This window comes from Geodermatophilus sp. SYSU D00779, from assembly GCF_054050595.1.
This window is the reverse complement of the sequence record NZ_JBJGZQ010000019.1, coordinates 1-57,671: the sequence shown is the minus strand read 5'-3', so window position 1 is coordinate 57,671 and position 57,671 is coordinate 1. Positions and strand designations below refer to the sequence as shown.

42 protein-coding genes and 2 pseudogenes (1 of these 44 running past the window's edge) are annotated in these 57,671 nt (G+C 71.7%); 19 read left to right on the top strand and 25 right to left on the bottom strand.

Annotated elements, in window-relative coordinates; translation table 11 throughout:
* Nucleotides 1–50, top strand: a protein-coding gene (locus ACI79G_RS16010; RefSeq protein ID WP_456882105.1) for an IS5 family transposase; it begins 780 nt to the left of the window's first position. Within the gene, nucleotides 1–50 belong to an annotated coding region that runs on past the window's edge; the region does not span the whole gene.
* A gap of 326 nt (nucleotides 51–376) precedes the next feature.
* On the opposite strand, the gene ACI79G_RS16005 is transcribed toward ACI79G_RS16010, so the two are convergent.
* Nucleotides 377–592 carry a hypothetical protein gene (locus ACI79G_RS16005; RefSeq protein WP_456882104.1) on the bottom strand — a complete coding sequence of 72 codons (216 nt, stop codon included), beginning with the start codon at nucleotides 590–592 and terminating at the stop codon, nucleotides 377–379.
* A gap of 202 nt (nucleotides 593–794) precedes the next feature.
* Here ACI79G_RS16005 and ACI79G_RS16000 point away from each other — a divergent pair, with 202 nt between their 5' ends.
* Both ACI79G_RS16000 and ACI79G_RS15995 read left to right on the top strand, forming a co-directional pair.
* Entirely contained in the window at nucleotides 795–3,365 is a 2,571-nt protein-coding gene (locus ACI79G_RS16000) for a CHAT domain-containing protein (protein WP_456882103.1), read from the top strand.
* Nucleotides 3,366–3,391: 26 nt separating this feature from the next.
* Nucleotides 3,392–4,804: a lipase/acyltransferase domain-containing protein gene (locus ACI79G_RS15995; protein WP_456882102.1), complete on the top strand. Its 1,413-nt coding sequence runs from the start codon at nucleotides 3,392–3,394 to the stop codon at nucleotides 4,802–4,804.
* Between the two features lie 747 nt (nucleotides 4,805–5,551).
* On the opposite strand, the gene ACI79G_RS15990 is transcribed toward ACI79G_RS15995, so the two are convergent.
* The 5 genes from ACI79G_RS15990 to ACI79G_RS15970 all read right to left on the bottom strand — a co-directional run bounded on the left by ACI79G_RS15990 (nucleotide 5,552) and on the right by ACI79G_RS15970 (nucleotide 10,603).
* Nucleotides 5,552–6,637 (bottom strand): hypothetical protein, encoded by a 1,086-nt coding sequence (locus ACI79G_RS15990; RefSeq protein ID WP_456882101.1) that lies wholly within the window; start codon nucleotides 6,635–6,637, stop codon nucleotides 5,552–5,554.
* 237 nt (nucleotides 6,638–6,874) lie between these two features.
* A complete protein-coding gene (locus ACI79G_RS15985) occupies nucleotides 6,875–8,182 on the bottom strand; it encodes a tetratricopeptide repeat protein (RefSeq protein ID WP_456882100.1) in 1,308 nt (435 codons plus the stop codon).
* 87 nt (nucleotides 8,183–8,269) lie between these two features.
* Nucleotides 8,270–8,548, bottom strand: a complete 279-nt coding sequence (locus ACI79G_RS15980) for a hypothetical protein (RefSeq protein WP_456882099.1) — start codon at nucleotides 8,546–8,548, stop codon at nucleotides 8,270–8,272.
* A 13-nt stretch (nucleotides 8,549–8,561) separates the two neighbouring features.
* A complete protein-coding gene (locus ACI79G_RS15975; protein WP_456882098.1) occupies nucleotides 8,562–9,590 on the bottom strand; it encodes a hypothetical protein in 1,029 nt (342 codons plus the stop codon).
* Nucleotides 9,591–9,601: 11 nt separating this feature from the next.
* Nucleotides 9,602–10,603 (bottom strand): hypothetical protein, encoded by a 1,002-nt coding sequence (locus ACI79G_RS15970; RefSeq protein WP_456882097.1) that lies wholly within the window; start codon nucleotides 10,601–10,603, stop codon nucleotides 9,602–9,604.
* A 401-nt stretch (nucleotides 10,604–11,004) separates the two neighbouring features.
* Here ACI79G_RS15970 and ACI79G_RS15965 point away from each other — a divergent pair, with 401 nt between their 5' ends.
* The 10 genes and pseudogenes from ACI79G_RS15965 to ACI79G_RS15920 all read left to right on the top strand — a co-directional run bounded on the left by ACI79G_RS15965 (nucleotide 11,005) and on the right by ACI79G_RS15920 (nucleotide 30,349).
* Nucleotides 11,005–13,905: a BREX system ATP-binding domain-containing protein gene (locus ACI79G_RS15965; protein WP_456882096.1), complete on the top strand. Its 2,901-nt coding sequence runs from the start codon at nucleotides 11,005–11,007 to the stop codon at nucleotides 13,903–13,905.
* A gap of 1,562 nt (nucleotides 13,906–15,467) precedes the next feature.
* Nucleotides 15,468–16,459, top strand: a pseudogene (locus ACI79G_RS15960) (IS481 family transposase).
* Between the two features lie 354 nt (nucleotides 16,460–16,813).
* Nucleotides 16,814–19,702, top strand: coding sequence for a BREX system ATP-binding domain-containing protein (locus ACI79G_RS15955; RefSeq protein ID WP_456882095.1), 2,889 nt, complete (start codon nucleotides 16,814–16,816; stop codon nucleotides 19,700–19,702).
* Between the two features lie 634 nt (nucleotides 19,703–20,336).
* Nucleotides 20,337–21,062 carry a site-specific integrase gene (locus tag ACI79G_RS15950; protein ID WP_456882094.1) on the top strand — a complete coding sequence of 242 codons (726 nt, stop codon included), beginning with the start codon at nucleotides 20,337–20,339 and terminating at the stop codon, nucleotides 21,060–21,062.
* Nucleotides 21,063–21,126: 64 nt separating this feature from the next.
* Entirely contained in the window at nucleotides 21,127–21,765 is a 639-nt protein-coding gene (locus ACI79G_RS15945) for a hypothetical protein (protein WP_456882093.1), read from the top strand.
* The gene (locus ACI79G_RS15940) at nucleotides 21,762–22,307 is read left to right on the top strand and encodes an RES domain-containing protein (protein ID WP_456882092.1); all 546 of its coding nucleotides are present in this window, start codon (nucleotides 21,762–21,764) and stop codon (nucleotides 22,305–22,307) included. The genes ACI79G_RS15945 and ACI79G_RS15940 overlap by 4 nt, the downstream gene beginning before the upstream one ends.
* A 567-nt stretch (nucleotides 22,308–22,874) precedes the next feature.
* Complete coding sequence (locus tag ACI79G_RS15935) at nucleotides 22,875–23,555, top strand: response regulator (protein ID WP_456882091.1); 681 nt, start codon at nucleotides 22,875–22,877, stop codon at nucleotides 23,553–23,555.
* Between the two features lie 155 nt (nucleotides 23,556–23,710).
* Nucleotides 23,711–24,718, top strand: coding sequence for a sensor histidine kinase (locus ACI79G_RS15930; protein WP_456882090.1), 1,008 nt, complete (start codon nucleotides 23,711–23,713; stop codon nucleotides 24,716–24,718).
* Between the two features lie 119 nt (nucleotides 24,719–24,837).
* Nucleotides 24,838–26,079 carry a heparan-alpha-glucosaminide N-acetyltransferase domain-containing protein gene (locus tag ACI79G_RS15925; RefSeq protein WP_456882089.1) on the top strand — a complete coding sequence of 414 codons (1,242 nt, stop codon included), beginning with the start codon at nucleotides 24,838–24,840 and terminating at the stop codon, nucleotides 26,077–26,079.
* 1,390 nt (nucleotides 26,080–27,469) lie between these two features.
* Nucleotides 27,470–30,349 (top strand): glycoside hydrolase family 31 protein, encoded by a 2,880-nt coding sequence (locus ACI79G_RS15920; RefSeq protein ID WP_456882088.1) that lies wholly within the window; start codon nucleotides 27,470–27,472, stop codon nucleotides 30,347–30,349.
* Between the two features lie 397 nt (nucleotides 30,350–30,746).
* Here ACI79G_RS15920 and ACI79G_RS15915 read toward each other — a convergent pair.
* The 10 genes and pseudogenes from ACI79G_RS15915 to ACI79G_RS15870 all read right to left on the bottom strand — a co-directional run bounded on the left by ACI79G_RS15915 (nucleotide 30,747) and on the right by ACI79G_RS15870 (nucleotide 41,808).
* A pseudogene (locus tag ACI79G_RS15915) lies at nucleotides 30,747–31,574 on the bottom strand (IS5 family transposase).
* Between the two features lie 427 nt (nucleotides 31,575–32,001).
* Nucleotides 32,002–32,448 carry a thioredoxin gene (gene trxA, locus ACI79G_RS15910; RefSeq protein WP_456882087.1) on the bottom strand — a complete coding sequence of 149 codons (447 nt, stop codon included), beginning with the start codon at nucleotides 32,446–32,448 and terminating at the stop codon, nucleotides 32,002–32,004.
* Between the two features lie 11 nt (nucleotides 32,449–32,459).
* On the bottom strand, nucleotides 32,460–35,096 hold the full coding sequence (gene clpB / locus ACI79G_RS15905) for an ATP-dependent chaperone ClpB (protein WP_456882086.1): 2,637 nt from the start codon (nucleotides 35,094–35,096) through the stop codon (nucleotides 32,460–32,462).
* A gap of 1 nt (nucleotide 35,097) precedes the next feature.
* Nucleotides 35,098–35,445: a chaperone modulator CbpM gene (locus ACI79G_RS15900; RefSeq protein WP_456882085.1), complete on the bottom strand. Its 348-nt coding sequence runs from the start codon at nucleotides 35,443–35,445 to the stop codon at nucleotides 35,098–35,100.
* Nucleotides 35,442–36,467, bottom strand: a complete 1,026-nt coding sequence (locus ACI79G_RS15895) for a DnaJ C-terminal domain-containing protein (protein WP_456882084.1) — start codon at nucleotides 36,465–36,467, stop codon at nucleotides 35,442–35,444. The genes ACI79G_RS15900 and ACI79G_RS15895 overlap by 4 nt, the downstream gene beginning before the upstream one ends.
* Nucleotides 36,467–37,093 carry a nucleotide exchange factor GrpE gene (locus ACI79G_RS15890; RefSeq protein WP_456882083.1) on the bottom strand — a complete coding sequence of 209 codons (627 nt, stop codon included), beginning with the start codon at nucleotides 37,091–37,093 and terminating at the stop codon, nucleotides 36,467–36,469. The genes ACI79G_RS15895 and ACI79G_RS15890 overlap by 1 nt, the downstream gene beginning before the upstream one ends.
* A 14-nt stretch (nucleotides 37,094–37,107) precedes the next feature.
* Nucleotides 37,108–38,994, bottom strand: coding sequence for a molecular chaperone DnaK (gene dnaK / locus ACI79G_RS15885; RefSeq protein WP_456882082.1), 1,887 nt, complete (start codon nucleotides 38,992–38,994; stop codon nucleotides 37,108–37,110).
* Between the two features lie 73 nt (nucleotides 38,995–39,067).
* Complete coding sequence (locus ACI79G_RS15880) at nucleotides 39,068–39,460, bottom strand: hypothetical protein (RefSeq protein WP_456882081.1); 393 nt, start codon at nucleotides 39,458–39,460, stop codon at nucleotides 39,068–39,070.
* A 179-nt stretch (nucleotides 39,461–39,639) separates the two neighbouring features.
* Nucleotides 39,640–40,125 (bottom strand): Hsp20/alpha crystallin family protein, encoded by a 486-nt coding sequence (locus ACI79G_RS15875; RefSeq protein ID WP_456882154.1) that lies wholly within the window; start codon nucleotides 40,123–40,125, stop codon nucleotides 39,640–39,642.
* A 522-nt stretch (nucleotides 40,126–40,647) separates the two neighbouring features.
* On the bottom strand, nucleotides 40,648–41,808 hold the full coding sequence (locus ACI79G_RS15870; protein ID WP_456882080.1) for a threonine synthase: 1,161 nt from the start codon (nucleotides 41,806–41,808) through the stop codon (nucleotides 40,648–40,650).
* 175 nt (nucleotides 41,809–41,983) lie between these two features.
* On the opposite strand from ACI79G_RS15870, the gene ACI79G_RS15865 reads away from it, so the two are divergent.
* Entirely contained in the window at nucleotides 41,984–43,153 is a 1,170-nt protein-coding gene (locus tag ACI79G_RS15865) for a glycosyltransferase (protein ID WP_456882079.1), read from the top strand.
* A 65-nt stretch (nucleotides 43,154–43,218) separates the two neighbouring features.
* Here ACI79G_RS15865 and ACI79G_RS15860 read toward each other — a convergent pair whose 3' ends face one another.
* On the bottom strand, nucleotides 43,219–44,196 hold the full coding sequence (locus ACI79G_RS15860) for a sigma-70 family RNA polymerase sigma factor (protein WP_456882078.1): 978 nt from the start codon (nucleotides 44,194–44,196) through the stop codon (nucleotides 43,219–43,221).
* Nucleotides 44,197–44,263: 67 nt separating this feature from the next.
* Nucleotides 44,264–45,910 (bottom strand): hypothetical protein, encoded by a 1,647-nt coding sequence (locus ACI79G_RS15855; RefSeq protein WP_456882077.1) that lies wholly within the window; start codon nucleotides 45,908–45,910, stop codon nucleotides 44,264–44,266.
* A gap of 240 nt (nucleotides 45,911–46,150) precedes the next feature.
* Between ACI79G_RS15855 and ACI79G_RS15850 the strand changes: the two genes are divergently transcribed.
* Both ACI79G_RS15850 and ACI79G_RS15845 read left to right on the top strand, forming a co-directional pair.
* Nucleotides 46,151–46,396: a hypothetical protein gene (locus ACI79G_RS15850; protein ID WP_091216222.1), complete on the top strand. Its 246-nt coding sequence runs from the start codon at nucleotides 46,151–46,153 to the stop codon at nucleotides 46,394–46,396.
* Between the two features lie 119 nt (nucleotides 46,397–46,515).
* On the top strand, nucleotides 46,516–47,757 hold the full coding sequence (locus ACI79G_RS15845; protein ID WP_456882076.1) for a GNAT family N-acetyltransferase: 1,242 nt from the start codon (nucleotides 46,516–46,518) through the stop codon (nucleotides 47,755–47,757).
* Here ACI79G_RS15845 and ACI79G_RS15840 read toward each other — a convergent pair.
* Nucleotides 47,754–48,245: a ribose-5-phosphate isomerase gene (locus ACI79G_RS15840; protein WP_456882075.1), complete on the bottom strand. Its 492-nt coding sequence runs from the start codon at nucleotides 48,243–48,245 to the stop codon at nucleotides 47,754–47,756. The two genes, ACI79G_RS15845 and ACI79G_RS15840, sit on opposite strands and share 4 nt — an antisense overlap.
* A 26-nt stretch (nucleotides 48,246–48,271) precedes the next feature.
* Between ACI79G_RS15840 and ACI79G_RS15835 the strand changes: the two genes are divergently transcribed.
* Nucleotides 48,272–48,949: a DUF429 domain-containing protein gene (locus ACI79G_RS15835; protein ID WP_456882074.1), complete on the top strand. Its 678-nt coding sequence runs from the start codon at nucleotides 48,272–48,274 to the stop codon at nucleotides 48,947–48,949.
* A 14-nt stretch (nucleotides 48,950–48,963) separates the two neighbouring features.
* Here ACI79G_RS15835 and ACI79G_RS15830 read toward each other — a convergent pair whose 3' ends face one another.
* Together ACI79G_RS15830 and ACI79G_RS15825 are read right to left on the bottom strand one after the other, a co-directional pair.
* The gene (locus ACI79G_RS15830) at nucleotides 48,964–49,719 is read right to left on the bottom strand and encodes an SDR family oxidoreductase (RefSeq protein WP_456882073.1); all 756 of its coding nucleotides are present in this window, start codon (nucleotides 49,717–49,719) and stop codon (nucleotides 48,964–48,966) included.
* Nucleotides 49,720–49,753: 34 nt separating this feature from the next.
* Nucleotides 49,754–50,419 (bottom strand): mycothiol-dependent nitroreductase Rv2466c family protein, encoded by a 666-nt coding sequence (locus ACI79G_RS15825; protein ID WP_456882072.1) that lies wholly within the window; start codon nucleotides 50,417–50,419, stop codon nucleotides 49,754–49,756.
* Nucleotides 50,420–50,585: 166 nt separating this feature from the next.
* On the opposite strand from ACI79G_RS15825, the gene pepN reads away from it, so the two are divergent.
* Nucleotides 50,586–53,138, top strand: a complete 2,553-nt coding sequence (gene pepN, locus ACI79G_RS15820; RefSeq protein ID WP_456882071.1) for an aminopeptidase N — start codon at nucleotides 50,586–50,588, stop codon at nucleotides 53,136–53,138.
* Nucleotides 53,139–53,356: 218 nt separating this feature from the next.
* On the opposite strand, the gene ACI79G_RS15815 is transcribed toward pepN, so the two are convergent.
* Genes ACI79G_RS15815 through ACI79G_RS15805 form a run of 3 tightly spaced genes read right to left on the bottom strand, consistent with a single transcriptional unit; the run spans nucleotide 53,357 to nucleotide 55,735 of the window.
* Entirely contained in the window at nucleotides 53,357–53,821 is a 465-nt protein-coding gene (locus ACI79G_RS15815) for a DUF5130 family protein (protein WP_456882070.1), read from the bottom strand.
* Between the two features lie 52 nt (nucleotides 53,822–53,873).
* The gene (gene ctaJ / locus ACI79G_RS15810) at nucleotides 53,874–54,272 is read right to left on the bottom strand and encodes an aa3-type cytochrome oxidase subunit CtaJ (protein ID WP_091216199.1); all 399 of its coding nucleotides are present in this window, start codon (nucleotides 54,270–54,272) and stop codon (nucleotides 53,874–53,876) included.
* A gap of 38 nt (nucleotides 54,273–54,310) precedes the next feature.
* Complete coding sequence (locus ACI79G_RS15805) at nucleotides 54,311–55,735, bottom strand: amidase (protein WP_456882069.1); 1,425 nt, start codon at nucleotides 55,733–55,735, stop codon at nucleotides 54,311–54,313.
* A gap of 38 nt (nucleotides 55,736–55,773) precedes the next feature.
* Here ACI79G_RS15805 and kynU point away from each other — a divergent pair, with 38 nt between their 5' ends.
* A complete protein-coding gene (kynU, locus tag ACI79G_RS15800; RefSeq protein WP_456882068.1) occupies nucleotides 55,774–57,030 on the top strand; it encodes a kynureninase in 1,257 nt (418 codons plus the stop codon).
* Between the two features lie 82 nt (nucleotides 57,031–57,112).
* Here the strand turns inward: kynU and ACI79G_RS15795 are convergent.
* Nucleotides 57,113–57,671 (bottom strand): class F sortase (locus ACI79G_RS15795; protein ID WP_456882067.1); only part of this gene is annotated, 559 nt, incomplete at its 5' end.

Genomic DNA, 57,671 nt, shown 5'->3' with positions numbered 1-57,671 from the left:
CCCGACTGGCCGCCATCCTGATCTGTGCCCGCCGGCTACCAACCAACTAATGCAACGTCCTCTAAGGCACGCGCAAGGCACGACCTCCAGCCGACTTGGCGCTGACCAGCCAAGATGGCGCTTGGAGTCTCAAGCCTTCCAAGCTGGCCATGCGGGTTCGATTCCCGTCACCCGCTCCACGAATAACCGCAGGTTAACCCGCCTGTTAGGTCCTCTGGAGGAGTACTGGAGGACCGTCCGGCAGGCCCGTTTCAGGCCCCTGGAAACCCCTGTTTTCCGCTCCATTGGTCATAGATTGGTCACGTCGGGCGCCCCGTACGGCCAGGTCGCAGCGCTCCTTCGCCCTTCTCGGGGCCTGCCCCGTGACCACAACTGGTCACGCGGTGAGCTCGTCGAGGCTGTGCCGAGTGGCGATCCGCCGGGCGTTCTCCCCCACCGTGATCGTGCGGCGCTCGGCTGCGGAACGGCTGTAGATGACGACGGCGAAGACGGCGTACTGCCACAGCGGGGTCTGCCACCAACTAGCGTCGCCGAGCAGGTCGGGCTGCAGGCCACCTTCATGCGCATGACCCTCCTCGGCGGTTCGGGCCACCGCTGCAGCGACCCTGGCCCAGGCCTGGCCCGCGGCAACGCGGCGTTCGATGCACCTACGCCAGGCAGCCGTGATGCCTCGGTGACGCACCGGTGACGAGTCCTCCTGACACTCGGCACGACGCACTCCTCGGCCGGTGATGAGCCAGGTGCACCGGCGCGGCTCCCGGCCGGGCGCGGGGAGCGGGGGCGGGGGCATGGGCATGGACGTACGCGACGAGGGGCAGGAGCTGCTCGCCCTGGCCGACCTGCAGACCCAGGCCATGTCGGCGTTCATGGCGGCGCTGTCGGCCGCCCACGCCGACCAGGACGCTGCGTACGAGCACTACTTCGACCTGGCGCGGCGCTGGCTGGCCGGCACCGAGGAGTTCACCGCCCGGTGGGGTGGCCCGCTTGATCCCGGCACCGTCGCCCAGACCCTGGTCCAGCAGCTCAACATCCGCGCCGACTATGCGGAGGCGGACGGGGACGCCGCCCGCGCGCGGGCCCGCCGGGAGGAGGCCGACGCGCTCACCGCCCGCTACCTCGGTCCCGTCGCGACCGCGTACGTCCGCCGTGGGCAGGTCGGCCGACTGGCCGCCCAGGGCCGGTTCAACGAGGCCCTGACCGTCCTTTACGAAGTTCGTGCCACGCTCACCAATGCGGGCGAGGCCCTCGGGGCGATGCAGTGCGTCCTGGAGCTGGCCAACCTCTACGAGTGGCTGTGCGACTTTGAGCGCGCGTTGGCCGCATTGGCCTCGGTGCGTGAGGAGTCCCGGCCGTTGCTCGCCGAGGGGCCGCCGACGGCGCTGGACGTCCTGCTCGCCGTCGGCCGGCAGCTGGAAAGTATCGCCGCCGGGATGCCCGACCGGCGGGGAGAGGACCTGCTCGCCCTCCGGCGCATTGCGTACGAACTCGTCCAGACCGAGGGCCGGATCCGGCGCCGCCTCGGCGAACACGACCGCGCCCGGCAGCTCCTCCTGCACGTCCGGGACTTTGCCGCCGAGATGGGCATCACCGCGGCGATAGACTTCCACCTCGCCGTCATCGACATCGCACAGGGACGGCTGGCCGACGCCGAGGGAACCCTGCAGCGGATCGAGCCGGAGTTGCGCGGCCTCCTGGCGCCGCGCCGTCCCGCGCTGCAACTCGCCCGGGCTGATCTCGAGCTCGCCCGTCGGGAAGCCCGCGCTGGGCTAGGCGCCACGGAGGAGGGCCTCCGCGGCCTGCTGACCAACCCGGACGACGACCTGGCCTGGAAGCTGCAGCAACGGCGCGGGCGGGCGCTCGCCGCGCTCGACCAGCCGGACGACGCTCTGCGCGCGTACCTCGACGGCGCCGGAGCGGCGGACCGACTGCGCAGGGCCCCGCTCGGCTACCGACTCGACTCCACCTTCGTGCGGGACAAGCGGGAGATGTTCGACGAGGCCATCGACCTGGCCGCACGGCGTGGCGACGCGGGAGCCGCCGCCCGGCTCATCGAGCTGGTCAAGGCCCGCGCCCTCTCGGCTGTCCTCAGCATCCCGGTCGACCGGCGCCGCCCGCGGTCGCCGGACGAGCGGCGCTTCCACACCGTGACCGCCCGCCTCGACGCCTTGGAGTACGCCCAGTACTCCGGCCAGGGCTCGGCCGCCGCGACGGCTGAGCGCAAGGCGCTGCTCGCGGAGCGGGAGCAGCTCCTCGAGCGGATCCGCATCGCCGATCCGCGGTGGAGGGCGATGTCCGAGCCGGCACAGGTGAACCTCGCGGACACGCTGCGGCTGCTCGCCGAGGGTGACCGCGCGGCTCTGACTCTGTTCTTCCGTCCGGGCGGCGTCGTCTCGGTGCTGCTCGCCGGGGGATCCGCGCGGGTCGGGTGCCGCGAGGTTGACGCGGGAACCCAGGCGGCCCTGGCGGCATACGTCGAGAACCTGCGCCGCTGGAAGCCCGAGCCTGAGGCGTTCGACGCGTCGGCGGAGTTCGGCCTGACCCTGGAATCGCTGGTACCCGCCGACCTGGCGGAGGCCGCATTGGCCGCGCGCACGCTACTCGTGGTCCCCCACGGCCCGCTGCACGTGCTGCCATGGAGCGGACTGACCGCCGCCGGTCGCCGTCTGGTCGAACACACGACCGTTGGCGTGTTGCCCAACCTCTCCTGCTTGGCCCTGCTCGACGGCCCCTTCCCCACCACGCCGCGGGCCGCCCTGCTCGGCGCTCCCGATTACCGGGACATTGAGGGGCGTTACCCGCAGCTGCCCGGTGGGGAGGCCCACGTGGAGGAACTCGCAGCCGTCTACGGTATGAACCTGCTGGCTCCGCCGGTCATCGGCCCAGCACTCACCGAGGCCGCGTTCCAGGAGCTCGCGCGCCGACCCGACGGCGGCGACGCCGTGCTGCACGTGACCTGCCACGGCTCGCTCGAGGCCCAGGTGCCGCTGTCCTCCGGCCTGCTGCTCACCGGAGCCAAGGTCGACGCCGGTGAAGTGGCGCAGGAACGGCTGGCCTACCCGGAGGTCTTCCTCTGCGCCTGCAGCGCCGGGTGGCGGCCGCAGCGGGTCGGCTCGCTGGACCTCGCCGGGGATGACGCCCTCGGCCTCACCGCGTCCTTTCTGGAAGCCGGCGCCCGGTTCGTTCTCGTCAGCATCCCGAAGGCAGCGGTCACCGCGACCTTCGCCTACGCCCGGCGCTGGCACGAGCTGCGCCGCGGCGGGCACTCGCCGCTCCACGCCGCGCGGACCACCCTGCTGGAGATGGTCGGCTCCGACCCGCAGCAAGCCTGGAGCTGGGTCGGGATGACTCCCTACGGCTGCCGTTGACCGCCCCCACCCGGAAGGACTGGCGCATGTACCTCCCCGGCGACATCGTCGTGGTGCTCCCCGGCATCACCGGCAGCGTGCTGCAGAAGGACGGGCGGGACGTGTTCGCCCTCAGCCTCGGCGCGGGCCTGCGCGGGCTGCTCTCCCGCGGCGGCAGCGTCCGGGCGCTGCGGCTGGCCGAGGACCCGGTCGACCGCGACGAGTTGGATGATGGCGTCCGCGCCGTGCGGGTGGCCCGGGACACCCACCTGCTGCCCGGCCTGTGGAAGATCGACGGCTACAGCAGGCTCACCGACCTGCTGGTCGGCCGGCTGCGCCTGCAGGGCGAGGTCGATGTGCGGGAGTTCCCTTACGACTGGCGCCGAGACAACCGCGTCGCCGCTCGCCGGCTGCAGCAGCGGGCGGCCGAGTGGCTCATTGAGCGCCGCCGGGAGCACCCGGACGCGAGGCTGGTCCTGGTCGCCCACTCGATGGGCGGGCTGGTCTCGCGCTACTACCTCGAGGTGCTCGGCGGCTGGCGGGACACTCGTGCGCTGATCACCTTCGGGACACCGTTTCGCGGGTCGCTCAACGCGCTGGACTTCCTCGCCCACGGCTTTCGCAAGCTGGGCGGCCTGGTGGACCTGACCGAGACGCTGCGGTCGATGACTTCCGTGTACCAGCTCCTGCCGATCTACCCCTGCCTGGATGAGGGCGACGGCGAGCTGCGCCGGCTGACCGAGCTGACCGCGCCAGTGCCGGGGCTGGACCCGGACCAGGTGCGCAGGGCCCGCGCCTTCCACCGGGAAATAGAGGAGGCCGTTACCCGGAACCGGGACGATGACGAGTACCGCTGCGACGGGTACCGGTTGGCCCGGGTCATCGGCGCCGAGCATCCGACCGGGCAGTCCGCCCGCCGCCGCGGGGACAGCCTGGAGCTGCTCCGGACCTACCGCGGCGAGGAGTTGCTGGGCGACGGCACCGTTCCGCGGGTCTCGGCCTCACCCCAGGAGCTCGACAGCGACGAGGGCGCCGTCTTCTCCGGCACGCGCCACGCCTCGCTGCAGAACGCCGACGCCGTGCTAACCCAGCTGCGCGGCTGGTTCACCGGGCGCAAGCTCGACGGGTTCCTCGCCGGCGCCCCGGTCACCGTCTCGGTCGACCTTGAGGACGCCTACCTTCCCGACGAGCCGTTGGTTGTACGGGTGCGCCCGGCCGAGCCCGGCACCGACCTGCAGGTCACCCTGAATCGGCTGCCCACCGACCGAGCTGCGGCCCCGCATGAGGTGACCGTGAACGCCGAGACGGTCGAGGACTGGACCGATGTGACGCTGCCGCCGCAGGAGCCCGGCTGCTACCGGATCACGGTAGGCGGGGGAGCGGAGGTAGAACCGGTCCAGGACGTCGTCCTCGTCTCGGGCGGCGCCGCGGCTATGTCCGACCGGGTGGCGCCGACGTAACGACCTCGTGCATGGTCAGCGGCGGGCGGTCGCCGACCTTCTCGGGCGGGTTCGGTTACCGGGCCGTGCCGGCCGGTAGCGCCTTCGGTGAGCGATCGAGCCAGTCGGGGAGGTCGCTTCTGGCCGGAGATCAGTCCTGTGACCGCGGGGAGCATCGTGTCGTGGTGGTCTTGTCAGCCAGGGTGTCGAGACAGAGCCCGCCAATTCTTCGATGGGCTGAGATGCCCGCCGCTACGGCGAGTACCGCGATCCTGCCCACCGCCGATACTCAATCGAGGTCGGGGAGCGGATGCGCGACGCCACGCAGGCGAACTCGGAGCCCACGCCCAGCTACACCACTTTTGGAGACGTCACCGTGAGTGCCGACCGAAGAGCTGGTCATTGATTGCCAGCTACAGAAACCAATCGCCGTCGTGCTCCCCGTGCCCGAGGCCAAGGGGCAGGGACAGCCGGAAGGCAACAAGGTCCGCGTCAAGAACGCAGGAACCGTCACCGCCACCGTGTCGGCGTCAGTTGCTCGTGCAAGTAGCGGGCAGGTCGACACTGGGAGCCACGGCCATCGCAGCCGTCTCCTTGACTTGAGCTGGAAAGTCGAGCCGGAAAACCACGTGGTAGCCGTCTGCCAGTCCACACCGGCACCCTCACCGGCTGCAGCGCACCACTCTGCGAGGCGCCACTGGACGCGCAAGAGCTATCACGACGCCGTGTGATGAACGCCAGCCAAGGGACCGGCCTTCCGGCGGGGGATCACAGGTCCTCGCGCTGGATAAACTTGAGTGCCTCCCGCTCCGCCACGACGCGGACGTCGTGCGGGAGGAAGTCCTTCATCTGCTCGAGGTGATGGCGGACGACATCCTCCGCGCTTCGGCCCGGCAGGTCCGAAGCCTTCAGGTTCCTGATCCTCCGGTGCTCCTCGGGCCTGAGCGCAACGGCCGGGTTGTCGGCCAATAGGGGGTCGTGCCGCGTCACGCCGCGAGTCTTTCGTACGTAGAGGTTTTGCAGGATCTCGTCACTGTCCAGGCCGTCGTCCGTTCGGCCGTACTCGCCGCGAGCCGTCAAGGACCTGTACCCGCCAATGTCGTACTCCCTTGCACGACTGAGCCGGTCGGCGATGACAGGGTCGGCGGAGAACTCCTCGACGTCGATAAGGCCCGCGAAGGAGGCCGGGTCCTCCTCAACCGCGTCCTTCTGCCACCGGTCCTCAACCGACCCGAGGGCGTCACCGGTGCGTCCACTCTCTGCGGCACAGGGATGGCCAGCCGCCTCTCGGATCTGAGACTCGTCGAATGCCCGCTTGAGTCGGGCCCAAAATCCATAGACCGGATCATTCCAGTATCGCCAATCCGCGAGGTTGTCGCGTGCTATGTCCTCAGCGTGTCGATCCACGGCGGAGTTGTCAGCCGGTGCCACATCGAGCTGAACGATGTCGTCATGACGCAGGGATGACTGACTCATCGGGTAGATGCCTGAGGTCAAGTGTACGCTGCCCCGTGAAGCGTCGAGGCCGTCGTTCCTGACTCGTTCAGCGTCCCAAGGAGTACGTATAGAACCGTCGGGACCGGGGTCCATCCGTGCCGTGTCGTTGCCTTCGGCACTCCACGTATCCAGATCTACCGGCCGAGCAAAATCCGTCGCGGCTTCGTTCCGCGGCATGGGATCGAATCCAGGTGTAAGGGGCCCGCCGGCGTCGGGCTCTACGGGAGTGCCACTGGGCAGGTCAGGGGCCACGAGGTCGTCATGGCCGTCGGGTAGCGCATCGGTCGATCCGCTGTATGACGTGGGATCGTGGAACGTGCCTGCTTGGCTCCAAGCCGGCCCGTCGCTCATGGTCATCTCTCGGGCCGACTCCTGCTGCCTGAGGACTTGTTCCTCGTGGGCGCGGCGCAATTGGCTATAGACACCCCACGTCGGATCGTTCCAATAACGCGAGAGCTCCCTATTAGCAGCATTCATATCGTCCTGGTGTCGTCGCTGTGCCTCATCCCACGCCCGCCGGTCCTGTTCGTAACGCCACGAATCACTCATGTCCTATCCCCTACTGGCGCCTACGACGGAAGTGTGAATGTTTCCTCAGATGCGCCCCAGGTTCTGAGCCCACATCTGGTTAGTGCGCATGCGCTCCTGATCCATTTGGCGCATCATGGCGCGTTGCTGAGCCAACACCTCGGCGGTGTGCCGGTCCTCGCTGGGTGCGGGGGCTCTACCCCGGACCGTCGCGGTCGCTCTCCGCTGCACCTTCCCAGCCTGCGACCTGGCCACCTGCGCTTCCTTGCGGGCACGTTCGGCTAGATCGGCTTTCCCGTCATGGGCTGCATTGACCGCGACGGCATCGAAGACCGTGGCTGCCTTGCGGAAGTTGCCTGCAGCCTCCTCCGTCCGGCCCTCTCGCTCCGCGAAGACGCCCAGGCGGAACAGGCTCGCCCCTAGCGCAGCTGTAGCCCTGGACGGATCCCGTTCGACGGTGGGGAAGGTCGCGCCCACTGCCGTGTAGAGGGCCTGCGCCGTGGGCACGTCCCCATCACTTTCAGCCGCTCGGGCGCAGCGGTACTGCTCGGCGAGATTCGTAGCGGACAGTGTGGTGGTGCCCGAACGGCCCACGGCTTGCGTCGCCGCGGGGAGGGTTCCTACCGGTCCTTCGGTCACCGTCCCGACCTTGCCCGCTCCTCTGTTGCGCAGCCAGGCAGCGGCAACGCCTGCAGCCGCGACGGCCGCAAGCTTCCAGAGGCTGCCCCCGTTGTCCCCGTCGGGAGTACTCGCCGCCGACACGGCCGTGGAGATGGACCCACCGTCCGCCTCGCGTTGCTCGAGCTCCTGCATCGGCAGCCACTCGACCATCACGTCTTCGCCGGTTCGTGTGAGCTTCACCGGCAGGGGTCCCCCCGTGCTGCTCTGGGGGACGACGCCTCGGCCCTGGGGAAGCTGGTTCAAGCTCCAGGTGGAGAATCCTTCCGTGGCATCGTGGAGTAGGCGTACTTCTCCTCCGCCAGATGTCGACAGCTGCACGGAGAAGCCACCGTCCGGGTGGGAATGGACATTGCCTGCCCGGAGGACGAAACGTGACTTTCGGTGCAGTCTGTCCTCGACCGTGGGCATTGAGTCGGCCCCATCCTGTCTGCGGACGGTCATGCGGACTCCGTCCCAGCGGGCGACGAGCGGCACAGGACCTCCCTGCTTGTCCTGGAGGCGCACCCACGTATCAGCTGGGAACTGGGACAGCGGTAGGTGGATGTTCGGACCGGATCCCTTGGGAATGCCTCCTCGGCGATCGGTCACGACCAGTTCACCCAGGGACAATTGGACATCGAACTCACCGAGGTTCTCGACGTGCCACTGCTCGTGCAGTTGCACTTCCTTGGGATTGGTTTCATGTGCAGGCATGGCCTGTTCCTCTCGTCGTCGTACCGCTGCTCTCGGATGACTCTCGATTTGCCGTCCCGGTGGGTCACCGGTACATCGCTGTGACGATCAAGCCCAATATCCTGGGGCGAACGGGGAGGGCAGGATGACCGAGCCCAAGACGTGGTTGTCCGTTCCTGCGGAGAGGGCCGAGAGGAAGGGGTCGACCACGCCTGGAGCAGTTGCCTCGGTGAGGTCGTTCACCGTGTCGCCTTGTCCCTCCACGGCCGGCAGGGTCACCGTGTCGGCATCGAGATCAAAATCCTCCACACCTGAGGCGAGTTGACCGAGCAGGTCCTGCACGGACTGCAGGAGATCGACCAGGGTGCTGTCCATGAAGTCATCCATCGGACTGTTCCTCTCATTCCGGCGATGTGGTGGCCGAGCGTCGATCCGAGATGGCGCGTAGTGCGCTTCGGGTCTTGTTGGCCTGACGCTCGAACACCGACCTGCAGATCTGTTCGGCGCTGCGGTGGAAGCCCTGGTAGTGATCGATGTCTTCGGGGTTCACGCGCTCGAACAGCTCTGCGTAGCGATCGAGTCGCTCGCGGACGGTGTTCTTCACGTCTTCCAGATGCACGAGTTCGGCGAGCACCCGCCAACCGAGGGAGCACCCTGTTTCGATCGCCATCTCCGCGGCCCGTCTGGCAGATGCGTACTGGCCGTTGAGGAGATGAGCCCTCCCGAGGGTGAACAAGGCTTCGCCGAAGGCCCGACTCGACGAGCCCTGCACGGCCATCCTGCCGGTGACGAGCGCCGTCTCGGGCATCTTTCCCGCCAGGTACACCCGCGTGAGGGCGTGCAGGGCTCGGCCGTCGCGCGGTTCGGTCCTGAGACGTCCCAGCCCCAGGGCGAACGCGTTCCGCATGGTGAGCTCCACAGGGCCGAATTCGGCTGCGTCCTGACCCGACGCTGCTCGGAAGAGCTCCCTCCTCACCAGCACCCCGGGTGACACCGCTGTCCGGATGGCCACGTACGCCGTGGCGTCCTGCTTGTGGGCGAGCAACGCCTCGCCCAGCCACACGTGAACCATCGGGTCGTGAGGGTCGGCCGCCACGCGCTCGCTCAAGGTGGTGATGCCGTTCTTCTCGTCGAGGAGGTCCGACACAAGGGACAGGACGGGCACCTCACGGCCGAACTTGCTGGCGGTCCGGACGCGTGCCGCGACGAAGCTGCCCAGTTCAGTACTCGCACACTGCGTGGCGAAGCTCTTCCGCTTGTCCTCCAACGCGGCAGCGACTGTCTGACGCCCCTGGACGACCCTCGCCTCGGTCCGGGCGACCAGGTCTGGATTCACCGTGCGGGCTCGTGCTCGCAGGTTCTCAGCGGTCAGGCGAGCCTGTCTGGTCGCTTCCTTGGACAATCCCCTGAGCCGAGGGACGTACGCCATCTCGCTTCCTCTCACTTGTGGGTCAGCTGGTGCTCAGCCACCAGCTGCGCAACCTGGTCCTGGGTGAGCTGCTGTCCTCCGGCGGCGACCTGCGCGTCGGCGACGCGCTCGAGGAGCCCGGAGAGCGAGGAGACGTAGACGCCTGCGGCGCCCCGGGCGTAGTCGACGAGGAAGCTCCGGTGCATCTCCCACGCAACGGTGCGCAGATGCATCGCGACGTCGGCGGACACCCTGTCCGCCATCTTCGTCGGGAAGGCCCGGTACTCGTGCACGAGCACAGCCCCGACGACGGCCACCATCACGGGCCCCAGCACCAGGTGTCCGCCCGCAAGGCCGGCGATCTTGGCGATGCCCGACTTCACCGCTGCGGTGGCCACGGCGTGCTTGCCCGCCGCGGAGGCGGTTCCGTGCACCCCACTGGCGACGGCGGCGTTGAGGACCGACTGCCCGACAGCGGCCTTGGCCGGAGCCAGCACCAAGGAACTCGCCGCCGCGGTCGCCGCGATCCTCCCGGTCACCGCCGAGAACGCGCCTGGCCGCGCGGAGCCGCTCATCCCCCCAAGGGGGGTCACGGTCCCTCGAAGCTCGTGCACCCGGTCCATGACCACAGCGAGCACCGCGGAGTCGTCGCGCAGCCGTTGGGCGATGGCGTCGCTCAGGCTCCGGATTGCCTCGGGGGACTCGTAGAACTCGATGACGGCTTCACGCATGGCGTCGTCCGTGATGTTCTCGGCCGCGCAGGAGATCGCTCCGCCGGTGCCCTTGCGGTCCCGCACGAAGGTCAGCAGCGTCTTGGCGTACTCCACGTTGGCACCGGGCTCGAGCACCGTGACCTGACCGTCCGGTCGGGCGACGGACAGGGTCAACAGCTCACTGGTGTCCCGGCTGGCGATGGCGGCCCGGACCTTCTGCCTCGCCACCTCGACGAGGTCGTCACTGCGCCGGTCCATCGCGCTGATCAGTGGCTCGAGGTCGAGGCCCCCGACGATCCCGGCGATGAGGTCGTTGTCCACGAGACACATGTCCTTCGCTCGAGGGTCGCTGCCGGACCCCGGGTGTGGCGCGAGCGGCTGACGGGATCGCTCCAGCGGTGGTAGTCGGGTGACGAACCACTCACTTCCGGTCCCGTCGCTCACGTCCGTCCGACGCCAGCGACGCTAGGGGGAGGACGGGGCGGGATCTATCGGGTGAACCCCTAGCAATCGGTACCCCAGGGGCCCTGGCGTCGTCGGCCGGTGTCGAACGACAGCTCGCCCTGGACATCGTCGATGACACGACACACTGGGCGACACGCCGATCCGGCCCGAGCTGAGGGCGCAAGAGCTCTCAACGCCATGGTGCCCCCGGCCGCCATGGGCAACACTGGGCCGGTGCCGTGCTGGGGCGCCGGCCCAGCGCCGAAGGTGGTGACTCGGTGGCAGCGGAGCCCCCTCCCGGACACCGACGTCCCGGGCCGACCGGCCTGATCGGGCGATCATCGGTCCAGGCTGCACTGACGAGTGCACTGGACACAGCGCTCAGGGGCCACGCCTCCACCTACCGCATCGAGGGCGAGGCCGGCGCTGGCAAGACGATGCTGATCGAGTGGCTGCTCGAGGAGGCGGCTCGGCGATCGTTCCGTCCGGTCGCCGTCCGGCCGGTCGAGGGCGAGGCCGACCTACCACTCGCGGCGATGATCGACGTCATCCGGCCGCTCGCCGCCTGGCTGCCCGCTCTGCCCGAGGAGCACCGTGAGGTCCTCACGGCCGCCGGCGGGGGGGCCGGTTCGGCCTCGACCGACCGCCTGTTGCTCGCTGCTGCGACCCTGGCGCTGCTGGCGGCCGCGGCGGAGGAGGCACCGCTGCTCCTCGTCGTCGACGACGCACACTGGCTCGATCCCGAGTCGGGGCAGGCATTGAGCTTCGCCGCGCGTCGACTGTGGGCCGACAGGGTGGCAGTCGTCATCGCACAGCGGCCAACGGAAGATGACCGGATCTGCGGCCCGTGGACGGAGCTGCGGCTCGACGGCCTGACCGAAGCCGAGGTGGCTGAGCTGCTGGAGGCGGTGGCCGGAGGACGCCCGGCGACCGCGGTCGTCAGCCGCATCACCGAGGAGACCCGCGGCAACCCCCTCGCCGTGAGCCATCTCGCCCACCGACTGCCGCGGGAGTCGATCGTCGGCGACGCGCCGCTCCCGTTGACCCTGCCGATGCAGGAGGTGGCGCGCCGCACGTTCTCCCGGCTGGTCCTCGCCCTGCCGGAGCGGACACGCGCTGCCCTGGCCATCGTCGCGGCTGCCGGCTCCGCCGCGGCTCAGCTCACGCGCGCCGCGCTGCCTGAACTCGGATTGAGCATGGCCGACCTGCTCCCGGCCGAGGACGCCGGACTCCTCGTCAGCGCGACAGGGCAGCTGCACTTCGCCCATCCGCTCTACCGGGCGACCGCTCTTGAGGTCGTAGGGCCCGCTGGTGTCCGCAGGGCACATGCCGCGCTCGCCGTGGCCGCGCGAGGGCACGACCTCCAGCGGCACGCCTGGCACCGTGGGCTGTCCGTGGTGGGTACAGACGAGGACGCAGCCGCGTCCTTGCAGCGAGCAGCTGACGCGGCGGAACAACGGGTCGGAGCCGCCGCGAGCGTCGGTATGCGGAGGTTGGCCCTCTCCCTCAGCCCAGCGGGGTTGCAGTACGACCGCCGGGAACTCGCCCTCGCGTGCGCACTGAGCGCTGCGGGACACCACAACGAGGCCCGCAGTCACCTGCAGGGCCTCCTCACCCGTGACGGTGTCCCGCCGGACATCTACGCCGACGCCTCCTGCTACATGGCCCGACTCATGTTGTGGGACACGCCATTGGATCGACAGCCGGTCGCAGCGCACATCCCCGATGACCTCCCGCCCAGGCACAGGGCGGCCATTTTGGCCGTCGCCGCGTTGAGGGCCCGTAATATGGCGGAGTTCCGACGTTGGGCCGACCTGTCGCGGGCGGCCCACACTCAGATGACAGCGCTGCTCCGGGAGTGCCGGCCGGGTGCCGCTGTCGACGATGACGTTGCCGAGACGCTGTTCCTGTTGCCCACGCTGAGTCTGGTCGCAGAGGTCGATCTCGTCGGCGGCGCGCATCACTCCCCGGCGATCGACGAGCTCATCGCCCGGGTACGGCGGCTGCTCACCGCGTCACGCGGCACGGAGGTCGAGGCCTCCGCGGTCAGGCGAGGTCTGGTGGACATGCTCGACGATCTGGTCGGCTCACCCGCACAGACGCTGACCTGGACCTCCGCCCTCGACCTCGCCGACGAGCTGTTGACCCTGTGGCTCTCCGCAGCGCGGGCGCGACCATCGAGCGTCGCCTATCTGATGCTGGCCAGGACCGAGCTCGCGGGATGGACAGCCAAACTCCTGGTCGGCCTCACAGCTGCTGACCGAGGCATCGAGGTGTCGCGCGAGGTTGGCAGTCATGCCCTCGCAGGCTGGACCCACGCATACGCGTCCCGCCTCTGTGCCGCTCTAGGCGATGAGCGAGGCTGTCTCGAGCGCGTCGCAGCTGCCACGGAACTCGGAGCCATGCTCAACGAGCCGGGTCCGAGCGCTTGGGGAACCCACGCCCACGCACAGCTGCTCCTCGGTACGGGGCGCGCCGAGGACGCGGTCAGAGTCCTCGCCCCTGTCGCGGAGTTCGCGTCGTCCCTCTCCTTTCGCGGTGTGCGCTCCTTCCCCTGGCAACCCGACTACATCGAGGCCCTCGCCCGCAGCGGTCATACCGACCAAGCCGACGTCGTGCTGCGCGAGTGGCTCGCCAACGTCCCGGACGAACCCGACGACTGGCACCGAGCGGTCATCGCACGTTGCAAGGTCCTCGTACACGGGGAGGACCATGTCGACGAACTGGTGAGCGCCCTCCACGGCGGCGCCCTTCGACTGACCCCGATCGAGGAGGCGCGAGCTCAACTCGTCGCCGGCACCGCCCTACGCCGCCGACGCCGACCGGCGGCAGCGCGAGCCATGACAGAGACAGCCGCCACCACCTTTTCCCGGGTCGGTGCTCTGGGGTGGCGCGCCATGGCGGAGGACCAGCTGACCGACTGCCGGTGCTCCGGCACTGATCCTGATCATGACCTGGGGCTGTCCCCACAGGAGATGCGAGTCGCGCTGGAGATCGCCAGCGGACTGACCACGCGAGAGGCGGCCACACGACTGTTCTGCAGCTCAAAGACGGTCGAGTACCACCTCACACGGGTCTACGCCAAACTCGGCGTCCGCTCGAGAGCTGCCCTCGCGAGCCGGCTCGCCTCCGCGGTGGGGCCGCCTGCCCCCGTCGGCAAGAGATCGGTCCAGGGCTGACCCGAACGCGCGACACCAAGCGCCCGCAGCGGGACTGGCGTCGACGTCCGGCCCGCTAGCGATGCGTCTGCGCCCCGCGGCCAGCCGGTAGCGAGACCGTGGGTCGGAGGAACGCGGCTGACACAGTAGAACACAGTGCCAGTCGTCATCTCACACCCCAGGGGCGCCGATCGGTACTCGACGGACCCCGATTGCTAGGGGTTCACCCGATAGCTGTGACTCGCTCTTCCTCCTAGCGTCGTGCCTGTGAAAGCCATCCCAGCGGCCCTCCTCCCCGGGATCCGCTCCGCGCGGCGCGCTTCCGGGCTAAGCCGTCCTCCGTCCGCGCAGCCCGGGACGAAGCCGCGACGCCGACCGGCTCGCCCAGCCTGGGCCCGGGCCGGAGCCACACCCGTCACCACACCCGACGTCGATGCCGTAGGCGCTGAGGACACAACGACCCCCGAGGAGTCATTGCCCCACGTCAGCCGGCCTCCCGCATACACCGAGGTCGCGTCACGCTCGAACTGACGACTTGGAGGACTTCACATGTTCGGCAGAGGAAAGCAGCAGCACCGAGGTGCTTCAGCCCCCATCATTGCTGGCCCTTCGCTAACTCCAGACCCCTATGGGTCGTTCAAGATTGGAAGTTCGAGCACATGGCACCCGGCGTACCACTCTTGGTATGTCGTCTATCTTCATGACAAGCGTTCGATCTACGTCGCCGTACCACACCTCTCCGGCGGCGACACCTTTCGCGTTGATGATCTGCCTCACGATACATGGGTACAACTGAAAGACCGAACCGGACGTCAAATCCCTCTCAATGTGTACGTCGACTACAGTGGCCTCACAGGACGCTGGCTTCCCTAGCCCCTCAGCTCGATGAATCACGCAGCGATAAGGCGTCGCGTGAAGTCGAGCCCGCCCGACATGTCCGAGTCGCGGAGTCAGTGCACCACCAAAGGTGGGCTCATTGGGGCCCGCCAATCAACCTTCAGAATGCGACTGTTAAGACCTTGATCACGATGTGGATCGAGGGTGCTGACATGAGGCAACGGAAGGTGATCTCCGCGCCAGACGGTCGGAACATGGACCAAATCCACATCGGCTGAACACACGCGGAGCCCCCGCGGCCTTGACTGCATTCTCCGTTGACGTTGTCCATTGACACACGTCGCTGTGCACGAGACGACCACACAGGTCGAAGTCAACGCCAAGTAGCGGGGAACACACCGACGGCGCTGGGCGCAGGTGGAGCCGAGAGCGGCATTTCCGACGTGCACGCCCGTCAGGAGGCACGGCGCTGTCCGCGGGATCTGACATCACTGACAGCGTCCCGGACAGCATCGAGCACGCCACTTTCCTGCCCGGCACGTCCTCGCGGTCCTGCGTGCCCGGCACGAGGCTCCGGGCGCCGTCCGTCCGGGCGATCCTCGGCAACCTGCGGGGCTAGGTGTACTGACCAGAGACGTTGGTCGAGGGCATGTGACGACACGATCTGACTGATCTTGTTCGGGGAGGACCTCCGGACGTGGAGTGGAGCTGCTGAAGGCACCCGCTCACACGACCCGGAGGTCCTCGTGGCCCACGCTAACGCTGCCCTGACTCCTCGCCATCGACTCAAGCTGGCGCATGCCGTGGTGGAGGACGGCTGGACGATCAGCTACGCGGCGACGGTGTTCAACGTCTCCCGGCCCACCGCCGAGCGATGGGCTGAGCGGTATCGCCAGACCGGCGAGGCCGGCATGGCGACCGCAGCTCGCGGCCACACACGTGCCCGCGGCGCACCCCGCGGCCGGTAGTGCGCAAGATCGTGCACCTGCGGTGGAAGAAGCGCCTCGGGCCGGTGGCCATCGCCGCTCGACTCGGCCTGGCCGCCTCCACGGTGCACGCGGTGCTGCGCCGCTGCCGGATCAACCGGCTCTCCCACGTCGACCGGCGCACCGGCGAGCCGATCCGCCGCTACGAGCACGACCGGCCCGGTTCGCTGCTGCACGTCGACGTCAAGAAGCTGGGCAACATCCCCGACGGCGGCGGCTGGCGCTACGTCGGCCGCCAGCAAGGCAGGAAGAACCGGGCCGCCACGCCGGGCAAGCCGCGCAACGCCCAGTACAACCCGCTGCTCGGCACCGCGTTCGTGCACACCGTGCTCGACGACCACAGTCGCGTGGCCTACGCCGAGATTCACGATAACGAGACCGCCGCCACCGCCATCGGCGTGCTGCGCCGGGCGGTGGCCTGGTTCGCCGCCCACGACGTCACCATCCAGCGGGTGCTGTCGGACAACGGCTCGGCCTACCGCTCCCACGCCTGGCGCGAGGCCTGCCTGGGGCTCGGCATCAAGCCCAAGCGGACCCGGCCGTACCGGCCACAGACCAACGGCAGTATCGAACGCTTCCACCGCACGCTGGCCGACGGCTGGGCCTTCGCCCGAATGTTCAGCAGCGAGTCAGCGCGCCGAACGGCCCTGCCGGGCTGGCTGCACGAGTACAACCATCACCGGCCCCACACCGCGATCGGAAACCGACCCCCGATCACACGCTTGACCAACCTGTCCGGGCAGTACAGCTAGGGCCAGATCGCGAGCCTTGCTGTGCGCGGCGGACCGAACGAAGTGTGCGCTCCGACCCCTTTGCGCGCTCCCGGCCCCAATTCAACAACTGGCAGCCGGGGTACTCTGCGGGCAAGCTGAGGAAGTCATCGGCTGGCTTGTCCACCACGCTGGGTGACGGCTGTCGAGGGCGACAGGTGACAACTCGAAGCTCGGAACCCGGCTGCGCCACACCCAACGCCGACCAGTGATCCACCGCAGGACCCACGTTCACCACGCTGAAGGTCCACCACTCCCTGTCATTGAGACTCTCGGCGCATAATGTGCGAGCGCCATAGCGCGGCGTCACCTCGCGCCTACTCGATGGAGACTGGCTTGCCCGCAGACATTCCCCGCGAGGACCGCTCGCTCCGCCTGCCCAAGACCATGGTCGGTCGGACGTCGGCACAGCAAGCGCTCGTGGAGGGGCTGGATGCGGCGCTTTCGAGTCGCTCATCAGTGCATCTGATCGAGGGCGAGGCCGGAGCAGGCAAGACGATGCTCGTGGAATGGCTCATGGTCGAGGCGGCGCAGCGCTCGTTCCGCCAGGTGATCGTCCGGCCCGTGGAGGGCGAAGCCGACTTGCCTCTGGCGGCGATGGTCGACGTCGTCCGACCGCTCGCCCGGTGGCTCCCCGCCCTCCATCCCCAGCACAACGAGGTCCTAACGGCCGCTGCCGGCGGAGGAGGGCGTGGCTCCACCGACCGACTGCTGCTCGGCGCTGCGACGCTCCAACTCATCGCCGCAGCTGCGGTGGAAGTTCCGGTGCTCCTCGTCATCGACGACGCGCACTGGGTCGACGCCGCCTCAGGTGAAGCGCTGAGCTTCGCGATCCGTCGGCTGCTGGCTGACCGAGTGACCGTCGTCATGGCGCAACGGCCGACCGAGCAGCAGCGTGTCCGCGGCCCCTGGGACGTCATTAGCCTCCCTGGCCTGGCCGAGTGCGAAGTGGGGGAACTGCTCGCGACGGCGGCTGGTGTACAGCCCGCGCCCTCGGTCGTGGTCCGAGTCCGCGAGGAAACGCTTGGCAACCCCCTCGCCGTCAGTCACCTTGCGAACCAACTTTCCCGAGATGCACTCGTTGGTAATGCGTCGCTTCCGCTGTCCCTGCCTCTGCAGGACGTCGCCCGCCGCACCTTCTCCGGGCTGATCCGTGCGCTTCCCGAGGCGACCCGTACCGCCCTAAGTGTGGTCGCTACTGCCGGCTCGATCGCTGCTCAGTTCACGGCACACGCCTTGTCGGAGCTCAGATTGTGTCTTTCTGACCTCCTGCCGGCCGAGGAGGCCGGCCTCGTCGTTGTCGGGAGTGGGCATCTGGACTTCGCCCACCCGTTGTACCGGGCCGCAGCGTTGGAGGTCGTTGGGTCAGCTGGTGTCCGCCGTGCGCACGCGGCGCTGGCCGCGGCCGCAAAGGACAGTGACCCGCAGCGACACGCCTGGCATCGCGGGTTGTCCGTCGTCGGGACCGACGAGAATGCGGCGGCTGTGCTGGAGCAGGCGGCGGATGCGGCGGAACGACGGGTTGGTGCCGCCGCCAGCGTCGGAATGCGTAAGCTAGCGGTGACGCTGAGTCCTCCAGGACCGATGCGCGATGTGCGGGAACTTGCTGCCGCCCGGGCACTGCGAGCCGCTGGTCAGCATGCCGAGGCTCTTAGTCACCTGCAGGTTCTCTTGGCGCGTGACGGCGTGGCCTCGGAGGTGTGGGCGGCCGCATTCGAATTGTCGGCTCGGCTCATGTTGTGGGACACGCCGCTGGATGCACAGCCGGTGGCCCAGCACATCCCCGCTGACTTGCCCCCGCGACAGAGGGCAGCAACGCTCATGGTGGCAGCTCTGAGGGCTCGAAACATGGTTGAGCTCCAGCGCTGCAGGGACCTGTCACAGGCCGCACACGTTACGATGCGAGCGCTCTTCGCCAACCGCGAGCCTTCGATCACCGCGCTGAGCGGTGACGTCGAGGAGACGCTATTCCTGCTGCCGACGCTCAGCTTGGTGGCGCAGGTGGACGTGTTGGGTGGCGCGCATCGGTCTGCATCGGTGGACGAGCTCATCGGGCGGGTGCAGCGGCTGCTGGCTGCGGCGCGCGGTGGGGAGGAGGAGTCGTCAGCTGTACGGGCCGGCCTCGTGGCCATGCTGGACGACTTGGTTGGGTCGCCAGCCCAGGCGTTGACCTGGACTCCGGCCCTCGATCTCGCCGATGAGCTCATCACCCTGTGGTTGTCGGTGGCACGGGCGCGGCCGTCGAGCGTCTGCTACCTCATGTTGGCGCGCACCGAACTGGCTGGCTGGACCGCCAACCTGTTGGCAGGGCTCACCGCCGCGGATCGGGCGATCGAGGGTTTGCAGGAACTGGGCAGTCTCGCCCTCACCGGCTGGGCTCATGCCTACGCGGCACGCATCTGTGCGGCGATGGGTGACGAACGACGGTGCCTGGAGCACGGCGCTGCTGGCACCGACCTGGGAGCGAAACTGCACGAACCCGGCCAGAGCTTGTTTGCAGCACTTGCACGCGGACACCTGCTGTTGAGCACCGGACGCGCGAAAGAGGCGACGGAGGTCTTGTCACCCGCCGCCGACTTCATGACCTCCATGCAGCTTCATGGCACACGCGCCATCCCGTGGCAGCCGGATTACGTCGAGGCCCTGGCCCGGAGTGGCCGAGTAACCCAAGCTGACGCCGCGCTGCAGGCGTGGGTCAAATCAATGCCTGCTCAACCGGATGATTGGCATCGAGCCGTAGTGGCCCGGTGTCGGGTAGTGCTACACGGGGAAGAAGGCGTCGACGAGCTGCTGGCCGCTGTCTCGACCGGGAGCCTCCGGTTGACACCCCTCGAGGAGGCACGCGCCCAGCTCGTAGCCGGGACCGCTCTGCGTCGCCGCCGCCGCCCCACCGCCGCCCGAGCCCTCATCCAAGAGGCGGCAGCGACCTTCAGCCGAGTCGGAGCCGCGGGGTGGCGCGCCACGGCGGACATTGAGCTCGGTAATGCTAGGCGCTCCGGCACCACCGCCTTGAGTGGTGTTGTTGACGGCTTCGGCCTCACCCAACAGGAGATGCGGGTCGCGCAGGAGATCGCCAGCGGGGCAACGAACAGGGAAGCGGCCGCGCGCCTGTTTTGCAGCCCCAAGACGGTGGAGTACCACCTGACCCGCGTGTACTCAAAGCTCGGCGTGCGTTCGCGATCGGCCCTCGCCCGACAACTGGCTGTGCCGCTAGTCGGGGAGTGACTAGCCTGCGACCAACTGGGTTGTGGAGTGCTCCCGGGTTCTCAGACGATGTCGGTGAGCTAGGGAGCCGGTAGGAAATTGCAGAATTCGAGGAAGTATCTACTCAACGCCGGATGGGGGGACGTACCGACGGCCAATGGCGGCAGCACGGGCACGGAAGTGCCGGCGCAGCAGCGGGCTGGAGGGAAGCGCCGCTCTCGCGAGCATCTTGAGCACCGCATTGAGGCCTGACCAGCGGAAACACTGCCCCGAAACCGCCCCTTCCAAGCTGACTGTGCGGGTTCGATCCCCTCACCCGCTCCACCGTGGTATCGCGGTATCGCGGTATCGCGGGACACCGTTCACAGGTGTCCCGCGACACCATCTAGTTCGGCGGTCTGCGGTGCCGCCATGACTCATCCTCATGTGGCTTGAGACCTCCAGCAGACCGGTACGGGACACCTTAACCGGAGGCGTCGTCTGTATAGTCGCGACCCTGTCGGCAGACCACGGCGGAACGGCGGCGGCCGAGACCGCCGCTCGCGTGAGGGCGTCATGTCAAGGATCATCAGAAGCCCACCGGTTCGTGCTTCTGAGGATGCAGTGGCGTTACGAAGCCGGGCCACTTCTTTGTGCAGGCCGCGCCATCCTCAACGTGGCGGTCGCCGACGACGCCATCGCCTCCAACCCGTGCCGGTTGCGCGGCGCCGGCACACCCAAGGCCACCCGGCCGTCCCGTGCACTCACCGCCGCAGCGGCACTGCAGCTGGCCGAGCAACTGGGGCGAGACCGGAGGACCGCCCGGTACCGCGCACTGCTGCTCGTCCTCGCCTTCGGCGGGCTCTGGTTCGGTGAAGCCACTGCGCTGCGCCGATCCGACGTCCTGGCCGGCGGCCGACTGCGCGTCGAGCGTTCGGTGCGACGCGTTGGCGGCCGGTGGGTGGTCGGCGAACCGAAGACCGACGCCGGACACCGGACGGTGACCCTCCCCGCCGCGGTCGCGGCGGTACTGGAGGAGCACCTGGGGAAGCACGTCCCAATCCCTCCAGACGCCCTCCTGTTCACCACCAGTACCGGCGGCTACCTCGCCCGCAGCAATTGGAACTCGACCTTCCGCCGCGCCGCCGAGGCCATCGGTCTGCCAGCAGTGCGGCCCCACGAGCTCCGCCACACCGGGGCGACGCTGGCCGCATCGACCGGCGCAACGACTAAGGAACTGATGCGCCGGCTGGGCCACTCCTCCCCTGCCGCCGCCCTCCTCTGCCAGCACGCCGCCGACGACCGCGACGCCGAGATCGCTCGCGCTCTCGATGCCATGCTGGACGCCGCATCGGGCGCCCGCGCCGAGGCCCAGGATCGAGACGACGGCACGCCGCCGTGACCGGCCGGGCCGTAAGGCTCCCCATGCACTTGCCTTCGGACACCGCTCGGAGCAAGAATGGAGCATGACCGAGCTCCAATTTGAGTCTGTTGAGGAGCCGTTTCGCTCCCACCCTGACCTGGCCGAGGCGGCTCTCCGCGCCCTCTACACCGCGGAGTTCGTCGGGGCTGCCCCTCATCGAGCCCACTCAGTGTTGGGTTGGGACGCCCTCCTTGCAGTGAGCAACTCGCTCGGCTCAGGCAAGACCACGCTGGTAGGCATTCAAGTGAAGGAAGCAAGCACGCGGTCGTGGAGCCGTGAGAGTGCCGAGCAGATCACCAGCGTCCGCCAGATGCTCGAACGCTTGCTTCAGGAAGCCGAGGGCTCCCCTCGGCCGGCCGGAGAGTGGCAGCCGGTGCTGTCCACGTTGGACGAGGATCTTGTTGCCCGGCTGGTGGGAGCATCGCCATCGTCGATCCGCCGCTACAGCTCTGGTGGTCGGGAAACCCCCCAAGCGATCGCGGAACGCCTGCACTTCATAGCCCTCGTCCTCGCCGAGCTCGCCGGCTCCTACAACGACTACGGCATGCGGCGCTGGTTCACCCGCCCACGATCAGCGCTCGACGGACGGTCGCCCGCGGACCTCATGGGCAAGGACTTCAATCCCGACGGCCCGAACGGGGAGCGCATCCGCCGGCTGGCCGAGAGCCTACGCACCGCATGACGACGGTCTTCCGCAACGCCGACGCACGCTTCCCACCACTGTGGGAGACCGACGCCCAACCAGCCGCCCGGTGGCACGGGTCCGGCGAAGGCCCCGCCCAGTACGTCGCCGATACCCCCGACGGGGCGTGGGCGGAGTTCCTGCGGCACGAAGAGATCACCGAGCCGGAGGACCTTGCTGGAGTGGCCCGCAGCCTCTGGGCGTTCGAGGTGGACGACGGCGAGCTGGCGGGCGCATTGCCATTGACGGCCGAAGGCTTGTTAGGCGGCGAGGAGACGTATCCGGCCTGCCAGGAGCTCGCACGGCAGGCGCGGGCGGCGTCGGGCGCCCCCACCATCCGCGCCCCGTCGGCCGCGCTGCTGCCTGGCGCGGCACGAGGCGAACGGACGGAAGGAGGCGGCCTGGTGCCGGCAGCTGACCGGGACGGGGTGGTCTACGTCCTCTACGGCCGCCGTCCGGACCTGCGGGGCTGGCGGGTCGTGGAGGCGGGACGTCCGCCGGTCCGGCTTCTCAGCCTGGTCCGGCCGATGGATTGGTCATGAGTTGGTCACGAACGGGCCCCTGAGCCCCCGAATGTGGGCTCTGACCGGGGCGGATAGGCACGCCGACTCCAGCCTTCCAAGCTGGCCATGCGGGTTCGATTCCCGTCACCCGCTCCACGTCTTGACCAGCCCAGATGTCCGTCTGCCCAGTTCAGCGAGGCTTTGGCGCTGCTCCTGTGCCTCAACGGCGCTGACCCCTGTCGACCGCGGACCACCGGCTCTGGCCGGTGCTTGAGGCACGACCTCAAGTAGTCCCGGTCCGCCGCCACAGCAGGAGCGCTTTCAACCCGTAGGCGCGCACAACTCCTCGACTCAAAGCCGTCGATGGGCGCTGGGGCGGTCTCCGACACGCTGCCGAGCACGGCGGCTGCGCATCGGCCGACCGGCTGGTATCTACCCGTCGACCGGTGGATCGTCTATCCCCGCCGAGTGGGTCCATAATCGCCGCGCCCCTCCACGCTTGCATCGTTGATCCGGCGTCCTTCGACGTGTTGGGGCCCGGGACGGTAGTGCCCCGCTCGGCATCAGCCGCGGACGGTCGGTGCGCTGCTCGGGAGGAGGAGGTCCATGGTCCGCGTCATGGTCGTTGATGACGAGGCTCTCGTCCGGTCGGGTCTGAAGCTGATCCTGGGCTCGGCCGATGACATCGAGGTGGTCGCCACGTGCGATGGAGTTCAAGCGATCGAGGAGGCGCGGCGTCACCGACCCGACGTGATCCTGCTGGATCTGCGGATGCCCGAGGTCGACGGCCTTGCTGTGCTGCGCCAGCTCGCACGGCGGCCCCATCACCCCGCGGTGGCGATGCTGACCACCTTCGACTCCGACGAGTTCATCGCCCAAGCACTCAGGCTGGGGGCTGCGGGTTTCCTGCTCAAGGACACTGAGCCCGAACAACTGGTACACGCGGTGCGGATGCTCGCCGCTGGCGGGAGCGTGCTGTCCCCGACCGTCACGCGCACGGTGATCAGTGGGTATGTCGAGGGCAGCGCCCGACCGGCCGACGTGGCCCGGATCGAGGCGATGAGCCGGATCGAGGCGATGAGTCCGCGGGAACGCGACGTGCTGGGCCTGATCGGGCAAGGCCTGTCCAACGCCGAGATCGGTCGGCGTCTCTATCTGAGCACTGCGACGGTCAAGGACTACGTCAGCGCAGTGCTGACTCGGCTGGACGTGACCAACCGCGTCCAGGCGGCCGTCGTGGCCCGCGAAGCCGGCGTGGTGTCGCCGTCGGAGGGCGAAGGCCGATGACGCCGATGACGCGCCCGCGGGCGGCGCTCGTCGATGCCGGTGTGGTGGCGTTGGCCCTGCTCGACTCCTGGCTCCGCGCAGTAGACGAGGGAAGTGGACTGTTCGTCTCCCTGGTCGCTGCCCTCGCGCTCGCCTTCCGCCGTCGGTGGCCCTTCGTGGTCTTCGCGCTGACCCTTCCGGCGCTGTACACCGCCCACGTCCTCGTCGCACCTCTGGTCGCCCTCTACACGGTCGCCGCCACGTCTCCCGCTCGGCGCCCGGTGCTGGTCTGCGCCGTGATCACCGCTCTCGGGGACTTCCGGCCCTGGGACCACCTGCCCTGGCCATCGACCGATCCCGATCTCGCCGAGCCGTTCAGCGAGCTCCTCGGGGGCGTCCTTCTTGGGCTCATCGACACCGCTGTGTACGCCAGCGCTCCGGTGGCGCTGGGGTTCTTGGTCCAGACCCGACGGGAGCTTTCCGCCCGGTTCGCCGAACTCACCGCCGGCCGGGAACGGGAGAAGCGGTTGGTGTCAGAGACGGTGTTGGCACAGGAACGCGCACGCCTGGCCCGGGAGATGCACGACGTCGTCTCCCATCAGGTCAGCCTCATCGCCGTCCAAGCAGGCGCCCTGAGGGTCACGACCCACGACGAGGGGGTTCGTGACACCGCGGACGCGATCAGGAAGCTCAGCGTCCAGACCCTTGAAGAGCTGAGGCAGATGGTCGGCGTGCTGCGGGCGGCCGGCGGGCACGTGTCCGAACTCGCCCCACAGCCACGTCTGGGCGACATCCCCCGGCTGGTCCAGGCAAGTGGACACGACGCCCGCGTGGTGCTCGACGGTGTCAGCGGCCGCAGCTGGCCCGACGCGGTCGAGCGGGCTGCCTACCGCACGGTGCAGGAGGCCCTGACCAACATCAGCAAGCACGCTCCCGGTGCCCCGGTCACGGTGCAGATCGCGCCGTGGGGAACCGGACTGTGCGTCGCCATCCGCAACGGGCCGTCAACGGCGGCACCGCCGGCCACCGACCTTCCCGGCGGTGGACACGGTCTCATCGGGCTGCGCGAGCGCGCCGAACTCCTCGGCGGCGTCCTACGGGCGGCACCCACCGACGACGGCGGATTCCTCGTCGAGGCCGTCTTTCCCAACGGCTCCGGGCCCGAACAGCGCCGGCAGAACTGACCGCCGAGGACACGGAAGCGCCCCTCCCCGAAAGGGTGCGGGATCCGCCGGTCGGCGGGGTACCCGCCAGTCGATCGGCGGGATGCGTTCACGCCGTCCGCCGCGCCATCGTGACAGTCATGACGCACACTGCGGTCTCGTTCGGCCGCGGCTCGACCAGCTCAGAGCCCCTCACGGGCCTCGCCATGACCGCTGCGGTGAGCCCTGGCGGGGCCGAACACCGTCTGGCAGCCGGGGGCCGCAGCTCGCCATCCGAGCGCAAGGTCCGCATCACCGGGCTGGACCTCGCCCGCGGCCTGGCGGTCCTGGGCATGATCGGCGCGCATCTGGACCTGACCGAGAACCTGTCCTGGTCGCCGTCGAGCTGGCAGGCCCTCGTCTACGGCCGGCCCGCGGCGTTGTTCGGCGTCCTGGCCGGGGTGTCCATCGCGCTGCTGTCCGGGGGCACCCGTGCGGCAACCGGGGAAGACCTGGTCCGCGCGCGGAAGCGGATCATGGTCCGTGCGGCCTGGGTGTTCCTCATCGGCGGCGCGCTGGAACTGCTGGGCACGGAGATCGAAGTCATCCTCGGCGCCTACGCGGTCCTGTTCGTGCTCGCGCTGCCGTTCCTCCAGTGGTCACCACGCCGCCTGCTGATGCTGGCCGCCGGCATCGCGGTGATCGCCCCGCCGGTGTCCCTGCTGCTGTCGCAGGTGGCGATCGTGACCGAGGCCGAAACGGCGTTCACCTCCCTGGTGCTCACCGGTGCCTACCCGGTGCTGTGGTGGTGGGCGTTCGTCCTGGTGGGCCTGGCCGTCGGCCGGCTCGACCTCTCCGCCCGCCGGGTCCGGGCCGTCCTCCTCCTCGCCGGCGCGGCGGCGACGGTCACCGGCTACGCACTCGGCTGGGCGAGCACCCACCTGCTCGCCAGCGGCGTCGCCGTCCCGGAGCCCGTGGACGCGTCCGGGCGCATGCCGGGGTGGAACGAGGAGAGCATCGGGCAGTGGGACTGGGCCTGGCTCAGCGGAGCCCAGCCGCACACCGGAACGCCGTTCTGGTTGCTGGCCTCGGCCGGTGTCGCGGTCGCCGCCATCGCCGTCTGCCTGGCCGTCGCCGAGGCCTTCCCACGCCTGACCTATCCGGTCGCCTCCGTCGGCGCGATGGCTCTGACGGCGTACAGCCTGCACATCGTGGTCCTTCGGGTGTTCCCTCCCGACGGATCCTTCGGCTGGCCGATCTGGCTGCTCTTCATCGCCGGCGCGATGGTCTTCGCGGTCGCCTGGCGGCTGCTGGCCGGCCGCGGCCCGCTCGAGCGACTGCTCACCTGGAGCTCCAACCGGGCAGCCGGACTGTCCGACCGCACGCCCGCGCCGACGGTCTAGCAGCCTCGCTCCTCCGCACAGGACTGTGCGGCACTCCATTGCACGAGGTGACGTCACACAACCACTTCGCGAGTCCGGACCGGGCTCGTTCACTCCTGCCGCGGAGCAAGCGATGGACCCCCGCCCAGCGCTTGATGCCGCGGGGACCGAGCGCGGTACCCGCGGCAGCTGCGGAACGGGAGACGACGCTCCGTCACCTGGGTCAGCGACGCGGACCCCGGCGGAAGTCCGACTCCCTCAGCGCCGGGAGAACCACCACGGTCCGACGGATCACTGAGGGCCGACCCGAGCGGGGACATCCGCGCACACGGACTGGAGAACGACGGGAGGTCCCTGCGGGGCGGACCGAATACCGATGGGATGCGGACTTGGCTGTCGCGATACCCCCTCGACTGAGGCACGCTGAAGGCACGGTGTAGGGCGAAGAACGCTTTGACCAGCCGATACGGACGCCAGGAGACCACGCCTTCCGAGCTCGCCATGCGCGTTCGATTCCCGTCACCCGTTCCACGCGTTTCGCAGCTCAACCGGCCTGCAAGCCCTCCTGGAGGAGGTCTGGAGGACCCTCCGAACGCCCCCGTTCCAGGCCCCTGGAGACCCCTGCTTTCCCCTGCGTGGGTCATGAATGGGTCACGCCGCTCGGTCGAAACAGCCTGGTGAGGACCTTGTCGGACCGACGGACATGACTTCGTGACCCAGCGGGGTCACGAAGTTCCCTCTGCTGGCCAGTTGCCAGGTCCCGCCGGCGGCCACGGACTCGAGCTCACACGTCGCGGGAGCGGTTCGAACCGGTCACGCCGCGTCAACGCGATCCCGGGATAGGCCGACGCCGGTCGGCGTCGCCGGCGCAGTTGTTCCCGGGCGCCGGCCAGGTCGCCGTCGTGGACGCCGCGGTCATAGGCGTAGATGAACCCGACGCGAGGATCGTCTGCGTCTGCTTCGACCGGCCGCACCGGGCGATCAAGACCCGGCCGGGCTCGTTGACCCAGAACTGACTCGGGATGCACGGCTGCGTGCGGTGATCGGTGGAACCTCACCTGAGCTGCGGTTCCGTGATTGGGCGTTGTTGGCCGACGACGACCCAGGTTGGCTGAGTTGCGGTCCTCTGCGGACTGTGTGCGGACTGGAGATGGCGTGATCCGCGGACCCATCCGAGCCGTCCTGAGGGGCCAGGCAGCCGCTCCACAGCCGGCCAAGGGTGCCGGCTGCAGCGGGCCGCCGGAAAGGCGCCATCGTGTCCGTGCGGGATGGGCCTACGGCCCACCCGTCCCCCGACCCGCGCAGTCTCCGGGCTCGCCGGGGCGGTTCACGGTCACGTTGACCGTCAGGGTGGAGGATCGGCGGTGGCTGCCTGGCGGACGACCGCGGATGCTCCGAGGGGGGAGAGCGTATGTTCTCGGTGGATCTACCGAAGGACGGCGCGGGGGACGACGTGCTGCCGGACGTCGTCCGGGTCGTGGCCTCGAACGACGGGGACTGCCGGCCCGATCATCCGGTACTGCTGGCGAGGCGCCTGCCGGTCGGCACTGCCGTCGATGCGACGGCGGAGACGACGCTGTGGAAGGTGTCGGTAGGCGATCCGGACGAGCGCGGGAATCGGCCGGTCACCGTGCGCACGCTCGACGACCACCCGCTGGTGGCACTCCGGTTGACCGGCGGCGGCCCCTGCGTGCTCGACGTCCAGGTGGCCTCCGGCGTGCAGGCTTGGGGGTTGGGTCAGTGCTTCGGGCCCTCGTCGGCCCGGGTGGACTGGGTCGGACGCCGCCGAAGTGTCGTCGACGCGAGTGTGCAGGACAGGTTCCGCCCCTATGGCCACGGCACACAGGATTACGAGAAAGGGGTCGAGGGCTACCTCCAAATTCCAGTGCTGATGGTCGCCGGTGACCCGCAACCGTTCGCGATCGTCCTCGACTACGTCTTCCGCATCGAGGCCGACTTCGGCACGAACCCGTGGTCCTTCCGGCTCGGCTCCGACGTCCCCGGCAACCCGACCTTCCCCGTGCGCGTCTACCTCGTGGGTGGCGCCACATCGCTCGACGTGCGGCGCCGGGTGATGGACCTGCTGGGCCGACCCCCGGTGCCGCCGCGCAAGGCGTTCGGGCTGTGGATGTCGGAGTACGGGTTCGAGACCTGGCAGGACGTCGATCACGTGATCGGCGCGCTCCGTGGCGGCGCCTACCCCTTCGACGGCATCGTCCTCGACCTGTTCTGGTTCGGCGGGATCGCGCAGCATGGCGTGGACCACAGCGAAGTCGGGCGCTTGGGGTGGGACATCACCGACACCCCGGGTGTGGACGACCCCTACTTCCCGGACCCGCAAGGGAGGTTGGCGAGCTACCGCAACCAACACATCGGCTTCGCCCTCATCGAAGAGTCGTACGTCAACACCTCCACCAGCACCTACATCGAGCTTGGCCGCGCAGTCCAGAATCCCTTCGTCCGCCTCGGCCCCAGCGACCTCCAGTTCACGAGCGTCTGGTTCGGGCAGGAAGCCACGATGATCGACTGGAGCGTTCCGGGCGCCGGTGCGTGGATCCACGACCACCGGCGCAAGCCCTTCATGGTCGACTATGGGGTGCGAATGCACTGGACGGACTTGGGCGAGCCCGAGTTCTTCCACGATCGTGCCCACTACGCAGGTCACGACCTGGACGGCGACGGCTCGCGCCGCACCGGGCATGCCGACGTCGCCAACGTCTACAACCTGTTCTGGCACCGGTCCATCGACGACGGATATTCCCGGAACAACACCGATCAGCGGCGGCTGTTGCTGACACGTGCCGCCACCGCCGGCATCCAGCGGTACGGCGCCGCCGTGTGGTCGGGTGACACGAGCAGCCGCATGCCGGTCCTGGTCTCCCAGCTGCACAACCAGGCCCACATGTCCTGCTCCGGGATCGACTACTACGGCTCCGACGTTGGCGGTTTCCACCGCCAGGACGCCGACGCTCAGCGGCTCGACGAGCTCTACACCCAGTGGTTCGCGAACAGCGCGTGGCTCGACGTCCCGTTGCGGCCGCACGTCAACAACTACGACTTCTACACTCAGCGCTCCGACGACAAGCCGGACGGCCCACGCCGCCACCCCGTGGCGCCCTACGAGGTGGGCCACCGGCCGAGCAACCTGGCCAACCTCCGGACCCGGTACGAGCTCATTCCCTACTACTACTCGCTGGCCCACCAGGCATCGCTCGACGGAACCCCGATGATGCCGCCGCCGGGCCTCGTCTACCCCGACGCCGCGTTGCTCGGCATCGGGCACCAGAAGCTGATCGGCACCGACCTGATGGTCGCCGTGGTGGCCGGCCACGGCGAGTACGCCCGCAGTGTCTACCTGCCGGCCGGTCGGTGGTACGACTTCTGGTCCGGAGCCGCCGTGGAGAGCGCGGGGCAGTGGGTCACGTTCGTCCCTGAGTACCGGGACGGCGTCTTCCGGCTGCCGGTCTTCGCGCGGGGGGGCGCGGTCATCCCGAGAATGCACGTGGACGACGGCACGCAGGACTCCGCCGGGCACCAGGCCGACGGGAGCCGCGACGAGGATCTCGTCCTGCGCGTCTATGACGGGGGCGAGGTCGGCGGGCGGTTCACCGTCTACGAGGACGACGGCGAGACCCGCTCGTCCGCACCCAGGACGACCGACATCGTCCAGCGTCACGAGGGTGAGGACATCGTCGTCGAGGTCGCGGCCGCCGAGGGGCTGGTGCCGGACTCGGCGGACGTCCGCCCGCTGCGGATCGAAGTCGTCTCTCCTCTCGTCGTGTCCGGTGTGACACTGAACGGTGCCCCGCTGCCGCTGCTGCCGTCTCCAAGCCGCACGCAGCCCGGGTGGGCCGCCGACCCGGACAGTCGAACTGTCCATGCGTGCGTGCCCGATGCCGGCGTCGCGGCGGCGCATACGTTCCGGTTCACCACCGCCGGGACGCTCCCCGCGACGTCGTCGGTGCTCCTCGTCTGCGACTCCGCGTACACCACGTGGGGAGAGGACGTCCACGCCCGCTTCGTGACCCCGGTGCAGACTGCGCACGGGCCGCTCACCGAGGTGCAACTCGAACCCTCGGTCACCTACGCGTACCTGTATCCTGCGCCGGCCGATCACCCGAGCGGGCCGATCTGGACCCTGCTGCTCGACCACCTGCAGCCGAACCAGGAGGTCCGGTTCGCCTTGGAGAAGCGGCGCGGCGACGTCGTTGTCCACACCAGCCCGCGGCAGTTCTTCCGCTACGTCGGTCCTGGCGGGTACGCCGGGGAGATCCGGGGGAACCTCCACTGATCAACATGGTCCAGCAGCCGGTGGAAGGGTCACCGACTCGATCCCGTTCTTGTCGATGGTCAGAGCCGCATCGCACAGGCACCCAGCGCCGGGTGCACAGGGAGTGACCTTCACCGTTGTTTTGTTGTCCTTGACCCGCTCGAGGGTTGCCTGCGGCAACCCTCGGTCTTGAATTCCAGCAGCTCGTCCACAGAGATCGCGTTGTCTCCGGCATGTGACCGCGCCCAATCAACTGACAGCGCTTTGGCGCAGTGGCGTAGCGACGACAACAAGTGGACAGCTCGGATTTCAGTTGGCGCTAGGCCCTACGTAGCGGTGCAAGCGTCTTCTCCCGGGAAGTCGCTCGGTGCCTGCGTGAGGGCGCGCCAGTAGACGGATGACTCAAGAAGACGTCGCATCAGGGCGCCGGTAGCCGGCGAGCACAGATCAGGGTGACCGCGAGCCGGGCCAGCGAGGTGATGGTCTGTGCGGTGCGGTCGTAGCGCAGGGCCAGGCGTGTGTAGGACAACAGCCAGCCGAGGGTCCGTTCCACGACCCAGCGGTGCCGCCCGAGCCGGGCGCTGGAGTCGCGGCCGATGCGGGCGATGCGGGCGATGATCCCGCGGCGGCGCAGGTAGCGGCGCACGCGGGGGTTGTCGTAGCCAAGGCGGCGTGCAGCTTGACCGGTCGCCGGCGGGGGTGGCCGCGACCGCCGCGCTTGATCGCCGGCATGCGGTCGAGGATCGGTTCGACGAACAGGCTGTCGGGCCGGTTCGCGGCCGAGACGAGCACGTTGAGCCGCAGCCCGTGGGCGTCGACGAGCAGGTGGTACTTGCTGCCGGCCTTGCCCCGGTCGGTCGGGTTTGGGCCGGTCAGCTCACCCCCTTCTCGCCCGGACGCTGACCGAGTCCAGGGACGCTCGCGACCGGTCCATCTCGCCCTGCTGGCCGAGGCGGTCGAGCACCGCCTGGTGGACACGGTCGAACACGCCGGCCTGGGCCCACTCGCGCATCCGCCGCCAGCAGGTCCAGCTCGACCCGTGACCCAGCTCGGTGGGCAGCTTGGTCCAGCCGATGCCGGTGGAGAGCACGAAGGCGATGCCCTCGAGCACGTCTCGGTCAGAGACCCGCGGGCGACCGGTGCGGCCGTGCACTGCCGGCCTCTGCGGCGGGATCAGCGGCTCGACCAGCGCCCACAACTCATCGCTGATCAGCCGGGGCGGCGGGGCAGACGCCGGCGACGACATGCCCGGGCCTGAGCCGAACCGTCAGGACGGAACAGAGCCCGAAGCCCTACTTCTGCAACGTCTTCTAAGAGGCGATTGGTCGCATGGTGGTCACGCGGACCCTCGAGGACACCGCAACGAGCCGTCCACCTGCGCGGACACACCTACAGGATCCCGCCTTCGAATCTGGCCATGCGGGTCCGATCCCCGTCGCCTGCCCCGCGGATCAGCGTGCCTCTCAGGCCTCTGGATGAGCCTCCGGAGGGCCGTTGCTCGTGATCGCTCACGCCGGTCGGCTTAGCACGCCAGGTGGAGGCCCGTGCGCTCTCCTCCCCCGTGACCACTAAGGGTCACGCGGTGAGCCTGAGGACCCGATGGCATCGCGCTGACGGGTGCCTGACCCCCGCGCTGCCCGCGGAGACCCCTGGCGGCCGGGCACCCGTCGTCCTCACCGCCGAGCGGTGATCGAGGAGAGGGCGTTCTCCAGCCAGCTCCGCAGCGCCGGTGCCGGCACCGCGCCGGCCTGCCGCTCGACGACCTGCCCGTGGTGCAGGACCAGCAGGGTGGGAACCGCTCGGACCCCGAACCGCTGCGCGACCCGGGGAGCGGCGTCGACGTCCACCTTGACCAGCTTGATCCGGCCGGCGAAGGACCGGGCGAGGTCCTCCAGGGCGGGGCTCACCATGCGGCAGGGGCCGCACCACGGGGCCCACAGATCCAGCAGGACCGGCAGCGGGGCCCGCTCGGCGATGCCGGCGAAGTCCTGGTCACCGGCGTCGACGATCCAGGGCAGCGCGGTGTGGCACTGCCCGCAGCGGGGGGTGCCCGCCGCGGCGGCGGGCACCCGGTTGCGGCGGCCGCAGGACGGACAGGCCACGACGGTGGGCGAGGTCATCGCGTCCCTCCTCATGCGGCGGTCCGGCCGACCCCGGCCGGGTCGTCGTAGCGGACGGCGAGCCGACCATCGGCAGCGTCGACGCGGATCGTGGCCCCGTCGGCGACGTCGCCGGACAGCAGCGCGCGGCCGATGCGGGTCTCGACCTCACGGGCGATGAACCGGCGCAGCGGCCGGGCGCCGTAGACGGGGTCGAAGCCCTGGCCGGCGATGAACCGGCGGGCGTCCTCGGTCAGCTCCAGGCGCATCTGCCGCTCGGCCAGCCGGGTGGGCAGGTCGCTGACCATGAGCTCGACGATGGTCTCGATCTCGGCCAGGGTCAGCGGTTTGAACAGCACGATGTCGTCGACCCGGTTGAGGAACTCCGGCCGGAAGTGCCGCCGCAGCTCGGCCATGACCGCCTCCCGCGCGTCGGGCTTGATCTCCCCGCCGCCGGTGACGCCGTCGAGCAGGTACTGCGACCCGATGTTCGACGTCATGATCACCACGGTGTTGCGGAAGTCCACGGTGCGGCCCTGGGCGTCGGTGAGCCGGCCGTCGTCGAGGACCTGCAGCAGCGTGTTGAAGACGTCGGCGTGCGCCTTCTCGATCTCGTCGAACAGCACCACCGAGTAGGGCTTGCGCCGCACCGCCTCGGTGAGCTGGCCGCCCTCCTCGTAACCGACGTAACCCGGCGGGGCGCCCACCAACCGGGAGACGGTGTGCCGCTCCTGGTACTCGCTCATGTCCAGGCGCACCATGTTGTCCGCGGAGTCGAACAGCACCGCGGCCAGGGTGCGGGCCAGCTCGGTCTTCCCGACCCCGGTGGGACCGAGGAAGACGAACGAGCCGATCGGCCGGCGCGGGTCCTTGATGCCCGAGCGTGCGCGGATGATCGCGTCGGCGACCAGTTGCACCGCCTCGTCCTGCCCGACCACCCGCTCGTGCAGGATCGCGTCCAGGCGCAGCAGCTTGTCCCGCTCCCCCTCGGTCAGCCGGGACACCGGGATGCCGGTCCAGCGGGAGACGATGCTGGCGATCTCGGCCTCGGTGACGACCTCGCGCAGCAGCCGCCGTCCGCCCTGCTTGGCGGCCAGTTGCTCCTCCTCGGCGGCCAGCCGCCGCTCCAGCTCCGGCAGCCGCCCGTGGCGCAGCTCGGCCGCGCGGTCGAGGTCGTAGGCCCGCTCGGCCTGCTCGGCCTCCAGCCGCACGTGCTCGAGCTCCTCGCGCAGCGCCTGCACCCTGCGCAGCGCGTGCCGCTCGGCCTCCCACTGGGCCCGCATGGCATCGGCCTCGGCGCGCAGGTCCGAGAGCTCCCGGCGCAGCTCCGCCAACCGCTGCTCGCTCGCCGGGTCGCTCTCCTTGGCCAGCGCGGCCTCCTCGATCTCCAGCCGCCGCACCCGCCGGGTGAGCTCGTCCAGTTCGGCGGGCATGGAGTCGATCTCGGTGCGCAGCATCGCGCAGGCCTCGTCGACCAGGTCGATGGCCTTGTCGGGCAGGAACCGGTCGGAGATGTAGCGGTGCGAGAGGGTGACCGCCGCGACCAGCGCGGCGTCCTGGATCGCCACGCCGTGGAAGATCTCCAGCCGCTCCCGCAGGCCGCGCAGGATGGAGACGGCGTCCTCGACCGTGGGCTCGTCGACGATCACCGGCTGGAACCGGCGTTCCAGCGCGGCGTCCTTCTCCACGTGCTTGCGGTACTCGTCGAGGGTGGTGGCGCCGATCATGTGCAGCTCACCACGGGCGAGCATCGGCTTGAGCATGTTGCCGGCGTCCATCGCACCCTGGGCCGCACCGGCGCCGACCACGGTGTGCATCTCGTCGACGAACAGCAGGATGCGCCCCTCGGCCGCGCGGACCTCGTTGAGCACCGCCTTGAGCCGCTCCTCGAACTCGCCGCGGTACTTCGCACCCGCCACCAGCGCGCCCATGTCGAGGGCGAAGATGGTCTTGTCCCGGAGGCCCTCGGGGACGTCCCCGCGGGCGATGCGCTGGGCCAGCCCCTCCACGATCGCGGTCTTGCCGACCCCGGGGTCGCCGATGAGCACGGGGTTGTTCTTGGTCTTGCGGGACAGGATCTGCACCACGCGGCGGATCTCGGTGTCCCGGCCGATGACCGGGTCGAGCCTGCCCGCGGTCGCGTCGGCGACCAGGTCGCGGCCGTACTTGCTCAGCGCCTCGTAGGCCACCTCGGGCATGGCCGAGGTGACCCGCTGGTTGCCGCGGATGTCGGTCAGCGCGGACAGGAACCGCTCCCGGGTCAGACCGTGCGAGCGCAGCAGCCGCCCGGCCGCGGTGGCGCTGCCCTCCTCCAGCAGCGCGATGACGAGGTGCTCGACGGAGACGTACTCGTCCTTGAGCCGCTGCGCCTCCCGCTCGGCGGTGTCGAGCAGCCTCGACAGCCGCTGGGTGACGTACACCTGCCCGGGCGCGGCGCCCGGCCCGGTCACCCGGGGCCGGCGGCCGAGCTCGGCCTCCACGGCGGCGCGCAGCTGGTCGGGATCGGCGCCGGCCTGGGACAGCAGCCGCGCGGTCAGGCCCTCGGGCTGGTCGAGCAGCGCGAGCAGCAGGTGCTCCCCGTCGACTTCGGTGTGCCCGAGGCGCAGCGCCTTGGTCTGCGCGTCGTGCAGGGCCTCCTGGGACTTCTGGGTCAGTCGGTTGAGGTCCACGTCAGCCTCCGTTAGCCGTCCTGTGCGTGAACTGACTGGTCGTCGGGCCGGAGGGCCGCTGTGCCCGCCGCAACGCCGCCTCCAGCTCGTCGATGCGCTCGAGCAGGTCCAGGACCAGCCCGACGGCGGCGTAGTTGAGCGAGAACCCGGCCCGCAGCCGCTGGATGCGCGCGAGGGTGGCCAGCTCCGTCGGCGGCAGCCACAACGCGTCGGTCGTGTCGCGCTGGGCCTGCAGCAGCCCGAGCGCGACGAGTCGGCGCACCAGATCCGGGTGCAGCCGCGCCCGGACGGCGAAGGTGTCCAGGTCCAGCAGCTGGCCCCGGCCCCGGCGTACGAGGGCGTACGTCATCTCGACCTCCTGGCCTGCGTGCGCGGGTTGAACGTCGAGACCGCGGCGAGTCGGGAGAACAGCTCCCGTTCGGTCTCCGTCAGCCGGTGCGGCACCACGATGCGGACCTCGGCGTAGAGATCGCCCGCTCCACCGCGGGGATCGGGCAGGCCGCGGTGGCGCAGCCGCAGCCGCCGCCCGCTCGACGTCCCGGCCGGCACCTTGACCTTGGCCTCGCCGTCGGGGGTGTCGACGGCCACCGACGTGCCCAGCGCCGCCTCCCAGGGAGCCAGCGGCAGGTCCACGTGCAGGTCCCGGCCCTCGACCCGGTAGCGGGGGTGCGGAGCGAGCCGGACGACGAGGTACAGGTCGCCGGGCGGCGCACCGCCGCTCCCCTGGCCGCCCTGGCCGGCCAGCCGGATCCGCTGCCCGTCGGTGACCCCGGCCGGGATGTTGACCTCCAGGGTGCGCGGTCCGTCCGGTCCGGACAGCGTCAGCGACCGGCGTCCGCCGCGGTAGGCCTCCTCCACGGTCAGCTGCAGCTCGGCCTCCTGGTCCGCGCCGGGGACCCGCCCCCAGCCGCTGCGGGTGCGGCCCGCGGTCCGGGGGCCGGCCCGGCCGCCGAACACGCCGCCGAGCAGGTCGTCGAGGTCGATGCCCTCGGTGAAGCCGCCGGTACCGAAGCCGGGGCCGCCGACCCAGACCTGCTCGCTCTCCGGCCCCCAGCCGGTGGACCAGCCAGATCCGGGGCGCCCCCCGGCTCCGGCCGCCGCGCCGGTGCGGGAGCGCCGCCAGGTCTCGGGATTCACGCCCTCGGGGACCTGGCGGAAGTCCGGGCCGAAGGCGTCGTACCGCCTGCGGGTCTCGGGGTCGCTCAGGACGTCGTACGCCTCGGAGACCTCCTTGAACCTCTCCTCGGCGGCCGGGTCCTTGTTGACGTCGGGGTGGTACTGGCGGGCCAGCTTGCGGTAGGCGCGCTGGATCTCCTCGGAGCTGGCGCCGCGGTCCACCCCGAGCGCTGCGTAGTGGTCACGGGTGGCCATCACCGCGCTCCCGCATCCCGCCGGTCCCTGTCGTGCTCACCGTCGCCCGTGGCCGGCGCGGCCGCCACGACGACGGACGCCGGACGCAGCTGCCGCTCCCCCTCCCCGTAGGCCGGTCGCACCACCTCCAGCACCGTGCCGGCGGGCACGTGCGGGGCGGGGGTGGCGGCGACCGCCTCGTGCCGGTTCGGGTCGAAGACCGCCCCGACGTCGTCGCGCCGCGGGAAGCCCAGTCCGGCGAGGACGGCCAGGGCCTGGTCGCGGATGCCGCGGACCCCGTCGACGATCGCCGTCGGGTCGGCCGTGGCGTGGGCCAGGGCGAGCTCCAGGTGGTCGAGCACCGGCAGCCAGGCCGCTGCGGCCTGCGCCCGCTCCCGAGCGCGCAGCTGCTCGGCGTCCCGCGCGTGGCGCTTGCGCAGGTTGTCCAGGTCGGCCAGCGCCCGTCGCCAGCGGTCGCCCAGCTCGTCCACCTGCTGTTCGAGCTCCTCGATCCGGTGCTGCAGCTCGACGACGTGCGGATCGGTGCCGGCGGCGGCCGGCCCCGCACCGCCGGCCGGAGAGCCGGCGGGCGGGGTGCCGGGGGCGACCACCTCGGCCCCTGCAGTGGGGAGATCCCGCTCAGGCATCGATCGTCACCACCTCACTCGTCGACGATCTCGGCGTCGATCACGTCGTCCCGGGGACCACCGGAGGACGCGGACGGCCCTGCCCCACCGGAGGCAGCCCCGCCGGACGGGCCGGCGGCCATGCCGTGGAAGACCTGCTGCAGCTCGCCGGTCAGCGACCGCAGCCGCTCCAGCGGCGCCGCGTCGTCCTTGACCGCCTGGCGGGCATCGGCGACGAGCATCTCCGCGCGGGCCTTCTCGTGCACCGGCACCGCGTCGCCGAGCTCGGCCAGCCGCCGCTCCACCTGGTAGGCAGCGGAGTCGAGGGTGTTGCGGGCCTCGACCAGCTCACGCAGCCGGGCGTCCTCGGCCCGGTGCCGCTCCGCGTCGGCCACCATCCGCTCCACCTCGGTCTTGTCCAGGTTGGAGCTCTCGCTGATGGTGATCTGCTGCTGCTTGCCGGTGTCCTTGTCCCTCGCGGTGACGTTCAGGATGCCGTTGGCGTCGATGTCGAAGGTCACCTCGACCTGCGGCACCCCGCGGGGCGCCGGCCGGATGTCCTCCAGCCGGAACCGGCCCAGCACGCGGTTGTCGCTGGCGCGCTCCCGCTCTCCCTGCAGCACCACGATGTCGACGGCGGGCTGGTCGTCCTCGGCGGTGGAGAAGACCTCCGAGCGGCGGGCCGGGATGGTGGTGTTGCGCTCGATGACCTTGGTCATCACCCCGCCCATGGTCTCGACGCCGAGGGACAGCGGGGTGACGTCGAGCAGCAGGACGTCCTTGACCTCGCCCTTGATCACCGCGGCCTGCAGCGCGGCGCCGAGCGCGACCACCTCGTCGGGGTTGACCGACATGTTCGGGTCCTTGCCGCCGGTCAGCCGGCGCACCAGGTTCTGCACCGCGGGGATCCGGGTCGAGCCACCGACCAGGATCACCTCGTCGATGTCGGCGGCGGTCACCTTGGCGTCGGCCATCGCCTGCTGGACCGGGCCCATGCACCGCTCCACCAGGTCGGCGGTGATGGATTCGAACGTCGACCGCATGAGGGTCGTGTTCAGGTGCTTGGGTCCGCTGGCGTCGGCGGTGATGAAGGGCAGGTTGACCGTGGTCTGGGTGACCGAGGACAGCTCCACCTTGGCCTTCTCGGCGGCCTCGAACAGCCGCTGCAGTGCCTGCGGGTCCTTACGCAGGTCGATGCCCTGCTCACGCTGGAACTGGTCGGCCAGGTGGTCGACGACCCGCCGGTCGAAATCGTCACCGCCCAGGTGCCCGTCGCCGGCGGTGGCCCGGACCTCCACGACCCCGTCGCCGACGTCGAGCAGGCTGACGTCGAAGGTGCCGCCGCCGAGGTCGAAGACCATCACCGTCTCGTTGGTCTTCTTGTCCAGGCCGTAGGCCAGCGCCGCCGCGGTCGGCTCGTTGACGATCCGCAGGACGTCGAGCCCGGCGATCCGGCCGGCGTCCCGGGTGGCCTGCCTCTGCGCGTCGTTGAAGTACGCCGGCACGGTGATCACCGCCTCGGTGATCTTCTCGCCGAGGTACTTGGCGGCGTCCTCGACCAGCTTGCGCAGCACCTGCGCGGAGATCTCCTCGGGGGCGTACTGCTTGCCGCGGACGTCGAACCGCACCGCACCCTCGGGCCCGGCCACGACGTCGAAGGTGACCGCGTCCTTCTCGCTGGAGACCTCGCCGTAGCGGCGTCCGATGAACCGCTTGGCCGAGTAGATGGTGCCCTTGGAGTTCAGGATCGCCTGCCGGCGGGCCAGCTGCCCGACCAGCCGCTCGCCGGAGTCGGTGAACGCCACCACCGACGGGGTGGTGCGGGACCCCTCGGCGTTGGTGATGACGGTGGGCTTGCCGCCTTCCACCACGGCGATGACGGAGTTGGTGGTGCCCAGGTCGATACCTACCGCCTTGGCCATCTCGACCTCCCGTTGTGCTCGATAGGAAGAAGAGTCAGAAAGGCACGTCTGACAGGGTCACCAGCCGGTGGGGCTATGGCTCTGCTCCCCTTACGCCGATGTGCCGCGGCTCGTGGGCCGACGACTGCTCGCCCGGCAGCAGCGCCGCCTGCCGACGGGCTGCCTGCCGCTGGGCGTCGACGCGCTGACGCGGTCGGCCCGGGTCAGCCGGGCCGCCGGCCGGTTCGGCGAGCGGCACCGTGCGCACGGCGACCAGCTGGAAGTGGATCCAGGTGGCCCCGCACCGCGGACAGCTGAGTGATCCGGGCGCGGTCGGGGACGGCACGGGGATGCCGTTGAGGGAGTGGTACTCCCAGGTCAGGCCGTGCCCGTCCTCGACGTGCTGCACGTCGTAGTCGGTGCTCCAGGTGTGGCCGCACCCGCCGCAGGTGAAGCGGTAGCGCTCCACCGCCATCTCCTTCAGCAACTCTGCTCACCTCCTCCCTCCATCGCCCGCGGGACCGCGCTGCCGGCGCGGGCAACCGTGGACGAGAGCCCGCTGAGCACCTCCGGTGCGCCTCGGCGACCGCGACGCCGTCCGCGGTGGACGGTGGCCCCACCGCGGGTCGGCACACCGTCCACCGCGCGGTCGGTCAGCGCGGTCGGTCAGCCCTGCCGGGAGACGCCGACCTCCGGGGACTGCTCGCCGGACTGCTGCGACCCGCCGGCCGACAGCCGCCGGCCGCGGCCGTCCGTCTGCACCTCGATCCGGCGCGGCTGAGCGGACTCGGCCACCGGGATGGTCAGCACGAGCACGCCGTTGTCGTAGGTCGCCGCGACCTTGCCGGTGTCGAGCGCGTCGCCGACCTGCACCTGACGGGTGAAGGTGCCCTGGGGCCGCTCGGCGAGCAGGACGTTGTGGCCCTCCCCGTACTCGGCGCTGCGCTCGGCCCGGATGGTGAGCAGGTTGCGCTCACGGGTGATCTCCACGCTGGCCGGGTCGACGCCCGGGAGGTCCAAGGCGGCGTGGTGACCGTCGTCGGCCTGCCACACGTCCATCGGCATGCCCAGCGGGGTCCGCCGCCCCGACACGAGCTGATCGGTCAGCCGATCGAAGGCCCGGAAGGGGTCCCCGAACGGCTCGAATCGCATCACGCTCACGGTTCCTCTCCTTCCTGACGGTCGTGGGCCTCGTGCGGTGCACTGGTCCTCGCCCGACCTGCCCGGCGGGCACGAGACCCGGAGCCCGCTGGTGACGTACGGCGGCCCCGCGCCATCCGATGCCGCCGTCCGGGTGCAGCAGAGGAGTCAGGCGCCCCATCGCGACCTCCGTGGCTCCCTTCGCGTACCGGCCGCGTCAGTTCCACACTATCCTGAACTTCCAGTGGTAAACAGAACTTCCCTCATGCGGATGCTTCAAGTTCTTCCGGTCGCTCCGATGCTCGGCAAGGCGCCCCGCGCTCGGACCCGGGCAACCGCACGGTCGGCACGCCGTGGTCGAGTCGGGCGTCGACCCCGTCCGCGTCGACGCCGACCGGCAGGTCGACGGCTTGCCCCTGTGGATCCCCGTCGACCGGCGACCCGTCGCGGGGCGACCGGGGGCTCGAACCCGGCGGGACGGGGACCGGCGATCCGGGCCCGAGCCACCGAGCCGGCGACGCGGTCCGACCCCCGTCACCGGCTGACCGTCCCGGCCCCCCGCTCCTCCGCCAGCAAGCGGGCCATCGCGTCGCTCGCCTTGAGGCCGGAGCCGGTGAGGACCAGGACGACGCTGTCGCCGGCCGACACGTGGCCTTCCCGCGCGAACTGCTCGAGCGCCGGGACGACCTGACCGCACGTGGGCTCGACGTACAGGCCGGTCGCAGCGAGCGCCAGGGTCGCGGCGCGGAGGTCCTCCTCCCGCACCGCGGTGGCCGAGCCGCCGCTGCCCCGGACGGCCGCGAGCACCTCGCGGTCGCGGACCGGCCGGGCGATGGCGGTGCCCTCGGCGATCGTCGGCTCCCAGGTGCGCGGCTCGACGCTGTCGCGACCGGCGGCCAGCGCCTCGACCAGCGGGCTGCACCGGGCGGGCTGGGACACCAGGATCCGCGGCACGCGCGCGATCTCACCGGCCCGCCGCAGCTCGGCGAACCCGATCGCGCAGCCGAGCACGAGGCTCCCCGCGCCGGTCGGGAGGACGACGGCGTCGGGCGCGGTGAAGCCGAGGTCCTCCCAGATCTCGTAGGCGATCAGCTTGGTGCCCTGGAGGAACATCGGGTGCCAGTTGTGGCTCGCGTAGAAGCGCTCCCTCGACCGGCGGACGGCCTCGTCGGCGGTGTCCTGCCGGGTCCCCGGGACCAGCTCGACCGTGGCGCCGTGCAGCCGGCTCTGCAGGACCTTGGCGGACGACGTCGACGCCGGGGCGAGGATGAGCGCGTCCATGCCGGCGGCCGCGCTGTAGGCGGCCACCGAGGACCCGCCGTTGCCGCTGGAGTCCTCCAGCAACGCGGTCACGCCCTGGGCGCGCAGGGCGCTGACCATCACGGAGACCCCGCGGTCCTTGAAGCTCGCGGTGGGGTTGACCGCCTCGACCTTGACCGCGACGTCCAGGCCGGCGAGGCGTCGCGGCAGCAGCGGCGTCCGGCCCTCCCCCAGGGTGACCGGCGGCAGGTCGGGCAGCGGCAGGGCCGCCCGGTACCGCCACTGCGACGGCACCGTCGGGTCGATCGCGTCCCGGGCGATGCCCGGCAGCGGCTCGACCATGAGCGGCGACCCGTCGTCGCCGCACCAGCGGAGCTCGTCGAGGGGGTAGCGCCGGCCGGCGCGGTCGACGACCCCGGGCGGGGTGGTGCGCATCGGGTCTCCCTGCGTCGTGCCGTCGGGGCGGGCGGCCTGGTCGGGGCCGGGACCCCAGCCTCGCGCACGCGGGCTGCGGGACCGGCACGGCGCTCGGGCGGGGTTCCGGCACGGCGCCGAGCGGCTATGGTCGGCGGGCCCGAGCCGCGGGTCCCGCCGTCCTCCGGAGTGCCCCATGACCGGCTCCCGGCTGCGCACCTCCGATCCCCGGCCCCGTGCCGAGACCCCTCCGCCGCTGTCCGTGCTCCTGGTCATCGACTCCCTCGACGGAGGTGGCGCCGAGCGCTACGTCGTCGACCTCGCCGTCGCGCTGCGCCGGCGCGGGTGGTCGGTGCACGTGGCCTGCTCGGCGGGCGGGGTCCGTGCCGCGGCCCTCGCCGAGGCCGGGGTGCCGGTCACGGTCCTGCTCGACGAGCTGGTCAAGCGGCGGGTCAGCGGCCGGTACGAGAGCGCGCTGGCGCGGCTGGTCACCGAACTGCGGCCGGCCGTCGTGCACGCCCACCTGTTCGCCAGCGCGGCCGCCGCCGTGCACGCCGTCCGCGACCAGCCGGTGCCGCTGATCGTCACCGAGCACACCGAGGGGCCGTGGCGGGACCGCCGGGCGCGCGCGGTGAGCGGCTTGGTCTACCGGCACGCCGACCGGGTGGTCGCCGTCTCCTCGGCGATCCGCGACCTGCTGGTGACCGGCTACGGGGTCGCGCCGGAGCGGGTGGAGGTGCTCCTGCCGACCGCGGCCGCGCCGCCGGCCGCGGGCAGTGCTCCCCCGGACCCGGGACGGCCGGTGGTCGGGCTGGTGGGCCGGCTGGTCCCGGAGAAGGGCGTCGACGTCTTCCTGCGGGCCGCCGCGCTGGTGTCGGGCGTCGTCCCGCAGGCACAGTTCCTCGTGGTCGGCGACGGGCCGCTGCGGCCGGACCTCGAGCACCGCGCGGCGGTCCTGGGGCTGGCCGGCGCGGTCACCTTCACCGGGTACCGCTCCGACGCGCCGCGCCTGCTCGCCGGCCTCGACGTGCTCGCCGTGCCCTCCCGGTCCGACGGGTCCCCGCTGGTGGTCTGCGAGGCCATGGCCGCGGGCGTGCCGGTGGTCGCCAGCCGGGTGGGCGGGCTGCCCGACCTGGTCGAGGACGGCGGCAGCGGGCTGCTGGTGCGCCCGGGCGAGGCCGAGGACCTGGCCCGGGCGCTGGTGTCGCTGCTGCTCGACCCGGAGTCGGCCCGGCGGCTCGGCGCCCACGGCCGCCGGCTCGCCGCGAGCCGCTCGCACGATCGCCTGGTCGACCGGATGACGCAGCTCTACACGAGTGTGGCCGGGGCCGGGGCCGGGGCCGGGGCCGGGGCCGCGGTCCGCTGACCGCCGCACCCCCGTCCGGAGTCTCGCCGCGAGCCTGCGAGTGGTGAGGAGGACGGGGTCCGCTCTCAGGCCGGCGGCTCGACCGGCAGGCCGAGCCGCCGGAACAGCTCGTTGTCGAGGTCGAGGAAGCTGGAGATGTGCGCGACCCGCCCGGCGCGCACCTCGAGCACGTGCAACGCCCACGGCTCGTGCCCGCCGCCGGCGCGGGGGCGGTACTGGGCGAAGGCCGGCGCCCCGTTGGCGAGGGTCGGCAGCACCCGGGAGCCGCGGCACTCCGCGCCGGGGCCGAGCATCCAGGTGGCGATGTCGGCCCGGCCGCGCAGCCACATCTCGAGCGGCGGCATGTGCTGGGTGGCGTCCTCGTGCAGCAGCGCGACGAGGCCCTCCACGTCGTAGCGCTCGAAGGCGTCGACGTAGCGATCGAGCAGAGCCCGGTGGACGTCGTCCAGCGGCTCGGTCTCGACCTCGCCCCCGACCTCGGCCATCGTGGCGCGGGCCCGCTGCAGCGCGCTGTTGACCGACGCGACGGTGGTGTCGAGCAGCTGGGCGACCTCGTCGGCCCGCCAGCGGAGCACCTCGCGCAGCAGCAGCACGGCCCGCTGGCGCGGCGGCAGGTGCTGCAGCGCGGAGACGAAGGCCAGCCGGATCGACTCCCGCTGCACGGCCTGCTCGGCGGGGTCGGCGTCCTCGGCGACGACCAGCCGGTCGAGCACCGGCTCCACCCACGCCGTCCCCGGCCGGCGGGCGGCCAGCGAGGCCTCGACCGGCTGCCACGGCGAGCCGGAGAGGTCCATGGGCAACGCCCGCCGCTGCCGGCCGGAGAGCTGGTCGAGGCAGACGTTGGTGGCGATCCGGTACAGCCAGGAGCGCAACGCCGAGCGGCCCTCGAAGTCGGACAGGCCGCGCCAGGCGCGGACCATCGTCTCCTGCACGGCGTCGTCGGCGTCGAACGCCGATCCGAGCATCCGGTAGCAGTAGCCGGTCAGCTCCCGCCGGTGTTCGAGCAGGCGAGGATCGAGTTCGTCGGTCAGCACGGTCGTCACGTGTCCTCCTCGGGCCTGGGCCGCGACAGCTCACCACAGGACACCGACGGAACGGGAGGTCCCTCGGCTACTGGTAACTGATCAGGTCAGGGCGCGGCTCGACGGCGACCGTCTCCTCCGGGGAGAGCACCGGGACGTCCTCGTCGTAGAAGTTCTTCCAGCCCCAGGCCACCTCGTCGGGCTCGGTCTGCCGCAGCGTCCGCCAGGTCGCCTGCTTGTCGCCCTGACGTCCCTGGCCGTCGGCGTGCACCATGAGCGCCAGCTCGTCGCGGGAGGTGTCCAGCCGGTCGCGGTCCGGGATCATGTCGACCCGGAACTGGTGCAGCAGGAGCAGCTTCTGCGGCAGGTCGCCCGCGCGGGTCAGGTCGGCCAGCCAGGTGACGACCTCGTTGACCTCGTCGATCGACACCGACCCGATCTGGGTCAGGTGCACCTCGTTCGGGCCGAGCCGCCACTCGGGGTCCAGCGCCAGCCCGACGTGCGGCAGCTCCAGCAGCGAGCGGTACTGCTCGGCCTGGGTGACGAAGTCGGTGCGCCCGGGCTGCAGGTCGATGACCACGTACATGCCCGCCTCGCCGGCCGCCTCGACCCAGGGCCGCAGCTCCTCGACCGGCAGCTCGGTGGAGTAGTTGCCGTCCGGCCCGGCCACCGAGGAGGCGACGGTGGCGATGACCTCGAAGGCGGGGACGACGGTGGCGTCCTGCACCAGCGGTTCGTAGTCGGCCGCGTGGGCCTGCGCCCGCTCGACGGAGGCCGGCAGGTCCTGCTCGCCGAGGACGCCGAGCGCGCCGGTGCCCGGGCTGCCGTAGAGGGCGACGAGGAAGTGCTGCGGGAAGAGCAGCTGGCCACCGCCGGGCAGCTGCCGGCCGGTGGCGGCGGTCTCGAGCTTCCAGTCCAGCCCCTCCTCGGCGCCGAACCCGGCGCCCAGCGCCACCACGGTCCCGGGCTGCTGCTCGCCCAGCAGCTCGACCAGCTCGGCGGAGCCGCGCGGGTCGGTGCCCCCGCCGGTCAGCTGCACCCGCGCCCCGGCGGCCCGGGCGGTGGCCACGCCGGCCAGCGCCTCCGGGGCGCCGGTGCTCACGACGACGGTGTCCTCGAGCGGCTCGGCGCGCTCGACGACGGGCAGCTCGCCGTCCCCCGCCTCGTCAGCGGCCGGCCCGGTGCCGGTGGGCTGCAGCGCGGTCGGCTGCTCGGGGTCCAGCCCGGCGACCGCGGCCACCGCGTCGTCGGCCTCCACCTGCTGTGCCTCGCCCAGCTCCAGGCCGGTCACCTCGGCGACGGCGTCCGGGGCGGCCGGGACGGCGACCACCTCGGGGCCGCCCTTCCCGCCGTCGCCGCCCTCGGCGGCCCCGACCGCGAGGACCGTCGTCGTGCCGAGGCGCTCCAGCTCGCCGCTCAGGGCGTCGGCGGAGCCGCCGCCGGCCGGCTCGAGCAGCAGCGGGACACCGAGGCCGGTGGCCGCCGAGGCGCCCAGCAGCGTGCCGGCCGCGTCGCCGTCGCGGGCGACGACGACGACGTCCGCGCGGTCGAACAGGGCCCGGCTGGCGGAGGCGGCCGCGGCGACGGGGTCCTCGTCGGCCACGAGGGTGAGGCGGGCGTCGGGCGCGGAGGTCGCCACACCGGTGCCCTGTTCGGCCTCGTCGCCCGAGGCCGCACCGCAGCCGCTGACCAGCAACGCCACGGTCACGGCGATCGGCACCGTCGGAGAGCGCACGGCTCCCTCCCCCGGCCGGGCGCACGGTCGTGCGGGAGCGCGACGGCGGTGGCCGCGCCCGGCCCCCGGCGACCCTAACGACGCAACGGCCCTGGACAGCGGGCCGTCTGTCGCGACCGCGAGCTGTTCGGGCCGATCGCCAGGGCGCGGCGGGCCGCGCTCCCCGCGGATCTCCGCCACGCTCAGGGCCTGACCGGCGACCCTCGCCCACCCGCACCGCTGACCGGGAGGTCACCCACCGTGCAACCCGATGACGCCCCCGAGGTCCGCGTCCTCGTCAACACCAACGTGTCCATGTCGCGGCACAAGGCGGCGGCGCAGGCCGTGCACGCCGCGCTGGCCGCCTTCGGCATCCCCCACGGGCGGGTCGTCGTGCTGGGCGGACGGCCGGACGAGGTGGCCGCGATGGACGTCGTCGTCCGGGACGCCGGCCGCACCGAGGTGGCGCCCGGGACCCTCACCGCCGGTGCCACGGTGGTCCGCTGAAGGAGGACCCCGTCCTTCCGCCTCGGAGGAGGACCCCCTGCCCCCCGCGGCTCGCACGCTCGCGGCGGGACCCAGCAGGGGCCGGCGAGCCCTGGGACGGGGCCGGGTAGACAGCTGGGGTGACCGACCTCGCCGACCAGCTGCGCCCCGCCACGCCCGAGGACTGGCCGTCGTTCAGCCGGGCCTTCTTCACCACGTTCGCCGAGGAGCCGCCCGCCTCCTTCGTCGACGCCGTCCCCGCGCACGCGGAGCTGGACCGTTCGCTCGGGCTGTGGGAGGGCGACCGGGTGGTCGCGACGTCCGGCGTCCACAGCCGGGAGCTGACCGTGCCCGGCGGCGCCGTCCCCTGCGCCGCCGTGACCTGGGTGAGCGTCGCGCCCAGCCACCGGCGGCGCGGCGTGCTCACCGCGGTCATGCGGCGCCAGCTCACCGAGTTCCACGAGCAGGGGCGCGAGCCGGTCGCGGCGCTGTGGGCCTCGGAGTCCTCGATCTACGGCCGCTTCGGCTACGCGCCGGCCACCGAGCGCGGCAACCTCTCCGGCGACGTCGCCCGGCTGGCGCTGCGGCCGGACGTCGACCTCGGTGCGGGGCGGGTCGAGCAGGTCGGCGTCGAGGACTTCCGCGCGGCCGCCGTGGGCCTGCACGACCGGGTCCGCCGGTTGGTGCCCGGCAACCTCGCCCGCGACGCCCGCTGGTGGGACCGCGGCCTGGAGGACGATCCGGCCCGGCGCCACGGCGCGTCCGAGCGGCGCTTCCTGCGGCACGTCGAGCCCGACGGCACGGTGACCGGCTACGCCGCCTACCGCGTCCGGTCGGCGTGGACCGACGACGGCCAGGCCGACGGCACCGTCGTCGTCGAGGAGGTGCGCTCCCTGACGACGCCGGCGTACGGGTCGCTGTGGCGGTTCCTGCTGTCGCTGGACCTCGTCCGCACGATGCGGGCGCCGACCGCCTCGCCGGACGACCCGCTGCGGCACCTGCTGGCCGAGCCGCGGGCGCTGCGCGCGCAGCCGTACGACGCGCTGTGGGTGCGGCTGGTCGACGTCGGCCGCGCGCTGGCCGCCCGCCGCTACCCGGCCCGGGTCAACCTGGTGCTCGAGGTGCGCGACCGGTTCTGCCCCTGGAACGACGGCCGCTGGGCCCTTGTCGGCCACCCGGCCGGCGCCTTCTGCTCGGAGACCGATGCCGACCCCGACCTCGTGCTCGACGTCGAGGCGCTGGGCGCGGCCTACCTCGGCGGGGTGTCGCTGGCGACGCTGCAGGCGGCCGGCCGGGTCACCGAGGTCAGCCCGGGTGCGGTCACCCAGGCCGGGACGGCGTTCCGCTGGCCGGTGACCCCGTGGTGCCCCGACGAGTTCTAGACGGACTCCTCGCGGGTGGGCAGCCCGCCGGCCGGACGGCGTCGGTCGCGCTCGTAGTCGGTGATGAGGCCGATCCGGCGCACGTGCCGCTCCTCGTCGCTGAACGGCGTGGCGAGGAAGTGCAGCACCAGCTCGGTGGCCTCCTCGACGCTGTGCTGGCGGGCGCCGATCGAGACGACGTTGGCGTCGTTGTGCTGGCGGGCCAGCTCGGCGGTCTCCCGGTTCCACACCAGCGCGGCGCGCACCCCGGGCACCTTGTTGGCCGCGATCTGCTCGCCGTTGCCGGAGCCGCCGATGACCACGCCGAGGCTGCCCGGCTCGGTGACCGTCCGCTCGCCGACCTCGAAGCAGAACGGCGGGTAGTCGTCCTCCGCGTCGTACTCGAACGCCCCGCAGTCGACCGGCTCGTGGCCGGCGTCGGCGAGCGCCTGCTTGAGGTGCTCCTTGAACTCCAGGCCGGCGTGGTCGGTCCCGACGAAGACGCGCATGGCGGCGAGTCTGTCAGGCTGCCCGGGTGGCGGTGCTGGGTGTCGACGGGTGGCGCGGCGCCTGGGTCGGCGCCCGGCTGGACGGCCGGGAGGTGGAGCTGCTGGCGCTGCCCGACGCGGCCGCCGTCCTCGCCGTGCCGGACGTCGAGGTGGTCGGCATCGACATGCCGATCGGTCTGTCCGACACCGGGGTGCGGGCCTGCGACGTCCTGGCCCGGGAGCTGCTCCGCCCCTACGGCGCCGCGAGCTCGGTCTTCCCCACCCCGGTCCGGGCGGTGCTGGCCACCGACGACTACGCCGAGGCCCGGGCCCTCTCGCGGGCGGCGACCCACCCCCCGCGGGCGCCGTCCGCCCAGTCGTTCCAGCTGGTGAAGGCGATCCGGTCGCTGGACGACGCCCTCGGCGAGCCACCGGCCGAGCACGTCGTGGAGGTGCACCCCGAGCTGGCCTTCCGCGCGCTGGACCGCGCCGTCCGGGACCCGAAGGGCACCGCCCGGGGGATGGCCCAGCGGCTGGCCGCCCTCCGCACGGTCATGGACGTCGACGCCGCGCTGCTCGGCGCTCCCCCGCGGGTGCCGGCCGTGGACGCGCTCGACGCCTGCGCCGCCGCCTGGTCGGCCCGGCGGATCGCCGACGGCAGCGCGGGGTGCGTCGGCGACGGCGCGACCGACGCCCGCGACCGGCCGATGCGCATCTGCTGGTAGCAGGAGGACCTGCCTCAGGTCACCCGGCGGACGACGGGCAGCGGTAGCACCCGCAGCAGCCCGGCGATCGGACGCCACGGCCACTCGGGGACGTAGGCGCGCACCGGCTCCCGCTCGACGGCCGCGGTGAGCGCGTCCACGCCGGTGTCCAGGTCGACGGTGAACGGGCCGCGGCGGCCGACGTTGATGTCGGTGGCGATGTAGCCGGGCAGGATCGTCGAGACGGCGATCGGCGTCCCGTGCACGTCGGAGCGGATCCCCTCGGCCAGCGAGTTCAGCGCCGCCTTGCTCGCGCCGTACGCCGTCCGGGTACCGCGCATGCCGCGGATCGAGGCGACCGACGAGATCAGCACGAGGTGACCGGAACCCTGGGCGCGGAAGAGCTCGACCGCCGCCTCGCACTGGGCGTGGGTGCCGAGCACGTTGGTGGCCAGGATCGCCCGGTTGGTCGCTGCCGCACCGGTGCCGATGGGGACCCCGTTGCCGATGCCGGCGTTGGCGATCACGCGGTCCAGTCCGCCGAGCCGTTCGGCCAGCGCCGGCACGACCGTGGCGACCGAGTCGGCGTCGTCGACGTCCATGGCCGCGACCTCGACCCGGATGCCGGGGTGGGCGGCGAGCAGCTCGCGCTGCAGGGCCTCGAGGCGGTCGGACCTGCGCGCGACCAGCGCCAGGTCGCGGCCCATCGCGGCGAAGCGGCGGGCCATGCCCTCGCCGAGACCGGAGCTGGCGCCGGAGATCAGGATGCGCTGGCGGAGGGGGTGCGGCACCCGCTGAGGATGCCGCACCCCGTCCGCGCCGGGATCAGCGGCGGCCGGTCAGCTCGAGGGCGTCGGCCGGCACGGAGTCCATGTCGGGGCCGGAGAGCCGGGTCCGCTTGAGCTCCCAGAAGTCGGGCAGGTTGGCCAGCAGGACGGCGCCGTCGAAGGCCTTGCCTGCGGCCTCACCGGTGGGCACCTTGCTGATGACCGGGCCGAAGAACGCCACGCCGTCGATGTGCATGACCGGGGTGCCGACGTCGTCGCCGACCGGGTCCATGCCCGCGTGGTGGCTCTTCTCGAGGGCCTCGTCGTACTCGGTGGAGGTGGCGGCCTCGGCCAGCGAGGCCGGCAGGCCCACCCGCTCCAGCGCGGGGGCGATCAGCTCGTCGAGCTCCAGGCCCTCGTGGTGACGCAGCGTGCCCATGGCGGTGTAGAGGTCACCGAGGACCTCGTCGCCGTGCTGCTGCGCCGCGGCGATCGCGACCCGCACCGGGCCGATCGCCTGCTCCATCATGCGCTGGTACTCCTCCGGCAGGTCCCGGCCGCGGTTGAGCACCGCCAGGGACATGACGTGCCAGTGCAGATCGATGTCGCGGACCTTCGCGGCCTCCAGCACCCAGCGGCTGGTCAGCCACGCCCACGGGCACAGCGGGTCGAACCAGAAGTCCACGCGGGCCTCCACCGGCGCGCTCTGCACTGCCTCGGTCATGCGTTCCGCTCCTCGCGTCGTCCTGCCCGGCGACGGTGCGCGCGCCGGGGTCGTCTCTGCCGGTGCCAAGCCGGGCCGCGGAGCCGTTGTTCCCGCGGTCGCCCGGGCGTGGCGTCCCCCGGTCCAGATCGGGGGCGTGTCCGGGGGCCGTGGGAAGCTCCCCTGCGTGGCCGTACCCAACCTGACCCGCGATGACGCCGCCGCCCGCGCCCGACTGCTGGCGGTCGACAGCTACGACGTCCAGTTCGACCTGACCGACGGCGCCGGGCGTCCCGGCGAGCACACCTTCGGGTCGACGACGACGGTGCGGTTCACCTGCCGCCGACCCGGGGCCGACACCTTCATCGACCTGGTCGCGGAGAAGGTCCGCTCCGCCACGCTGAACGGCGAGCCGCTGGACGTCTCCGCCTACACCGAGGAGGGCGGCCTGCCGCTGCCGGGCCTGGCCGCGGAGAACACCCTCGTCGTCGAGGCCGACTGCCGGTACTCCAACTCCGGCGAGGGGCTGCACCGCTTCGTCGACCCCGAGGACGGGCAGGTCTACCTCTACACGCACTTCGAGCCGGCCGAGGCCAAGCGGGTGTTCACCTGCTTCGACCAGCCCGACCTGAAGGCCACCTACACCGTGCACGTCACCGCGCCGTTCGACTGGCAGGTCGTCTCCAACACCGGCGAGCGCACCGTCGAGGCCGGCCCCGGCGGCTCCCAGCTGGTGCACTTCGCGCCGACGAAGCGGCTGTCGACCTACCTGCTCGCGCTCGTCGCCGGCCCCTACGCGCGGGTGACCGACTCCCACGACGGCATCCCGCTGGGGCTGTACTGCCGCGCCTCGCTGGCCCAGCACCTCGACCCGGAGGAGCTGTTCCAGGTCACCAAGCAGGGCTTCGACTTCTACCACCGGGTCTTCGACTACCCGTACCCGTTCGACAAGTACGACCAGCTGTTCGTGCCGGAGTTCAACGCCGGGGCGATGGAGAACGCCGGCGCGGTGACCTTCCTGGAGGACTACGTCTTCCGGTCCAAGGCCACCCGGGCGCGCTACGAGCGGCGCGCGGAGACGGTGCTGCACGAGCTGGCGCACATGTGGTTCGGCGACCTGGTGACCATGCGCTGGTGGGACGACCTGTGGCTCAACGAGTCCTTCGCCACCTACATCTCCACGCTCTGCCAGGCCGAGGCCACCGAGTACACGACCGCGTGGACGACGTTCGCCAACACCGAGAAGGCGTGGGCCTACGCGCAGGACCAGCTGCCCTCGACCCACCCGATCGCCGCCGACATGGTCGACGTCGCCGCGGTCGAGGTGAACTTCGACGGCATCACCTACGCCAAGGGCGCCTCGGTGCTCAAGCAGCTGGTGGCCTACGTCGGCCGTGACGAGTTCCTGGCCGGGATCCGCCGCTACTTCCGCACCCACGAGTACGGCAACACCACGCTGGCCGACCTGCTCGGCCCCCTGGAGGAGAGCACGGGCCGCGACCTCACCGAGTGGGCGCGGCAGTGGCTGGAGACCAGCCAGGTGAACACGCTGCGGCCGGTCCTCGAGCTGTCCGACGACGGCCGGTACGCCCGCGTCTCGATCCAGCAGACGGCGGTGCCCGAGCACCCGGTGCTGCGGCGGCACCGGCTGGCCGTGGGCCTCTACGACAAGGGGCCCGAGGGGCTGACCCGGCGCACGCGGGTGGAGCTGGACGTCGAGGGCGAGCTGACCGAGGTCCCCGAGCTCGCCGGCCACCCCGTGGCGGACCTGGTGCTGGTCAACGACGACGACCTGACCTACGCCAAGCTGCGGCTCGACGAGCGCTCGCTGGCCACCCTGCAGGAGTCGATCCGCGCCATCCCCGACCCGCTGCCGCGCGCGCTGTGCTGGTCGGCGGCCTGGGACATGACCCGGGACGCCGAGCTGCCGGCCCGCGACTGGGTGGCACTGGTGCTGGCCGGGGTGGACGCCGAGACCGAGATCAGCGTCGTCCAGTCGCTGCTGGCCCGGGTGCAGTCGGCGCTGACCAACTACGCCGACCCGCGCTGGGCCGAGACCGGCTGGCGGGCCCTGGCCGACAAGGCGCTGGCCGCCCTCGAGGCCGCGGAGCCGGGCAGCGACACGCAGCTGCAGTGGTCGCGCACCTTCGCCGCCGCCGCCCGCACCGAGGAGCACGCCGCCGTGCTGCGCGGCCTGCTCGACGGCTCCCGGGTCGTCGAGGGGCTGCCGGTCGACGCCGACGCCCGCTGGGCCTTCCTGCACGGCCTGGTCGCCATCGGCGCGGCCGGGGACGCCGAGATCGCCGCCGAGGAGGCGCGCGACGCCACGGCGACCGGGCAGCGGCGGGCCGCGACCGCGCGGGCGCTGCGACCCACGGCCGAGGCCAAGGAGGAGACCTGGCAGCGGGCGTTCCACGACGACACCGTCCCCAACGCGGTGCACGAGGCGATGCTGCAGGGCTTCTGGCACCCGGCCCAGCGCGCGCTCACGGCCGGCTACGTCGACCGGTACTTCGCCGACATCCGCCCGCTGTGGGACCGGCGTCCCGGCGAGATCGCCAAGAACGCGGTGCAGTACCTGTTCCCGCCGGTGGTCGAGCTGCGCACGGTCCAGGCCGCCGACGCGTGGCTGGCCGACCCCGAGCACCCCGCGCCGCTGCGCCGGCTGGTCGCCGAGGGCCGCGACGGGATCGCCCGCTCGCTGCGGGCCCGGGAGCGGGACGCCGCCGAGAGCGACTGAGGCATCGAACGCGAGAGGCCCAGGACCCGGCGGGTCCTGGGCCTCTCCGGTTCGACGAGGTGTCCTGAGGAGCGGGGACTCGAAGGGCCCCCGACGAAGGACGGGGCGGCGGGCCCTGCGGCAGGATCCCGCCGCGAGCCTGGTGAGGTACTGGAACGGCCCCCTTCCAGGGGTCCGCCCTGAGCCTGCGAAGGGTGGGGAGGAAGGGGGTCCTTCTCTCAGTGGGTGCGCAGTCCCCGCGGGTGGCCGGCCTGGTCCGACAGCTGGCGCAGACCGTTGACGATGCCGCCCACCAGGTCGCCGGAGGCGAAGGCGTTGGTCATCGACAGCACCGCCAGCGCGCAGGCGCGGTCGGGCAGCCGGCGCGCGGCCGCGGCACCGGTGACGACCTCGACGACCCGCTGGCCGGGCGAGACCGCGATGAGCACCGAGTCGGGCAGGTCGGAGCCGGAGCGCTCGAAGAGCTCCTCGGCGCGGGCACGGGTCTGGGGGCCGAGGTCACCGATGTAGAGGGTGAAGCGCAGCCCGGTCTCCCGGGAGGACATGGTCAGCGCCTCGTCGAGGCGCAGCAGCTCCTGGTAGCTGAAGACCGAGTCCGGGGCCTCGGCCTCGTCGGCGCGCGTCGCCATGGTGCCGGCAGACGTCGCGGTGTCGTGCGACGTGCCTTCGAGCACGCGGGTCATCTCCGGCCTCCGTGGGGGGTCTCAGGGGTGCTGCGGTGGACGGGCACGTCGGTCACCAGGTCCCGCGGGCGCCACCGAACGGCCGCGCCGCCGCCGCGGCGGAGGGCCCGGCCGCGAGGGCGCGCGCGCCGGTGGCGCCGTGCGAGTCGCCCCCGCCGTACCCGCCGGACTGACCGGGAGCACCCGGGCCGTGCTGCTCGGGGTACATGGACGAGCCCAGCGCGGTGGTCCCGTCGCCCGGGACGCCGGCAGGGCCGTGCGCCTCGGTGGGGCCGTGGCCGCCACCACCGACCGGGTGCGGCTCGTACCAGACCGGCTCGTGGTCCCACGCCTGGCCGGGCTTGTAGCGCAGCTTCTTGCGCCGCCCGGGGACGAGGGTGAGCAGGGCCAGGACGGCTATCAGCGCCAGCGGCGCCACCGCGTAGACGAGGAGGGTCTCGACGACGGTCACGCCCCTCAACCTACCGGCACCCGCCGTTGCTCTCATGGTCAGTCCCAGGACGGCGGGTGGCGGTGCGCCCAGGGGTGGGCGGCCTCCAGCTGGGCGGCCAGCGAGAGCAGCGTGACCTCGTCCGCGGGCCGCCCGACGAGCATCGTCCCGACCGGCAGCCCGTCGCCGGTCCAGTGCAGCGGGACGCTGACCGCGGGCTGGCCGGTGACGTTGAAGACCGCGGTGAACGCGGCGTAGCGCTTCTGCCGCTCGAAGTCCGCGGCGCCGTCGCCGTCGGCGTCGAACCAGCCCAGCGGCCGCGGCGTCATCGTCGTGACCGGCGCGAGCAGGACGTCGTAGCGGTCGGTCGCGGTGACGAAGCGTCGGGCGAACAGCCGCAACGCGGTGAGCGCCTCCATGGCCTGCCGCGCCGACAGCGCCAGGCCGCGGGCCCGCAGCTCCCGGGTCAGCGGCCGCAGCTCGCCGACCCGCTCGGGCGGCACCGGCAGCAGCGTCCCGGACAGGGTCCACACCCGCTCGAAGGCGGTCAGGACGTCGGGGCCCAGCAGCCCGGGCGGCACGTCCTCGACCTCGTGACCGAGCTCCTCGAGCAGCCGTGCGGCGTCGTCGAACGCGGCCTGCACCGCCGGCTCCAGCCCGGCGTCGGCCATGGGCGACTCCAGGTACCGGCCGACCCGCAGCCGGCCGACCGGTCGGTCGGCGGCGCCGAGGAAGGTCTCGCCGGGCGGCAGCGGCGGCGCCCACGCCGGGTCGCCGGTGACCGCCCCGGCCATCGCGTCGAGCAGCGCCGCCGTGTCGCGCACGGTGCGGGCCAGCGGGCCGTTGGTGCCCAGCCCGGTGACGTCGCCGCCGAGGGGCGCGTTGCTCACCCGGCCGCGGGTGGGCTTGAGGCCGACCAGGCCGTTGATGCTGGCCGGGATGCGGATCGACCCGCCGCCGTCGCTGCCCTGCGCGACCGGCAGCATCCCGGCGGCCACGGCGACCGCCGCTCCCCCGCTGGAGCCGCCGGCCAGCCGGCCGGGGTCCCACGGGCAGCGGGCCGGGCCGACCAGCGCGTTGTCGGTGTAGCAGGGGAAGCCGAACTCGGGTGTGTTGGTCTTGCCGATGCTGATCGTCCCGGCCTCGGCCAGCCGGGTCACCACGGCGTCGTCGACGGTGGGCACGTTGTCGGCGAGCACGGTGCTCCCGAACGTCGTCCGGACGCCGGCGGTGTTGTTGAGGTCCTTGACCGCCGTCGGGACGCCGAGCAGCGGCGGCAGCTCGCCGCCCTCGCGCAGCCGGCGCTCGGCACGGCGGGCTGCGGCCAGCGCGCGCTCCGGGGTCACGGTGAGGAAGGCACCGAGGCCGGCGTCGAGGGCCTCGACCCGGCGCAGCGCGTGCTCGACGAGCTCGGGAGGGCTCACCTCCCGCGACCGGACGGCGGCCGCCTGCTCCAGTGCGGTGAGGTCGTGCAGCTGGGTCACGGTCGGCGACGGTAGCGGCGACGGGTACACAGGACGGCGTGGACCTGACCCGGGCCGCCGCCGAGGCCCTCGACGCCGCCGACCCGCTGGCCACCTTCCGCGAGCGGTTCGCCGGCGCCGGGGAGGACGGGCTGCTCTACCTGGACGGCAACTCGCTGGGGCGGATGCCGGTGGAGACGCCGGCCGCGCTCGCGCGGGTGGTGGAGGAGGAGTGGGCGCGGGGCCTGGTGCGCTCGTGGTCGTCGTGGGTGGGCGCCGCCACGCGGGTCGGTGACCTGCTCGCCGAGGGGGTGCTCGGCGCGCGGCCCGGCGAGGTGCTGGTGGCCGACTCGACGACGGTCGACCTGTACAAGCTGCTGGTGGCCGCCGCGGACGCCCGGCCGGGCCGCGACGTGCTGGTGTGCTCCGCCGACGACTTCCCCACCGACCGCTACGTGGTCGCCGGGGTGGCGCAGGCGCGCGGGCTGACGGTGCGCGAGGTGCCCGCCGACGTCGACGAGGGGCTGGACCCGGCGGTGCTGGCCGCGGCGCTCGACGAGCGGGTCGCCGTCGTCGTCCTGTCGGCGGTCGCCTACCGCTCCGGGGCGCTGGCCGACGTCGCCGCGGTGACCCGGACGGCGCGGGAGGCCGGGGCTCTGGTGGTCTGGGACCTGTCGCACGCCGCGGGCGCGGTGCCGGTCGACCTGGCGGCCGACGGCGTTGAGCTGGCCGTGGGCTGCACGTACAAGTACCTCAACGGTGGGCCGGGAGCCCCGGCCTTCCTCTACGTGCGCCGTGAGCTGCAGGAGCAGCTGCGGCAGCCGATCTGGGGCTGGTTCGGCCAGCGCGACCAGTTCGCCATGGGCCCGGCCTACGACCCGGTCCCGGGCGTCGAGCGCTTCGCCGTCGGGACGCCGCCGGTGCTCGCGCTCGCCGCGGTGGAGGTCGGCGCCCGGCTGGTGGCCGAGGCCGGGGTCGACCGGCTGGCGGCCAAGGGCCGGGCGCTCGGTGAGCTGGTCGTCGCCCTCGCCGACGCCTGGCTGGCGCCGCACGGCGTCGCGCTGGCCTCGCCCCGCGACCCGGCCCGCCGCGGCGCGCACGTGACGCTGGCCTCCCCGTCGGCCTGGCAGCTCACCCAGGCACTGGTCGACCGGGGTGTCGTCCCGGACTTCCGGACGCCGGACCGCGTCCGGCTGGGCCCGGCGCCGCTGTACACCCGCTTCGTCGACGTCTGGGACGCGATGGCCTGCCTCCGCGACGTGCTGGCGAGCGGGGCGCACGAGGGGTACCCCACCGCGCGCGCCCGCGTCACCTGAAGGAGGACCCTCGTGCACCCCACCACTCGCGAGCTCGCGGCGGGGCCCTGCACGAGGGCCGTTCCAGCACGTCACCAGGGCCTCAGGACTCGGCGAAGACCACGAGGTTCTCGGTCGAGGCCCGGCCACCACCCCGCTGGAAGCAGGTGATGAGCACCAGCCGGCCCGGGTGGGCCTCCCACACCTCGGTGGCGCCGGGCAGCTCACCCTTGGCGTACCGCTCGGTGCGCACGACGGTGTAGCCGACCGTGCCCTGCGGGGTGCTGACCTCGATGACGTCGCCGGCCCCGAGGGTGCTGCCGCCGCCGTCGGGCTCCATCAGCGGGTCGAAGCCGTACTCGCCGGTGCCCGTCGAGTGGGCGGCGAGGTAGAGGGTGTTGTCGGCCTGCTCGGCGCTGCCGACCGGGTCGCCGTACGGGTCGAGCCAGTAGGCCGCGGTCAGCGTCGGCGGGTTGATGGACCCGTCCCGCGGGCTCAGGGGCAGGACCGGCAGGTCCACGTCCAGCGCGGGGATGGCCACGTGCACGTCGGACGAGGGCGTCGGCAGGGCGACCCCCTCCGGCGGCAGCGTGGGCTGCGCCTCCTCGACGTGCGGCGGAGCCGCGGTGGCCGCGGCCACCGGGTCGGGGGACCCGGTGGCC

What these genes read in the sequence shown, in the direction of transcription:
- ACI79G_RS15975 (WP_456882098.1), bottom strand. Translation starts at nt 9,590, where the DNA reads ATGGCGTACGTCCCTCGGCTCAGGGGATTGTCCAAGGAAGCGACCAGA.
- ACI79G_RS15825 (WP_456882072.1), bottom strand. Translation starts at nt 50,419, where the DNA reads ATGACCGAGGCAGTGCAGAGCGCGCCGGTGGAGGCCCGCGTGGACTTC.
- ACI79G_RS15945 (WP_456882093.1), top strand. Translation starts at nt 21,127, where the DNA reads ATGACCGAGCTCCAATTTGAGTCTGTTGAGGAGCCGTTTCGCTCCCAC.
- ACI79G_RS15995 (WP_456882102.1), top strand. Translation starts at nt 3,392, where the DNA reads ATGTACCTCCCCGGCGACATCGTCGTGGTGCTCCCCGGCATCACCGGC.
- dnaK (WP_456882082.1), bottom strand. Translation starts at nt 38,994, where the DNA reads ATGGCCAAGGCGGTAGGTATCGACCTGGGCACCACCAACTCCGTCATC.
- ACI79G_RS15865 (WP_456882079.1), top strand. Translation starts at nt 41,984, where the DNA reads ATGACCGGCTCCCGGCTGCGCACCTCCGATCCCCGGCCCCGTGCCGAG.
- ACI79G_RS15875 (WP_456882154.1), bottom strand. Translation starts at nt 40,125, where the DNA reads ATGCGATTCGAGCCGTTCGGGGACCCCTTCCGGGCCTTCGATCGGCTG.
- ACI79G_RS15980 (WP_456882099.1), bottom strand. Translation starts at nt 8,548, where the DNA reads ATGGATGACTTCATGGACAGCACCCTGGTCGATCTCCTGCAGTCCGTG.
- ACI79G_RS15940 (WP_456882092.1), top strand. Translation starts at nt 21,762, where the DNA reads ATGACGACGGTCTTCCGCAACGCCGACGCACGCTTCCCACCACTGTGG.
- ACI79G_RS15925 (WP_456882089.1), top strand. Translation starts at nt 24,838, where the DNA reads ATGACGCACACTGCGGTCTCGTTCGGCCGCGGCTCGACCAGCTCAGAG.
- ACI79G_RS16000 (WP_456882103.1), top strand. Translation starts at nt 795, where the DNA reads ATGGACGTACGCGACGAGGGGCAGGAGCTGCTCGCCCTGGCCGACCTG.
- ACI79G_RS15815 (WP_456882070.1), bottom strand. Translation starts at nt 53,821, where the DNA reads ATGACCCGCGTGCTCGAAGGCACGTCGCACGACACCGCGACGTCTGCC.
- trxA (WP_456882087.1), bottom strand. Translation starts at nt 32,448, where the DNA reads ATGACCTCGCCCACCGTCGTGGCCTGTCCGTCCTGCGGCCGCCGCAAC.
- ACI79G_RS15895 (WP_456882084.1), bottom strand. Translation starts at nt 36,467, where the DNA reads ATGGCCACCCGTGACCACTACGCAGCGCTCGGGGTGGACCGCGGCGCC.
- ACI79G_RS15935 (WP_456882091.1), top strand. Translation starts at nt 22,875, where the DNA reads ATGGTCCGCGTCATGGTCGTTGATGACGAGGCTCTCGTCCGGTCGGGT.
- ACI79G_RS15900 (WP_456882085.1), bottom strand. Translation starts at nt 35,445, where the DNA reads ATGACGTACGCCCTCGTACGCCGGGGCCGGGGCCAGCTGCTGGACCTG.
- ACI79G_RS15990 (WP_456882101.1), bottom strand. Translation starts at nt 6,637, where the DNA reads ATGACCATGAGCGACGGGCCGGCTTGGAGCCAAGCAGGCACGTTCCAC.
- ACI79G_RS15870 (WP_456882080.1), bottom strand. Translation starts at nt 41,808, where the DNA reads ATGCGCACCACCCCGCCCGGGGTCGTCGACCGCGCCGGCCGGCGCTAC.
- ACI79G_RS15920 (WP_456882088.1), top strand. Translation starts at nt 27,470, where the DNA reads ATGTTCTCGGTGGATCTACCGAAGGACGGCGCGGGGGACGACGTGCTG.
- ACI79G_RS15840 (WP_456882075.1), bottom strand. Translation starts at nt 48,245, where the DNA reads ATGCGCGTCTTCGTCGGGACCGACCACGCCGGCCTGGAGTTCAAGGAG.
- ACI79G_RS15985 (WP_456882100.1), bottom strand. Translation starts at nt 8,182, where the DNA reads ATGCCTGCACATGAAACCAATCCCAAGGAAGTGCAACTGCACGAGCAG.
- ACI79G_RS15890 (WP_456882083.1), bottom strand. Translation starts at nt 37,093, where the DNA reads ATGCCTGAGCGGGATCTCCCCACTGCAGGGGCCGAGGTGGTCGCCCCC.